This is a genomic window from Desulfofalx alkaliphila DSM 12257, assembly GCF_000711975.1.
GTDB lineage: Bacteria > Bacillota > Desulfotomaculia > Desulfotomaculales > Desulfohalotomaculaceae > Desulfofalx > Desulfofalx alkaliphila.
Genome location: NZ_JONT01000003.1, coordinates 115343 through 173013 on the forward strand (window position 1 = coordinate 115343; position 57671 = coordinate 173013).

The 57671-nt window shown below is 45.8% G+C and carries 60 protein-coding genes, 2 tRNA genes, 1 pseudogene and 1 other annotated feature (2 of these 64 running past the window's edge); of the genes and pseudogenes, 6 read left to right on the plus strand and 57 right to left on the minus strand.

Annotated elements, in window-relative coordinates; all coding sequences use genetic code 11:
* The 22 genes and pseudogenes from BR02_RS0103480 to BR02_RS0103590 form a co-directional block, all read right to left on the minus strand.
* Window positions 1-319 carry the 5' end (the start) of a Yip1 family protein gene (locus BR02_RS0103480; RefSeq protein ID WP_051688108.1) on the minus strand. The gene continues 410 nt to the left of window position 1, outside the view, so only the first 319 of its 729 coding nucleotides appear in the window; its start codon is at window positions 317-319; its stop codon lies off the left edge, out of view.
* A gap of 13 nt (window positions 320-332) precedes the next feature.
* Window positions 333-1247, minus strand: a complete 915-nt coding sequence (sppA, locus tag BR02_RS0103485) for a signal peptide peptidase SppA (RefSeq protein ID WP_207640976.1) — start codon at window positions 1245-1247, stop codon at window positions 333-335.
* 142 nt (window positions 1248-1389) lie between these two features.
* Complete coding sequence (locus tag BR02_RS0103490; protein ID WP_031514234.1) at window positions 1390-3003, minus strand: CTP synthase; 1614 nt, start codon at window positions 3001-3003, stop codon at window positions 1390-1392.
* An 84-nt stretch (window positions 3004-3087) separates the two neighbouring features.
* Window positions 3088-3264 (minus strand): XapX domain-containing protein, encoded by a 177-nt coding sequence (locus tag BR02_RS0103495; protein ID WP_031514236.1) that lies wholly within the window; start codon window positions 3262-3264, stop codon window positions 3088-3090.
* Window positions 3265-3275: 11 nt separating this feature from the next.
* Complete coding sequence (gene argS, locus BR02_RS0103500) at window positions 3276-4961, minus strand: arginine--tRNA ligase (RefSeq protein ID WP_031514238.1); 1686 nt, start codon at window positions 4959-4961, stop codon at window positions 3276-3278.
* A 10-nt stretch (window positions 4962-4971) separates the two neighbouring features.
* Complete coding sequence (locus BR02_RS0103505; RefSeq protein ID WP_031514240.1) at window positions 4972-5394, minus strand: YwiB family protein; 423 nt, start codon at window positions 5392-5394, stop codon at window positions 4972-4974.
* Window positions 5395-5618: 224 nt separating this feature from the next.
* Entirely contained in the window at window positions 5619-5825 is a 207-nt protein-coding gene (locus tag BR02_RS0103510; RefSeq protein ID WP_031514242.1) for a hypothetical protein, read from the minus strand.
* Between the two features lie 81 nt (window positions 5826-5906).
* Window positions 5907-6965, minus strand: coding sequence for a dissimilatory-type sulfite reductase subunit beta (gene dsrB, locus BR02_RS0103515; RefSeq protein ID WP_031514244.1), 1059 nt, complete (start codon window positions 6963-6965; stop codon window positions 5907-5909).
* Window positions 6966-7045: 80 nt separating this feature from the next.
* Entirely contained in the window at window positions 7046-8224 is a 1179-nt protein-coding gene (dsrA, locus tag BR02_RS0103520) for a dissimilatory-type sulfite reductase subunit alpha (protein ID WP_031514246.1), read from the minus strand.
* Window positions 8225-8626: 402 nt separating this feature from the next.
* Complete coding sequence (locus BR02_RS0103525; RefSeq protein ID WP_031514248.1) at window positions 8627-9202, minus strand: indolepyruvate oxidoreductase subunit beta; 576 nt, start codon at window positions 9200-9202, stop codon at window positions 8627-8629.
* Entirely contained in the window at window positions 9195-10967 is a 1773-nt protein-coding gene (gene iorA / locus BR02_RS0103530) for an indolepyruvate ferredoxin oxidoreductase subunit alpha (RefSeq protein ID WP_031514250.1), read from the minus strand. The genes BR02_RS0103525 and iorA overlap by 8 nt, the downstream gene beginning before the upstream one ends.
* Window positions 10968-11055: 88 nt before the next feature.
* Window positions 11056-12348 carry a phenylacetate--CoA ligase family protein gene (locus tag BR02_RS0103535; protein WP_031514252.1) on the minus strand — a complete coding sequence of 431 codons (1293 nt, stop codon included), beginning with the start codon at window positions 12346-12348 and terminating at the stop codon, window positions 11056-11058.
* Window positions 12345-13859 carry a sodium:solute symporter family transporter gene (locus tag BR02_RS0103540; protein WP_238442388.1) on the minus strand — a complete coding sequence of 505 codons (1515 nt, stop codon included), beginning with the start codon at window positions 13857-13859 and terminating at the stop codon, window positions 12345-12347. The genes BR02_RS0103535 and BR02_RS0103540 overlap by 4 nt, the downstream gene beginning before the upstream one ends.
* Window positions 13860-14086: 227 nt before the next feature.
* Complete coding sequence (locus BR02_RS0103545; RefSeq protein ID WP_031514255.1) at window positions 14087-15259, minus strand: aminotransferase class I/II-fold pyridoxal phosphate-dependent enzyme; 1173 nt, start codon at window positions 15257-15259, stop codon at window positions 14087-14089.
* Window positions 15256-15748, minus strand: a pseudogene (locus BR02_RS14300) (Lrp/AsnC family transcriptional regulator). The gene BR02_RS0103545 and the pseudogene BR02_RS14300 overlap by 4 nt, the downstream one beginning before the upstream one ends.
* Before the next feature lie 51 nt (window positions 15749-15799).
* Window positions 15800-16012: a binding site (T-box leader), on the minus strand.
* Between the two features lie 53 nt (window positions 16013-16065).
* Window positions 16066-17421 (minus strand): germination protein YpeB, encoded by a 1356-nt coding sequence (gene ypeB / locus BR02_RS0103555; RefSeq protein ID WP_031514257.1) that lies wholly within the window; start codon window positions 17419-17421, stop codon window positions 16066-16068.
* 13 nt (window positions 17422-17434) lie between these two features.
* A complete protein-coding gene (gene sleB / locus BR02_RS0103560) occupies window positions 17435-18196 on the minus strand; it encodes a spore cortex-lytic enzyme (protein WP_031514259.1) in 762 nt (253 codons plus the stop codon).
* 141 nt (window positions 18197-18337) lie between these two features.
* Window positions 18338-19771, minus strand: a complete 1434-nt coding sequence (locus BR02_RS0103565) for a cobyrinic acid a,c-diamide synthase CobB (RefSeq protein ID WP_031514261.1) — start codon at window positions 19769-19771, stop codon at window positions 18338-18340.
* Between the two features lie 361 nt (window positions 19772-20132).
* Entirely contained in the window at window positions 20133-20450 is a 318-nt protein-coding gene (locus BR02_RS0103575; protein WP_031514265.1) for a TusE/DsrC/DsvC family sulfur relay protein, read from the minus strand.
* A gap of 131 nt (window positions 20451-20581) precedes the next feature.
* Window positions 20582-21937 (minus strand): (Fe-S)-binding protein, encoded by a 1356-nt coding sequence (locus BR02_RS0103580; RefSeq protein WP_420795377.1) that lies wholly within the window; start codon window positions 21935-21937, stop codon window positions 20582-20584.
* A 36-nt stretch (window positions 21938-21973) separates the two neighbouring features.
* Window positions 21974-22783, minus strand: coding sequence for a respiratory nitrate reductase subunit gamma (locus BR02_RS0103585; protein WP_031514270.1), 810 nt, complete (start codon window positions 22781-22783; stop codon window positions 21974-21976).
* A 72-nt stretch (window positions 22784-22855) separates the two neighbouring features.
* On the minus strand, window positions 22856-23044 hold the full coding sequence (locus BR02_RS0103590) for a 4Fe-4S binding protein (protein ID WP_031514273.1): 189 nt from the start codon (window positions 23042-23044) through the stop codon (window positions 22856-22858).
* A 343-nt stretch (window positions 23045-23387) separates the two neighbouring features.
* On the opposite strand from BR02_RS0103590, the gene BR02_RS0103595 reads away from it, so the two are divergent.
* The gene (locus BR02_RS0103595) at window positions 23388-23729 is read left to right on the plus strand and encodes a YlbF/YmcA family competence regulator (RefSeq protein ID WP_051688109.1); all 342 of its coding nucleotides are present in this window, start codon (window positions 23388-23390) and stop codon (window positions 23727-23729) included.
* 48 nt (window positions 23730-23777) lie between these two features.
* On the opposite strand, the gene BR02_RS0103600 is transcribed toward BR02_RS0103595, so the two are convergent.
* From BR02_RS0103600 to BR02_RS0103710, 23 genes are all read right to left on the minus strand, one after another.
* Window positions 23778-24401, minus strand: coding sequence for a redox-sensing transcriptional repressor Rex (locus BR02_RS0103600; RefSeq protein WP_031514277.1), 624 nt, complete (start codon window positions 24399-24401; stop codon window positions 23778-23780).
* 430 nt (window positions 24402-24831) lie between these two features.
* Window positions 24832-25311 carry a 23S rRNA (pseudouridine(1915)-N(3))-methyltransferase RlmH gene (gene rlmH, locus BR02_RS0103605; RefSeq protein WP_031514279.1) on the minus strand — a complete coding sequence of 160 codons (480 nt, stop codon included), beginning with the start codon at window positions 25309-25311 and terminating at the stop codon, window positions 24832-24834.
* 85 nt (window positions 25312-25396) lie between these two features.
* Window positions 25397-26659, minus strand: a complete 1263-nt coding sequence (gene murA, locus BR02_RS0103610; RefSeq protein ID WP_031514280.1) for a UDP-N-acetylglucosamine 1-carboxyvinyltransferase — start codon at window positions 26657-26659, stop codon at window positions 25397-25399.
* 166 nt (window positions 26660-26825) lie between these two features.
* Entirely contained in the window at window positions 26826-27722 is an 897-nt protein-coding gene (locus BR02_RS0103615) for a peptidase MA family metallohydrolase (protein ID WP_034638767.1), read from the minus strand.
* Window positions 27723-27840: 118 nt separating this feature from the next.
* Window positions 27841-28443, minus strand: coding sequence for a tetratricopeptide repeat protein (locus BR02_RS0103620; protein WP_031514284.1), 603 nt, complete (start codon window positions 28441-28443; stop codon window positions 27841-27843).
* A gap of 125 nt (window positions 28444-28568) precedes the next feature.
* Window positions 28569-29819, minus strand: a complete 1251-nt coding sequence (locus BR02_RS15975) for a M23 family metallopeptidase (protein WP_169738566.1) — start codon at window positions 29817-29819, stop codon at window positions 28569-28571.
* A 313-nt stretch (window positions 29820-30132) separates the two neighbouring features.
* Window positions 30133-31488 carry a thioether cross-link-forming SCIFF peptide maturase gene (scfB, locus tag BR02_RS0103630; RefSeq protein WP_031514289.1) on the minus strand — a complete coding sequence of 452 codons (1356 nt, stop codon included), beginning with the start codon at window positions 31486-31488 and terminating at the stop codon, window positions 30133-30135.
* A 69-nt stretch (window positions 31489-31557) separates the two neighbouring features.
* Window positions 31558-31707: a six-cysteine ranthipeptide SCIFF gene (gene scfA, locus BR02_RS15025; RefSeq protein WP_084170920.1), complete on the minus strand. Its 150-nt coding sequence runs from the start codon at window positions 31705-31707 to the stop codon at window positions 31558-31560.
* Between the two features lie 113 nt (window positions 31708-31820).
* Window positions 31821-31896: transfer RNA gene (locus tag BR02_RS0103640), tRNA-Glu, on the minus strand.
* A gap of 10 nt (window positions 31897-31906) precedes the next feature.
* Window positions 31907-31982 (minus strand) — tRNA-Lys (locus tag BR02_RS0103645).
* A 141-nt stretch (window positions 31983-32123) separates the two neighbouring features.
* Entirely contained in the window at window positions 32124-33407 is a 1284-nt protein-coding gene (locus BR02_RS0103650; RefSeq protein WP_031514291.1) for an adenylosuccinate synthase, read from the minus strand.
* A 178-nt stretch (window positions 33408-33585) separates the two neighbouring features.
* Entirely contained in the window at window positions 33586-34914 is a 1329-nt protein-coding gene (dnaB, locus tag BR02_RS0103655; RefSeq protein ID WP_031514292.1) for a replicative DNA helicase, read from the minus strand.
* 98 nt (window positions 34915-35012) lie between these two features.
* Window positions 35013-36959: a Lon family ATP-dependent protease gene (lonC, locus tag BR02_RS0103660; protein WP_031514294.1), complete on the minus strand. Its 1947-nt coding sequence runs from the start codon at window positions 36957-36959 to the stop codon at window positions 35013-35015.
* 92 nt (window positions 36960-37051) lie between these two features.
* A complete protein-coding gene (gene rplI, locus BR02_RS0103665) occupies window positions 37052-37498 on the minus strand; it encodes a 50S ribosomal protein L9 (RefSeq protein ID WP_031514302.1) in 447 nt (148 codons plus the stop codon).
* Window positions 37495-38487 (minus strand): YybS family protein, encoded by a 993-nt coding sequence (locus tag BR02_RS14305; protein ID WP_034638769.1) that lies wholly within the window; start codon window positions 38485-38487, stop codon window positions 37495-37497. The genes rplI and BR02_RS14305 overlap by 4 nt, the downstream gene beginning before the upstream one ends.
* A gap of 5 nt (window positions 38488-38492) precedes the next feature.
* Window positions 38493-38810, minus strand: coding sequence for a MazG-like family protein (locus tag BR02_RS0103675; RefSeq protein WP_031514303.1), 318 nt, complete (start codon window positions 38808-38810; stop codon window positions 38493-38495).
* A 148-nt stretch (window positions 38811-38958) separates the two neighbouring features.
* Window positions 38959-39186 (minus strand): 30S ribosomal protein S18, encoded by a 228-nt coding sequence (rpsR, locus tag BR02_RS0103680; RefSeq protein ID WP_031514304.1) that lies wholly within the window; start codon window positions 39184-39186, stop codon window positions 38959-38961.
* Between the two features lie 15 nt (window positions 39187-39201).
* On the minus strand, window positions 39202-39618 hold the full coding sequence (locus tag BR02_RS0103685) for a single-stranded DNA-binding protein (protein WP_031514305.1): 417 nt from the start codon (window positions 39616-39618) through the stop codon (window positions 39202-39204).
* A 28-nt stretch (window positions 39619-39646) separates the two neighbouring features.
* Window positions 39647-39934, minus strand: coding sequence for a 30S ribosomal protein S6 (gene rpsF / locus BR02_RS0103690; RefSeq protein WP_031514310.1), 288 nt, complete (start codon window positions 39932-39934; stop codon window positions 39647-39649).
* A 101-nt stretch (window positions 39935-40035) separates the two neighbouring features.
* Entirely contained in the window at window positions 40036-40239 is a 204-nt protein-coding gene (locus BR02_RS0103695) for a DUF951 domain-containing protein (RefSeq protein ID WP_031514311.1), read from the minus strand.
* Between the two features lie 92 nt (window positions 40240-40331).
* A complete protein-coding gene (locus BR02_RS0103700) occupies window positions 40332-41738 on the minus strand; it encodes an aminopeptidase (RefSeq protein ID WP_031514312.1) in 1407 nt (468 codons plus the stop codon).
* 2 nt (window positions 41739-41740) lie between these two features.
* Window positions 41741-42346, minus strand: coding sequence for a CvpA family protein (locus BR02_RS0103705; RefSeq protein ID WP_031514317.1), 606 nt, complete (start codon window positions 42344-42346; stop codon window positions 41741-41743).
* 20 nt (window positions 42347-42366) lie between these two features.
* Window positions 42367-43422, minus strand: a complete 1056-nt coding sequence (locus tag BR02_RS0103710) for a YkvI family membrane protein (RefSeq protein ID WP_238442389.1) — start codon at window positions 43420-43422, stop codon at window positions 42367-42369.
* A 147-nt stretch (window positions 43423-43569) separates the two neighbouring features.
* Between BR02_RS0103710 and yyaC the strand changes: the two genes are divergently transcribed.
* Window positions 43570-44172 (plus strand): spore protease YyaC, encoded by a 603-nt coding sequence (yyaC, locus tag BR02_RS0103715; protein WP_031514321.1) that lies wholly within the window; start codon window positions 43570-43572, stop codon window positions 44170-44172.
* Window positions 44173-44184: 12 nt separating this feature from the next.
* Here yyaC and BR02_RS0103720 read toward each other — a convergent pair whose 3' ends face one another.
* From BR02_RS0103720 to rpmH, 12 genes are all read right to left on the minus strand, one after another.
* Entirely contained in the window at window positions 44185-44664 is a 480-nt protein-coding gene (locus tag BR02_RS0103720) for a DUF4446 family protein (protein WP_031514323.1), read from the minus strand.
* 19 nt (window positions 44665-44683) lie between these two features.
* Complete coding sequence (locus tag BR02_RS0103725; protein ID WP_031514325.1) at window positions 44684-45376, minus strand: DUF554 domain-containing protein; 693 nt, start codon at window positions 45374-45376, stop codon at window positions 44684-44686.
* A 160-nt stretch (window positions 45377-45536) separates the two neighbouring features.
* A complete protein-coding gene (locus BR02_RS0103730) occupies window positions 45537-46388 on the minus strand; it encodes a ParB/RepB/Spo0J family partition protein (RefSeq protein ID WP_031514327.1) in 852 nt (283 codons plus the stop codon).
* Window positions 46381-47142 (minus strand): ParA family protein, encoded by a 762-nt coding sequence (locus BR02_RS0103735; protein WP_031514329.1) that lies wholly within the window; start codon window positions 47140-47142, stop codon window positions 46381-46383. The genes BR02_RS0103730 and BR02_RS0103735 overlap by 8 nt, the downstream gene beginning before the upstream one ends.
* Window positions 47143-47466: 324 nt before the next feature.
* On the minus strand, window positions 47467-48195 hold the full coding sequence (gene rsmG / locus BR02_RS0103740; RefSeq protein ID WP_238442390.1) for a 16S rRNA (guanine(527)-N(7))-methyltransferase RsmG: 729 nt from the start codon (window positions 48193-48195) through the stop codon (window positions 47467-47469).
* A gap of 2 nt (window positions 48196-48197) precedes the next feature.
* Window positions 48198-50090, minus strand: a complete 1893-nt coding sequence (mnmG, locus tag BR02_RS0103745; protein ID WP_420795378.1) for a tRNA uridine-5-carboxymethylaminomethyl(34) synthesis enzyme MnmG — start codon at window positions 50088-50090, stop codon at window positions 48198-48200.
* 7 nt (window positions 50091-50097) lie between these two features.
* Complete coding sequence (mnmE, locus tag BR02_RS0103750; protein WP_031514334.1) at window positions 50098-51471, minus strand: tRNA uridine-5-carboxymethylaminomethyl(34) synthesis GTPase MnmE; 1374 nt, start codon at window positions 51469-51471, stop codon at window positions 50098-50100.
* 71 nt (window positions 51472-51542) lie between these two features.
* On the minus strand, window positions 51543-52166 hold the full coding sequence (gene jag, locus BR02_RS0103755; protein ID WP_031514336.1) for an RNA-binding cell elongation regulator Jag/EloR: 624 nt from the start codon (window positions 52164-52166) through the stop codon (window positions 51543-51545).
* A complete protein-coding gene (locus tag BR02_RS0103760; RefSeq protein ID WP_238442391.1) occupies window positions 52163-52825 on the minus strand; it encodes a YidC/Oxa1 family membrane protein insertase in 663 nt (220 codons plus the stop codon). Before BR02_RS0103760 ends, jag begins: the two co-directional genes overlap by 4 nt.
* 29 nt (window positions 52826-52854) lie before the next feature.
* The gene (yidD, locus tag BR02_RS0103765; protein WP_031514340.1) at window positions 52855-53064 is read right to left on the minus strand and encodes a membrane protein insertion efficiency factor YidD; all 210 of its coding nucleotides are present in this window, start codon (window positions 53062-53064) and stop codon (window positions 52855-52857) included.
* Entirely contained in the window at window positions 53061-53390 is a 330-nt protein-coding gene (rnpA, locus tag BR02_RS0103770; RefSeq protein ID WP_238442392.1) for a ribonuclease P protein component, read from the minus strand. The genes yidD and rnpA overlap by 4 nt, the downstream gene beginning before the upstream one ends.
* 112 nt (window positions 53391-53502) lie before the next feature.
* Entirely contained in the window at window positions 53503-53640 is a 138-nt protein-coding gene (gene rpmH, locus BR02_RS0103775; protein WP_031514343.1) for a 50S ribosomal protein L34, read from the minus strand.
* Between the two features lie 373 nt (window positions 53641-54013).
* On the opposite strand from rpmH, the gene dnaA reads away from it, so the two are divergent.
* The 4 genes from dnaA to recF form a co-directional block, all read left to right on the plus strand.
* Complete coding sequence (gene dnaA, locus BR02_RS0103780) at window positions 54014-55354, plus strand: chromosomal replication initiator protein DnaA (RefSeq protein ID WP_031514344.1); 1341 nt, start codon at window positions 54014-54016, stop codon at window positions 55352-55354.
* Window positions 55355-55569: 215 nt separating this feature from the next.
* On the plus strand, window positions 55570-56676 hold the full coding sequence (gene dnaN, locus BR02_RS0103785; protein WP_031514346.1) for a DNA polymerase III subunit beta: 1107 nt from the start codon (window positions 55570-55572) through the stop codon (window positions 56674-56676).
* Window positions 56677-56685: 9 nt separating this feature from the next.
* Window positions 56686-56901, plus strand: a complete 216-nt coding sequence (locus tag BR02_RS0103790; protein WP_207640977.1) for an RNA-binding S4 domain-containing protein — start codon at window positions 56686-56688, stop codon at window positions 56899-56901.
* A 15-nt stretch (window positions 56902-56916) separates the two neighbouring features.
* Window positions 56917-57671: the 5' portion of a DNA replication/repair protein RecF gene (recF, locus tag BR02_RS0103795; RefSeq protein ID WP_031514350.1), read on the plus strand. It continues 352 nt past the right edge of the window; only the first 755 of its 1107 coding nucleotides appear in the window; the start codon lies at window positions 56917-56919; its stop codon lies off the right edge, out of view.

Sequence of the window (57671 nt, forward strand, 5' to 3'; positions counted from 1 at the left end):
TGGGTGCCGCAGCCTCCAGGAATTGCATTAGGCTGCCGGCCATCTGATCGATGGCAAGTTCGTGGGCCAGGGGACTTTGTTGTATAAAGAAGGTTGACATCAGTGCCAACACAAAGTTGACGCCCAGAATTAAAATAAGGGTGAGCTTTACCGGTGGTTTTTCAGCCACCCTTTGGTATGTTTTTACCGGGTCAAAGAGTATGCCGTAAACCAAGTCGTACACTGTAAGTGCCTGTTGGGGAGGCTCCACCTGTCCATTGTTATCCTCAAAGGGCTGTGCTTGGTCTTCCATGGGGTGAAGTTCTTTATTCTCCGTCAAAATATCAACTCCCTTAGGGTAGCATTAGTATTAAGCGGTATTTAATGAGGTCCAAGCCTTGGGGCGAAAGTATATTGCCCGCTGACAAAGGCCATAAAAGGTCATCCCAAATTGTTCTCGGGGTTAAGTTTACCACATCGGGCTGCTCTATTCCTGCCATTTGGGCAGCGGCATCAATGGCATCTTGCATGTCGCCCAGCTGATCCACTAAGCCCAATTCCGCTGCCTGGCGGCCGGTGAACAGTCTGCCGTCGGCCAGCTCCTGCACCTGCTCCGCTTCCATCTTGCGCCCTTCAACCACCACGTCTAAAAACTGTTGGTAAATATCGTCCACCATGCTTTGAAATATTTCCCGCTCTTTGTCTGTCAGGTGGCGGGCATCTGAGCCCATGTCCTTGTGGGGGCCGCTTTTAAAGGTGTTTCTGTCTATGCCCAGCTTTTCGTAAAGACCCTGCAGGTCCACTGTTTCCATAATTACCCCTATGCTGCCGGTCATGGTGCTGGGGTTGGCCACAATATGGTCTGCCTCGCAGCATATCCAATATCCCCCGGAGGCCGCAACTTCGGCCATATATGCCACCACCGGTTTGCCGGTTTGGCGCAGGCGTTTTATTTGGTTGCCTATTTCCATTGAGCCCACCGCAGTGCCGCCGGGGCTGTTAACCCGCAGCACCACTGCCTTTATGCTGGGGTCATCGGCTGCCTCCTGCAGCTGGTTGATTATGGTTTGTGAACCCGACTGCAGTTGGCCGAAACCACTGCCGCCGCTGCCGCCGCTGACAATGGTGCCGGTGATATCTATTACCCCCACCGCTTCTTCGCCCGAGTTGTGGGCCGATTTGGTTTCCGGTGTGTCTTTGTTAAATGCGGCCATAAGCAGTGACACTACCACCGCTAGGGCAATTATTCCTGTGACAATTTTTTTCAATATTGATAACCTCCTTATCAATGGCTCTCCATTAGCTTATGTAATCACTGCCTTAAACATGGTTTGTAAATATTTGTAAGGGTTACAGATAAAAGAAAAGCTTTGGTAAGTTTGAGTTTTTACCAAAGCTGCTTTGTGTCTTTTAGTTATTCTGATCGCCCCGGTATCTTAAGGCCGCTCCGATAAAGTCGCGGAAGAGCGGATGTGGGCGGTAGGGTCTGGACTTAAATTCCGGATGGAATTGGGTGGCTAAAAACCAAGGGTGATCCGGCAGTTCTATTATTTCCACCAGTTCTTTGTCGGGCAGTATGCCGGAAAAGACCATACCCTTTTCTGCCAGTTGGGACCGGTAAAGATTATTTAGCTCGTAGCGGTGGCGGTGCCGCTCCGCAATTGTTTCACGGCCGTAGGCCCGATGGGCAAGGGTGCCGGGTTTCAAGGTGCATTCATAGCGGCCCAGGCGCATTGTTCCGCCCATTTTATTTATATCCTTTTGTTCCGGTAAGAGATCAATTACCGGGTGGCCGGTTTGGGCATCAAATTCTGAACTGTTGGCATCCTTCCAGCCCAAGACGTTGCGGGCATATTCCACCACCGCCAACTGCATGCCCAGGCAAATGCCCAGCATGGGAATTTTGTTTTCCCTGGCATATTGAATGGCATTTATTTTTCCTTCAATGCCCCGTTGGCCAAAGCCGCCGGGAATTAATATGCCGTCCACATCCCCCAGGTAGTCGGCCACGGGCATACGCTCCAGGTCCTCGCTGTTAATCCATCTAATGTCAACGGCTGTGCCGTGGTGCAAACCCGCATGGCGCAGGGCCTCGGCCACACTTAAGTAAGCATCGGGCAGCGATACGTATTTACCCACCAGGGCAATGGTGGTGGCCCAACGCAAGTTTTTCATTCTGTCCACCATGTCTTTCCATTCGGTAAGATCAGGCTTGCCCACCTTTAAATTCAATCGCTCAATTACTATATCTGCCAGGCCCTCATCCTCTAATCTTAAAGGCACTTCGTATATTGAATGGGAATCCACCGCCTGGATCACGGCTTCCTTTTCTATATCGCAAAAGAGGGCCAGCTTTTCTTCCATTTCCTTGGAGAGGGGCTGTTCAGAGCGGCATACAATGACATCCGGTTGAATACCAATGCCCCGCAGTTCTTTTACGCTGTGCTGGGTGGGCTTGGTCTTAAGTTCATTGGCTGCACTGATAAAGGGTACCAGGGTAACGTGAATGTACATCACCTTGTCTTTACCCAGGTCGCTTTTTAACTGCCGAATTGCCTCTAAAAAGGGTTGGGACTCAATATCGCCCACTGTACCCCCTATTTCGGCAATTACGATGTCCGGGTTCCCCTCTTCTTCCAGTTTAAGTACACGCTCTTTAATTTCATTGGTTACATGGGGAATTACCTGCACGGTGGCCCCCAAATAATCACCCCGGCGTTCTTTGCTAATAACTGACCAATAAATAACCCCGGTGGTAACGTTACTACTGCGGGTGAGATCTATATCAATAAACCGTTCGTAGTGGCCCAAATCCAAGTCAGTTTCTGCACCGTCTTCGGTGACATAAACTTCGCCATGCTGGTATGGACTCATGGTACCGGGGTCTATATTTATATAAGGATCCAGTTTTTGAACTGCTACTTTAAGGCCCCTGCTTTTTAAAAGGCGGCCCAACGAAGCGGCAGTTATGCCTTTACCAAGGGAAGACACAACACCCCCCGTAACAAAGATATACTTGGCCATAACTATCCTCCTAGTACTGTAAATAATTAATATAGCTTTATCACCTGTTACATTTTATATGCTCCAAAAGGGGGTGTCAATATGTTAGCGACCCCATCCCAGGCGCACTGCCAACAGGTAGCCTAAAAATATTCCGATGACGCCCATCACCCCTGCCAGGTTCGGCGGGGCAGGTATGGGCAGTTTTAATCGGGCAAATAACAAGCCCACCGTTAAGCCGGCAGTTAGGGCCAGCAAAATTTCCTTTACTTGTCCGCTCAAATTATTACCTCCTACATCCTTTCAGGTGCAGAAACCCCAATTAGTCGCAAGGCGTTTTTAAGCACGATGCGGGTACAGTTGACCAAGACCAACCGTGCATTGGAAATCTGCGGGTCTTCTACAATTACCCGGTGGCTGTTGTAAAAGCTGTGGAAGGCGGAAGCTAAATCGTGCAGGTACCTGGCTATGCGGTGGGGCGCCAGCATTTGGGCTGCCATTGACACTTCCACCGGAAAATCCGCCAACTTCCTGATCAAATCCTGCTCCGGCTCTTCCTTTAATACCTTTAAGTCCACCTCTGCAGCCCGGGGTTTTTTTCTTCCCTGCTCTTCCAATTGGCGGAAGATGCTGCAAATGCGTGCATGGGCATATTGTATGTAAAAAACCGGGTTATCATTGCTTTGTGATTTGGCTAAATCCAAGTCAAACTCCAGGTGGCTGTCCGGGCTGCGCATTACAAAGAAGTAGCGGGCGGCGTCCTTGCCCACCTCTTCGATGAGCTCTGCCAGGGTGACAAATTGGCCGGTACGCTTTGACATGCGCACCACCTCTCCGCCCCTGAGCAGGCGCACCAACTGCATTAGCACCACCTCTAGGGCGTCACGGGAATAGCCCAGGGCCTCAATGGCCCCCTTCATACGGTTAACGTGCCCGTGGTGGTCAGCACCCCAAATATTTATCACTTTATTAAAGCCCCGGTCAAATTTGTTTTTGTGGTAGGCAATGTCGGCGGCAAAGTAGGTTGGTATACCGTTGGAGCGTACCACCACCTCGTCTTTTTCATCACCAAAGGCAGTGGCCTTAAACCACAGGGCCTCTTGCTCTTGGTAGAGGTAGCCCCTTTCCTTTAATTCTGCCAGGGTCTTATCCACCAAGCCCCCTTGGTGCAGCGATTGTTCAGAGAACCAGACATCGTAAACCACTCCGAAATCCAGCAGTGAGTTTTTAATGTCGGTCAACTTCTCCTTTAAGGCAAACTCCACCAGTTTAGAGCGTCGGCTGGCGGCATCGGCGGTCAGGTATGAATCCTTATATTGGGCAATAAAGTTTTTTACCGTTTCAATTAAATCTTCGCCGTGGTAGCCGTCTTCCGGCAGGGGCACCTCTTGTCCCAGCTGCTGCAAATAGCGGGCCTCTAAGGACTTGCCAAAGTTTTCAATTTGGTTGCCGGCGTCATTTATGTAGTATTCCCGCTGCACCTCATAACCGGCAAAATCCAGTATTGAAGCTATGCTGTCACCCAGGGCTGCACCCCTGGCATTGCCCATATGCAGCAGGCCGGTGGGGTTTGCACTGACAAACTCCACCTGCACCTTGGTGCCCGCCCCCATTTCCAATCGGCCGTAGTGGGCCCCTTGCTCTTCAATTTCTTCCAGTGCCTGATAAATCCAGGTCGGTTCCAGGTAAAAATTAATAAAGCCGGGTCCGGCTATTTCGACCTTTTGTACCGGTACGTCGGCCAGTTCAAAGTTCTCTACAATGATATCCGCAAGTTTTCTCGGAGCGTTTTTGGCGGGCCTGGCCAACATCATGGCCAGATTGGTGGCAAAGTCGCCATGTCCCTTTTCTCTGGGTACTTCCACCACAAACTCGGGAACGGTCACCGAAGGTATGGTCCCCTTTTCAACGGCTTTTTCAACCGCCTTTTCCAGGGCCAGCGCCAACTGTGACCGCATCTTTTCTACTATACCGCTCATAACAGGGTAATTAGACCTCCTTGACAGTGATTGACAGTTCATTATATCCTATTTTTTGTCGATCCAGTTCTAATTCATACTCTAGATTAATACTTCCACCCATCTCTGTCAAGTCCACCTCAACTTTACAGGGCAAGACCTTTGTATCCATACTGCCGTAGGGGGTAATGTATTTACCCTCATGGCGCTGGCCTTCTTCAAATACCTGTCTCATTTCGGCGGAACCCATGCGGTTTAAGGTCACCCTGCTGGGCTCAGCCTTTACTGACGTGGTGGTACCCTCCATGCCTGACAGTTCAGTTTCATTGTATATAAGGTAAAATGACCCATTTTTGACATACATATACCCCAAGGTTGTCAACTCAATGGTATCCTTTTCACCCCACTCATTGGTCTGCGTGCCTGTTACGGTAACCAGCACCTCTTTGCTCATTACACCAGCCCTTTCACGCCATATTAGGGTTTACTTCACTACGCAGGCCTATACCAAGCAAGCTTGCCCACAAAATACAAGCTGGGGCTTGCTTGCTAAAATTCTTATCCACATTCAAGGGTTCGACAAAAGGTTACCTTTCCCTGCATTAATTTTAAATTAAGACCGCCTTAAGGGTGGATATAAAAAAAGAGCAGGAAATAAATCCTGCTCTTTTATCATGCTTATCCTCTTGGTGTGTGATCTTTGCCGGCCAAAGTTACAAATGAAGTTCCGATGTAGAGGTACTCCACCTTGCCTTCTTTAGCCAGTGCAGAACAAGCCTTATCAACGTCACGCTTCTTAGCACCTAGCTTAGTAGCGATCTCTTTGGTCTTGGCCTTACTGACAGTACCTAGGTACTCCAGTACTTTTGCTTGTAAATCTTCCATGGATAAAATCACCACCTAATCTTACCACAGGTTAGTGTGGTAGTTTTGACGGTATTTTAACTATTTACCGTTGCTTCTATTCTACCACTTAAATTGGGTGGTGGAACGGAAGGTGGTCACGGCATAGGTAAAATCGTCAATGTGCTTGTCTGTGAATGGCAGTTCTGCCAATTGGAAGAATTTCTCCCAACCGATGCGCTCAATCCATTCACCCATTCTTTCGCCCTGCTTAGCGTTAGCTGCCCACAGTTCAACTAACTTCTTAACTGCATCTACAACCTCAGGCCAGCGCGGAGGATTGTTTGGCAGGTAAGGAATAGCCAGACGTGAGAACATCGGGGTTGAGCGGGCGTTAGATACTTTACCGCCTACCCAGATGGAAATCGCGTCGTTTTCAGGGTCAATGATTTGGATGGATGGGCACATGGTGTAGCAGTTACCACAGTACATGCAGCGCTCTTCTTTAATTTCCACACTCTTCAACTTCGGATTCGGACGAATAGCTGCGGTTGGGCAGCTGGCAATAACAGTCGGAATCTCACAGAAGTTCTTCAAGTTTTCGTGGTTAATTACAGGAGCTTTTCTGTGGATACCCAGAATAGCGATGTCTGAGCAGTGAACGGCACCGCACATGTTCAAGCAGCAAGCCAGAGAAATTCTCATTTTTGCCGGTAACTTCATGGTTTCGAAGTACTCGAACAGTTCGTCCATTACTGCCTTTACAATACCGGAAGCATCGGTAGCTGGGGTATGGCAGTGTACCCAACCTTGGGTGTGTACCATGTTAGTAATGGAGTTACCGGTACCGCCAACAGGTAGTCCTTTAGCCTTAACTTCAGCAATCAGAGGCTCAATGTTGTCTTTGTTGGACAACAGGAACTCGATGTTGTTACGGCTGGTAAATCTCAGGTAACCATCACAGTACTTGTCTGCAATTTCACAGATGTCACGGATAAAGTATATGCTAATCAGTCTTGGAGAACCAACCCGTACTGTGTATAATTCTGCGCCACTTTCGGATACGTGAACGAGTACGCCGGGCTTTAGAATTTCGTGATACTTCCACTTTCCATAGTTTTCTTTAATAATTGGAGGAAGCATATCCCCATAATATGGAGGCCCGATATCAGTTTTCGCCACTTTGCTTCACCTCTCCCCGTACAATTTATTTAATAAGTTTATCACTTAACCAAATTATAGTTCTTAAGTGTCAGTGGATATTACTTAACTTCTTCAGGCCACCAGAAGAAGTAGGGGTTAGCCCGCGGACGGTATACCATTTGTGGAATTGGCTCCAGATCAACTGCACGCAAGAAATGACGCATACCGAGGCGGCAGATTGTTTCACCAACACGCTCACGAACTTTACCTTCTTCGTCCCACCATTCCCAAATCTTTTCTAGGAGATCCTTAACTTCTTGGTAAGGAGCTTCCATCTTCATGAAGGGAACGATTACCCATCCTAAGAATGCAGACTGCAGAATGGTAGCTTTACCACCGATTAGGATGGTAGCACCCTTGTCCAGTCCCGGACGCAGTGCCTTGGGCATTTTGTTGATGCAGTGCATGCAACGTACACACTCAGGAGCATCCAGTTTCAGCTCATTGCCGTCCCACTCTAAGCAGCCGGTGGGGCAACGGTCGATAACCAGCTCTTGAATGTCAAATCCGTTGTTTACATACTCGCGTACTGCTTCTTGGTCAATGCGCAGTTCGTCTCTCCAAGTACCTTGGATTGAGAAGTCAGAACGTGCGATTGATGCTACGCAGTCGTTGGGGCAGCCAGCAATTTTAATTTTGAACTTGTACGGCCACATTGGACGGTGCAGTTCGTCTTGGTATTCGTTGGTCAGGTTGTGGCAAATGTCCATGGCGTCAATGCAAGCGAACTCACAGCGAGCCATACCACAGCAGCAGCTAGGTGTACGCAGGTCAGAACCTGATCCACCGAGGTCGAAACCTTTGTCGCTGTACTCATCAAATAGGGTTTGCAGATACTCTGTTTTTGTTCCTAACAGAACAATGTCACCGGTAGAGCCGTGTAAGTTAGTCAGGCCGCTACCATATTTTTCCCAGATGTCACACACAGTGCGTAGAGCTTCAGTGGTGTAGAACCAACCACTGGGCTGATTCAAACGAACGGTGTGGAATTCAGCTACATTCGGGAATTGCTCGGGTAGGTCGGTATAACGACCGATAACACCACCACCATAACCCATAACACCAACAATACCGCCGTGCTTCCAGTGCCCTTTCTTCTCTTCGTAAGATACTTCCAGTTGACCGAGAAGATCTTGGGCGGTGGGCTTTGTAGGGGCCATTCTCTTGATTTCTGTTACAAAGCTAGGCCACGGTCCAGTTTCCAGTTGATCCAAGAGAGGAGTCTTGGATTCTGCCATTAAGCTCACCTCCAGTATTTTTGGATGGGGATAGCATAACTATCCAACCATGTAAATAAAAGCGCTGCATTCTGTTACCTAAACTACTTTATTGGCATAAACTGGACGAGTTAATTAGTTAGTGCCCATCAACTCGTCACTACTTTGCTGCTTTTAGGTTGTCAGATACAGCATTTAAAGCTTATACAAAAAATATATGCTGTACGGGCACAAGCTTGCTTTTTCTGCCAGCTACTTTACATGATTCCCGTACATGTACAAAGTTTAACATCAATACTTTACGATGTCAACTGGGAAACAACTCTTGTGTTGGTGAAGTTTTGCACTAGGACAGAATATTCTCTCAAATTACTAATTTAATATAATTATTAGCCCCATTGTTTTATTGTTTATTGACTGCACTTATACCCGGTAGCCGGCATTAAAGGCAGCCATGTTTACTTCTAAGAATTTTGGGGGTACTACGGCAGCCAGGGCCTTTTCCCATACCTGTTTTTCTATGGGCATCTGCTTGGCCAGCACGCCCAGCAGCACCACGTTGGCAGTCCTGGCATTGCCGCATTGTATGGCCAGGTCCAGGGCATCTATCACCGATGTGTTGGCCACCCTTGCCTTAATGTAGTCCACCGCCCCTTGGGGATAGGTGGCGGCACCCAGCAGTACCGGCACGGGGTTGATGGCCTGGTTATTCACTATAACGGCTCCGTCGGGCTTTAGGTATGAAAGCCAGCGCAGGGCCTCTAATTTTTCAAAGGACAGCAGTATATCGGCACCGCCCTCGGGAATGAGGGGCGAATGTACCTGGGTGCCAAGGCGCATCATGGTAACAACGCTGCCGCCCCGCTGGGCCATGCCTTTTACTTCTGAAACTTTAATATCATAGCCGGCGTCGTGGGCAGCCTTGGCCAGCACCTTGGTGGCTAAAATGGTTCCTTGTCCGCCCACTCCCACCATCATTAGGTCAAAGGGTTTAAGCATTGTTTTGGCCCCCCTTTATAATTGCGCCCTTTTTGCATACTTGAACACAGAGGCCGCAGCCATTGCATTGGATGCCGTCTATCACTGCAACACCGTCAAGGTGGGAAATGGCCGGGCAGCCCAGTTTCAGGCACAATTTACATTTTATACAGGCCTCGGCATTTACCGTTACCGGCCGGCGAGGTTCCTTGGTGAGCAGGGCACAGGGGTGGCGGGCAATGATAACCGACGGTTCCGCTGCGGCCACCTCTTCCTTCACCGCTTTTTCAAATTGATCAATATTTATGGGGTCAAGCACCTTTACCCGCTTTATACCCAAGGATTTTACCAGGGCCTCCAGGTCCACTTCCACCGTTGGCCGGCCCATTAGGGTTTTTCCTGTTGCCGGGTGGTCCTGGTGGCCGGTCATGGCAGTGGTGCGGTTGTCCAGTATTAACACGGTGCTCTTTCCCTTGTTGTAGACTATGTCCATCAGTCCGGTGACACCGGAGTGGAGAAAGGTGGAATCTCCTATTACTGCCACCGTATTACCCTTTAAGTCCGGGTTTGCCAGCTCCATGCCGTGGGCCACCCCGATGCTGGCGCCCATGCAGATACAGGTGTCCATGGCCGATAAGGGGGGCGCTGAGCCCAGGGTATAGCAGCCAATATCACCGGTGACGGTAAGTTTAAGTTTTCTTAGTACATGGAAGGTGGCCCGGTGTGGGCAGCCGGCACACAGCACCGGCGGGCGCACCGGGGCTTCCGGAGCCTCCTTGTCCAAGGGAGACACCGGCGGCTCTTGGTATTGCTCGGCCACCGGCAAACCTGCTTCCCGAAAGGCTTTTGCCAGTATCACAGGGTTTAGCTCGCCAATCTTGGGCACTATTTCCTTACCCAAAACTTCAATGCCCATGGCCTTTATTTGTGTTTCTAAGAAGGGATCCAACTCCTCCACCACCACCACCCTGTCTACCTGGGAGGCAAATTGTTCTATTAACTTTTCCGGCAGTGGGTTGGTAATGCCCAGTTTAAGCACCGAGGCCCGGGGCATAACTTCCCTTACGTAGGTGTAGCTGATGCCGGCGGTGATTACACCCACCTCTTTGCCGGCCCAATGAATTGAGTTTAGTTGGCTGGTTTCGGCAAAGAGCCGCAAATCTTTCATGCGCTGCTCAAGGTGCAGCCGGCGGGCCCGGGCATTGCCGGGGGTAGCCACATATTTACCGGCGTCTTTTTTGTATTCCTTTAGCGGCTGTTCTATTCTTTCTGCTGTTTCCACCATTGTTTGAGAGTGATTAACCCTGGTGGTGGTGCGCAGCATAACAGGGGTATCAAACTGTTCACTTATTTCCAGCGCAGCGGCCACCATGTCCTTGGCCTCTTGGCTGTCTGAAGGTTCAAGACATGGAATTTTAGACATTAGCGCGTAGTAGCGGTTGTCTTGCTCGTTTTGTGAACTGTGCATGCCGGGATCGTCCGCTGACAGCAGCACCAGACCGCCGTTGATCCCGGTGTAAGACAGGGTAAAGAGAGGGTCTGCCGCTACGTTGACACCGACGTGCTTCATGGTAACCAGTGCCCTGGCCCCTGCAATTGATGCACCCGCACCAACTTCTAAAGCCACCTTCTCGTTGGGAGACCACTGGGCATAAACGCCCGGGTAGTTTTTAAAGTGCTGCAATACTTCGGTGCTGGGGGTGCCAGGATAGCCTACACCTATTTTAACTCCTGCCTCATATGCCCCAAGGGCAATGGCTTCGTTGCCTGACAATAATTTTTTCAAGATAAGATTACACCTCCTGGCCCCTGTTAAGGGCAGTTTTCAGTTGGTTTTGACGGACGGTATCCTATTCCAACACATGCCTTATCTGCTATCTATTGTCAACCACCCGTTTGGCCTTACCCACAAATCTTTCCAGGGAACCGGGTTCTACCAATTTCACCTTGGCGCTTAGGGATAAGACGCTGGACAGTTTGTTCCTCACCGTTTCTTCCAAAAGTTGCAGGTCCTTATATTGGCCGGTAAAGGCCTTTTCAGTGGGCTCCACCTGCACTTCCAAGGTGTCTAAATATCCTTTTTTAGCAACTATAATTTTATAGTGGGGGGCAATGCCGTCAACATCCAGCAGTACGCTTTCAATCTGGGACGGGAATACATTTACCCCGGAAATAATGAGCATGTCATCGGTGCGGCCGCTCACCTTGCGCATGCGCACCGTGGTGCGTCCACATTCACATTTTTCTGGGTTGAGCACCGTTATATCCCTGGTGCGGTAGCGAATAATGGGGAAGGCCTCTTTGGTAAGGGAGGTTATCACCAGTTCTCCCCCTTGGCCGTAATCCAGGGGCTCCTCTGTTTCAGGGTCAATGATCTCAACCAAGAAATGGTCTTCATTGACGTGCAGACCATTGGTATACATACACTCCCCGGAAACACCGGGGCCGATGATCTCGCTTAAACCGTAATTATCGGTGGCCTTAAGATTCCAAACCCTTTCTAACTCGGCCCGCATGCTCTCTGTCCAGGCCTCTGACCCAAATAAACCCACCTTTAATGGCAGTTCTGCCGGGTCTACGCCCATCTTTCTGGCCGTCTCTGCCATGTGCATTGCATAGGTGGGTGTGCTTATTACCGTTGTGGTTCCGAAGTCCTGCATCAGCATTATCTGGCGCTCGGTATTGCCGGTGGAAGTGGGTACAACCATGGCCCCCACCCGCTCTAAACCATAGTGCAAACCAAAGGCACCGGTAAATAAACCGTAGCCAAAACATACCTGGGCCACATCCTCTTCGGTTACTCCCACCATGGTCACCAAACGGGCCACCAGGTCGGCCCAGGTGTCAAGGTCTTTTTTAGTATAGCCAACCACGGTGGGTTTGCCGGTGGTTCCGGATGAGGCATGTACGCGAACAACTTTGCTGCGGGGTACCGCAAACATTTTAAAGGGATAGTTATCCCTAAGATCTGTCTTCACCGTAAAGGGAAAACGGGACAGATCTTTCAAGGTTCGACAATCTTCGGGTTTTATGCCCAGTTGGTCAAACTTTTCCCGATAAAAGGGCACATTTTGGTAGACATTTTTCAGTGTTTGCTGCAGTCGCGCCAACTGCAGTTGCTGCAGTTGGCCGCGATCCATGGTTTCATTTTCAACATCCCAAATCATATTGCTTCCACTTCCTTGTTTCTATTTGCCGGCACTCCGTCCGAAGGCAGGCCTGGGTCCCCGTAAACATGGGCAAGGTGCTCCTGCGGCAGCGGTTTAGTAAGCATACTGACAACCGGCACCACCACCAGCGGAACCAGCATTGCTGCAGAGCCCACGGTGGGTATGGCACTGGGGTACAGATATGAAAAGACCAGTGATATGGTTAAGCCGCTGAGTGCTCCGGCCCATGCCCCCGCTGCGGTGGTACCGCGCCAAAACAGACCGTATAGGAACGGCGCTAAAAAGGCACCGGCCACCGTTCCCCAGGACAGGGCCATGAGGCTGAGTATTATTGTCGGTCTGGCCAGGGCCAGCACCAGTGAAATACCCACAAAGACGGCACAGAGAACCCTCAGGGTTATTACTTTGTTTTTCTCAGACATTCTGGGCTGCACAGTGGGCAACAAGTCCAAGGCCACTGCCGAACTTGATACCAGCACCAGCGAAGCCAGCGTAGACATTGAGGCAGATAGTATTAAAATTAAAATTATTGCCAACACAAATTCCGGCAGTATGTTGTTCATCAGTTGGGGCATCAATAGGTCTACCGTTTGGGCTCCGGTGGCAGCATCCACCGGGAGCTCCTCAAAGAACAAGCGGGTCATTGACCCGGTAAAGTAGGCACCAAAGGTTATTATCAGTGCAAACACTGTGGATACCACCGCTGCCGGTTTAATTGCACTTTCACTTTTAATGGCATAGAATTTTTGCACCATCTGGGGCAGGGCCCAAGCTCCTAAGCTGGTCAGTATTACCAGCGAAGCCAGGGGCAGCAAGCCCGGTGCACCCACCGCCTGGGTTAAGCCCGGGTCTATATCCGCTAGTTTTTGCACCGCAGGCATCAAGCCGCCGGTCTCCGGTGCCCTAAGTACATACCACAGGAGCAGGCCCACCCCAAAGAGCATGATACAGCCCTGTACAAAGTCGGTGAGGGCCACGGCCCGGTAGCCGCCAAGTATGAGGTAGGTTGCGGTAAGTGTTGCCATAAATATGGCGGCAGCAATGTAAGGTACGCCAAATACCTGTTCAAACAAGTATGATAAACCCATGTACACCGATGCCGAATAGGGCACCATAAAAATAAAAATGACCAGTCCTGCAAATATCTTCATGCCCGGACTTTGATACCGGACACTAAGAAATTGGGGCATGGTCATGGTGTTTAACCGTGTGGTGATGCTGCGGGTCCTCTTAGCCAGTATCCACCAGGCTAAAAGGCTACCAAACAGGGAGTTGCCTAATACAATCCACAGGCCGGATAAACCAAAGTTCCACCCTACTTGACCGGCATACCCAATAAATATTACTGCGGAAAAGTAGGTGGTACCAAAGGCAAAGGCTGACAGCCAAGGGCCTACGGTACGGCCACCGAGAAAAAAGTCGCTTACAGTGTGGGATTTGCGCATGTTCACAAGCCCACTGTACAATAAAAGGGACACAAATAAAAAAACCAATAAGTACTTAATCATTTTCTAACCATCCTCCCGTACTGCTTTTTTCAGTTAATTAATTAAAAAAAGAAAAATGCCAGGTTTTACCCCTCCTTACCTTCCTGCCGTTCTGCACTTACTATTATTCTATACGCATATGCTTTTTCCTGCAATAGCATTTTGGTAAAGATCAGGATATTGGCCCTGGGAAAAAATAGTTAGCCGGCCGGAAGCCACAGGCTTCAGGGGCCGGCAGTAGTATTTTATTAACCCAATCTCTTTTTTACAAACCGGGACATTCTCTTGAGCGCCTCTGTTAAATCCTCCAAGGAGGTGGCGTAAGAGCAGCGGACAAAGCCTTCCCCCGATTTGCCAAAGGCATTGCCGGGCACCACTGCAACCTTGGTTTCCATAAGCAGCTCCTCGGCAAACTCTTCCGATGTCAAGCCGGTGGGACGGATGTCCGGAAAGGCATAAAAGGCCCCGCCGGGCTCAAAACAGGGTAAGCCCATTTCATTTAAGGCATTGACCACCATTATACGGCGGCGGTTGTACTGCTGCACCATGTTTTGCATTTTTTCCCGGCCGTTTTTAAGCGCCTCCACCGCTGCCATTTGTGCGGTGATGGGGGCACAGAGCATGGTGTACTGGTGAATTTTATTCATGGCTTCAATGAATACCGGGTTAGCTGCGGCATAGCCCACCCGCCAGCCGGTCATGGCATAGGCTTTAGAAAAACCGTTTAGCAGTATGGTGCGATCCCTCATGCCCGGCAGGGAGGCAATGCAGGTGTGTTTGCCCCGGTAGGTCAGCTGATCATATATTTCATCGGATATCACTATTAAATCGTGGTGTTTAACCACCTCGGTTATTTCTTCAATGTTCTTTTTGCTCAAGATGGCCCCGGTGGGGTTATTGGGGTAACACAACAGGAGCGCCTTGGTTTTAGGGGTAATTGCCTTTTCTACCCTTTCGGCGGTCAGTTGAAAGTCCTCTTCTAACCGCGTTTCAATTGGCACCGGCACTCCTCCGGCCAGGGCGGTGCAGGGAGTATAGGATACGTAGCAGGGGTCGGGCACCAGCACCTCATCGCCGGGCACCACCACCGCCCGCAGGGCCAGGTCCAGGGCCTCGCTCACCCCCACCGTTACAAGCAGTTCATCCTTGGGGTGGTATTTTACCCCGTAATTTTGCTCCAGGTGCTCTGCCACTGCCTCCCTCAGCAGGGGCAGCCCTTGGTTTGCTGTATAGGTGGTATAACCCTTTTCCAGGGAGTACACACAGGCTTCCCGGATGTGCCAGGGGGTTACAAAGTCCGGTTCACCCACCCCCAGTGAAATTACCCCCTCCATCTCCGCTGCCAGATTGAAAAAACGCCTGATGCCGGAGGGGGGTATATCCCTAACGGTGGGGTTAATATATTTCTGCCACTGGCTCATGGTGTTACCACCAACCTGTGGTCAGTTTCCTTGTCCTCTAAGATGCAGCCGTGCTTGCTTATAGGTCTTCAACACAAAATGGGTGGCGGTGCTCAAGACATGTTCTATGGTGGCCAGTTTGCTGGATACAAATTGGGCTACGTCTTTCATGGTTTTGCCCTCCACAAAGACCGCCAGGTCATAGGCGCCGGACATCAGGTGTACGCTGTGCACCTCGGGAAAACGGTAAATTCTCTCGGCCACCGCATCAAAGCCCACCTCCCGCTGGGGGGTAATTTTCACTTCTATCAAGGCGCTTACCTTTTCTTCGCCGCATTTTTCCCAGTTAACCATGGTTTGGTAGCTAATTATTATGCCTTTGTCTTCATATTCCTTAATGCGCTCTTTAACCTGCTCAACCTCCAGCCCCACCAAGGGTGCTATTTCCTCCGGTCTTATTCTGCAGTTTTTTTCTAACAGCTCTAAAATAACCTTGTCTTGCTGATCCATTTATTTATACCTCCTTAAAGTTGTCCCTCATAAAATAAAAACTTCGTCCCCTAAAGGGACGAAGTTATTTTCGTGGTACCACCCTAATTCAGCCGTGTTTTAACGGCCCTTGTATCGGTTAACGGCGGGGTGCGCCGGCGGTGCTTAATGATTTCAGCCCGCAGCTTCTGGGTGGCTCGAATTGCTCCGTATCCGCCGGGCTCACACCTACCCCCGGCTCTCTGTGGATGGGCTGCAATCCTTTTTCCCATTCATCGCTGATAAATATTAACTTATTTTTGCAGTATAGCAAAGTAACTTTTTAATGTCAACTGCCTTTACATTGTTAATTGCCCGTTGGGGGTATCCACCACTACCTTTACGCTTTCCTTTTTGCCCGTTTCAGCGTTGATATACACTAAGAAGGTATCCTCATTGAGGGAACCAGTCAGTTCCCAACAGAGCACCTCCTGGTAGTTTTCCTTGGGGATTAGGGCCAGCCGGGCCGACTCCACATTCATATGGGGATTTACCTTTTCCCGGGCCTCTTCTTGGGTTATGACGGCCTCTTTCAAATCCCGGTCTTTACTGGCCATCCAGTATTGGGATGCCTCGTATGCCAACACCCTGCCGTCATCCAAGGACACCAGGCATTTAATTTGGTCAGGATAAAGCATAACATCGCCCTCAGTGGCCACAAACTGAACGGTGACCATATTGCCCTGTTTGCTGTGGAAGGTGTCCACCATATTTTCTTTACCCCGGCTCTTTAAAAACTGCCGGGCCTTTTCCCTGGCCTGCTCCACCGAAAAGTTGGCATTTTCAACCTCTTTATTGCCTAAGTACCAAATTACCTTGCCGCCCTGCTGGCTCACATCACACATGTAGCGGGGCAGGTTTTCATTGTTATCCCTGGGGATTAGCTCTACGGTGTATGATTCAATGCGGCCCTTGTTTTTTCCCACCACCCTGGCGGTGTAGTTCTTGTTTTCTTTATCAATAAAATCCAGGGCTATTTCCCGTGCCTTTTCTGCACTGATGCTTTCGCCCTTCAGCCCCTGGGGTTTCCTTTTTTCCAGGTGGTCGGAAAAGGGTCCGTCGTATATTAAGGTGGGATGTGTTTGCATGTTTCTGTTTATTTTTTCAAGTTCACCGTCCAGCCCCCGGTCGGCATCATCAAGCCCCTGGCGGGTCTTGGCCTGCAGTTCGCTTAGGGTTAACCGACCCTCCACCACCTGTTCTTCCATCTCACTGATATCTTTGTTTAGTTCCGTGGCCTGCCTATAGAGGCGGTTTAGTGTATTCCAGTGGTGATCCGTAAGTTCTTCCGTATCAACTATTTCCTTAGAAACGGTATAAGAATAGTCCCCCACCTGGGATAAAAATTTAGCTGTGCGCTCCGTTAGGGCGGTGGACACAGGAAGCTGGGTTAAACTGCTTTGGGCAGAATCAGCCCTTAACCATATCTCTGAAAAAATCGCCACATCTTCCCCTGTGCCCTTGGCCACTAAACTTTTTGCCAGGGCCGTCTCTAGGTTTTTTACATGGGTAGCCATATCAAAGAAGGACATTTGATATCTGTTGGTTAAAAACACTTCTAAATCTTGGCGCACCTGGTGCTGGCGATAGCCCCAAAAACCCACCGCCGCCAGTAAGGCCACTCCTAACAAGGACGCCGCTAGCCATCTTTTCATCGTTTAACCCCCTTTATATCCCGAAAACATGGTTTCCAATTTGCCCGGTTATGGTTCGACTCCAAATCCATTTGGACACAGGCTTATATGGGTTCCAGAAAAACAGGGCCCCCCCGGTGGGATCCCAGCCATTCATGGCATCCTCGGCCGCCCGCCTGGCTTCGTCGCTTACCTCCCGGGTATATTGGGCGTTGGCCACCGACTCAAAGGCCAGGGGCTGGTAAACTACCCCCGCCAGTGTATTGGGAAAGTTGGGGCTTTCTACCCTGTTCAAAATTACCGCCGCCACCGCCACCTGGCCCACATAGGGTTCGTCGGCAGCCTCACCCATCACCACCCTGGATAATAAATGAAGGTCGGCGCGGTTAACCTCAGCCCTGGAGGCCACCTCATTTCGATCATCCCGCTGCTGGGTCGGCTGATTCTGTGCTGCCTGCTGCTGCGGTGCCGAGCCCCCGGCAGGGGGGTAGCCTATGGCGGCCCAGGTACGGGGGCCCACAACCCCATCCACCGCCAAGCCGTTTTTTGCCTGAAAGTTTTTCACCGCATTAAAGGTTTGTGGGTTATACACACCGTCTATGGGGCCGTCGTAATAGTCCCAGTCACTTAATCTGATCTGAACATGCCTCACATCGTCACCGCTAATACCCCAGTACAGGGTGCGGGGTTGGGCATCTGCCTTGCTAAAGGCAAAGGTGCCCACCGCAGCCACCAAAAAGGCTACCAAAATCAGCATTGCCGCAGGCTTTCGCCGGCTTTTATCTTTTTTTAACATTCTGGCTTCACCCCATTTTAAATTTTTTGCTGTCCTTATTTTGTCTAAAAGCACAAGCCTTTATTTATAGAAAAACCTGGCTGATGGCAAAGGAAAAGCCCCCCTCAAGGTAAGAGGGGGGCCTATAAAGAGAGCTCATATTTATTTGTTTAGGCCTTGTGCCTTATATCGGGCCGCCAACTTGACAAAGTTTTCAGCCCACTGGGGTACCGCCAGGGCATGTATGTAATTAAAGCAGGCCAGTACATTTTTATATAGCAGGCCGTCTTTATTGTCCACTATACCCCGTCCCCGGGTTACCCGGTAGGCAAAGGAGATTTTTTCTTGATCCAAATTTACCAGTTTGATGTGATGAAATTGGTGTCCCTTTACTTCACTGCCTTTGGGGAAGTAAGGGGTATCCCCTTCCACCGCCAGCCTTATATAACCATGGCCCTGGGGCTTTTTGGTCAGCTCCGCCTCAAAGGGCAGTGCACCCACCAGCGAGTATTTCTTATCGTTCCAGTTTATCGATCTGCCAAGGTAGATTGCTCCACCGCTTTCGGCATATACCGGCAGGCCACTTTCAATACGGTTTTTTAAGTCTGCCCGAAAGGAAGCGTTCTTCTCCAGCTCCGCAGCCATCATTTCAGGAAAGCCGCCGCCAATATATAAGGCGTCCAGGTCAGGCAGCGCGGGGTCCTTGATGGCGTCTATGGCCACCAATTCCGCGCCGGCACCGCTCAATGCCTCAAGGTTTTCCGGGTAGTAAAAGGTGAAGGCGCCGTCCATCATCACACCCACAAGGGGGCGGTCGCCGGATAAGGCAGTCACCTCTGCGGGCCTTTTTAGCCCCTTTAACCGGGGGGGAAGAGTTAATTTGCCGGTGAGCGGGGGGGCTTGGGAAGCCACCTCCATCAGCCTGTCTAAATCCAGGTACTGCTCGGCTGCCTCTGCCACCCTTTCAACGGCCCGGTGAAGGGACTGGTCCTCTGTGGCCGGCACCAAGCCCAGGTGCCGATCCGGGATGGTGTACTGCTGCCCCTTGGGCATTATGCCCAGCACCGGTATATCACAATATTTTTCTATGGAGGCTCGCAGGATATTTTCGTGACGGCTGCGCGCCACATTATTTAAGATCACGCCGGCCACATTGACGTCCTTGTCAAAGTACCTATAACCGTTTACCATGGCAGCAACGCTGCGGGTCATCCTGATGCAGTTCACCACCAGTATCACCGGCGCCTGCACCGCCTTGGCTATTTCAGCCGCACTGCCGCTGCCCTCAAGATCCACCCCGTCAAACAAGCCCATGGCCCCTTCAATAACGCTGATATCAGCGCCCTGGGTGTGGGTAACAAAGGAGCCCCTAATGGCCTCCCTATCCATCAGATAGCTGTCTAAATTACGGCATCTTCTGCCGGCTACCCTGGTTAACCAACTTGGGTCAATAAAATCCGGCCCTTTTTTAAATGGTTGCACCTTTATACCCCGGGCAGTGAGGGCTGCTATTAGTCCGACAGTTATGGTTGTTTTGCCTGAACGCCCCTGGGGCGCCGCTATCAGTAATCTGGGAGTGTTTTGTACTTGTTCCATTAGCCTTCCCTGCCTTCCAAGACCAAGGCCTTACCATCGCAGAAAACTTGGCTTGCGTCAAGGGCCGGCAGAGGCCAAAGCCTTAGTTTTCTTCTGCCCCCTGGGTACTTGTGCCCCTCAGGGTACTTGTGCCCCTCAGGGTGCTTATGCCCTTCAGGGTACTTGTACCCTTCAGAGCTGGGCAAGTGCCTTGGTTAGACTGTATTTTTATTTCATTCTTCTATTTTCTTTAATGGGTCCACACACACCTATGCAGTTAGTTTACCACGACAGCCCGGCAAATTTACAGAAAAGTTCACCCTCACCATAATATTGATTAGGTGAGGGTGAATAAATTTCTTTTTGTTGTAGATTCTAATGTTTACACACAACCGGTTGGCTTTGGCAGACCGGCCAGTTTACATGCACCCTTGGCTGGGCCGGTGGGGAACAACTGATAGATCTGCTTGAGGCTGAAGCCGGTTTCTTTACAAAGTTTACGAATCATAGGAGCAATACCAAACTGGAAGAAGTAGTCGCGCAGGTAGTTGATTACTTTCCAGTGGTCTTCGGTTAATTCATCAATACCTTCATCCTTGGCAAACATGTGTGCAACTGCCTCGCTCCACTGATCGGTGTTAATTAAGAAACCATCCTCATCAATCTCGATTTGCTGGCCATCAACTTCGATAAACGGCATTAGGTAGACACCTCCATAATTTATTATTACCTCTGCGGTGTGGCTTAACGCCGATATACACCACAAAACAGCATCTTTAAAAGCATGCTTTTATTATTTTAATATATTTTACACAAATATGCTAGTACCATTTACTCATTTATTGGCGGATATAAGGCCGTACCAACCAAATCTATCAAACCTTTTACCTCTACACCCAGTTCATGTTCCTCTACCATCGGATAGAGCTGTGCTTTACAGATTGAACAGGGGGCAACCAGGTAACCATTGCCATCTTCGCCTACACCTGTGGCACGTACCTGTTCTGCCTTCTTGGCAGAAAACTTGATGCGCAGGTCATACATCACAGGATCATCGTAAAGAATGGCAGAGCCACCACCGCAGCAGAAGTTACGTTCGCGGTTCGGTGTCATTTCCCTAAAGTCATTTACACAGGGTCTTAGTACCTCGCGCAGTGTTTCACTTAAGTTGCATGCACGGCCAAAGTTGCAGGGGTCGTGCAGGGTGGTTGGATGATTGTTGGCTTCCGGGTTCAGCTTCAACTGACCGGTGCGAATGTAGTAAGCCGTCTCATCGTGTATGTGCACGATGGGCACCGGAATGGGACGGTCTGCCATGCTGGGTACATACATTTTACCTGCACGCCAGCCGTGGCCACATTCACCCCAAACAATCTTCTTAACATTCAGCTTTACTGCTTCGTTTAACAAGCGCATGATGTTGTGACGCAAGGTATAGCGCTGGTCAAAGAGTAAGCCGAAGTTACCGGCTTCAGCAATCTCACTGCTCATGGTCCAATTTACTCCCAGATAGTGGAAGAACTTGGCCGCACCCATCATGGTGTTAGGGTTGAGCAAAAAGTCTGCAGAAGACGGAATGTACAATACATCGGCCGGCTTGTCAATGGGAATTTTTATTTCGATGCCTGTTTCCTCTTCCATTTCCTCTTCCAAGAATTCACAGGTATCTACTAAACCGGGCTTGGGCAAGCCGGTGTGGTTACCGGTTCGATACATTGCCGCACCCACAGATGCCTGCAGTTTAGGCACCATGCCAAGCCAGTGCAGTAACTGGCGGCCGGCAAAGGTTACTTCACAGGTATCGATGCCGAAGGGGCACACCAAGGCACAGCGACGGCATTCGTTACACTGGTAGAAGTAAGAGTACATTTTATCAATGGTGTCTAAGCTCAGTGGTTCAGCACCGGCAAGGGAGCCAAACAATCTACCCTCTAAGGTATAAGCAGCCTTCCAAGCCTTACGGAATAAGTCTGCCCGATTGGTCGGAATATTATTAGGGTCTCTGGTACCTAAATAGGTATGGCAGTTTTCTGCACAAAGACCGCACTTGGTGCAGGATTCCATTGCCAACATCAGCGGCCGGAATTTTTCTACCAAATGCTTTAAATGCTTTAACGCCTCTTCAACTTTACGCTCTTCAGGTACGGGTTCAATAAAGAGGGCGCGCATTTCAGCGGTGGTTGCCATACCCGGAGCTTTATACTTCTTTTCTTCAGTCATGCGCTACACCCCCCCTGATGTGGTTTTACCATTGGTTACTGCAGCACCGGAGCCGCTGGCCACGGAAGCACCGGCACCCGGCAGGCCAGGAGCGGGCTCAACATACGGACGGTTGATAATCCAACGCTCTGCAAACATTCCAAACAGGTGTAGCAACTTACTGAATGGGAATACCATTAAGAGCAGTTGTACTAACAACAGGTGTATTGCAAAAACCAGGTTAAAGCCAGAAAAATCAACAGCTTGGAAAGTAGCTAGTTGAATAACATAGGCCTGTGCCGTTTCATAGTCAACCGAATACTCTGGGAACAAACGCATAACGTTACCTGCAGAAACAATACCAATTAGCAAAAGCAGGTGCAGATAATCGGCAGGGTATGAGACCAGTTTCACTTCTTCAATAACTAACCGTCTGTAAAGCAGGTAAACCAGGGCCACGAAAATGATAATACCCATGGAAGTACCCAGCAAGTCAGACAGGTATTTACTTAAATCTACACTGGTACCAATGTACTTAAACTGTTCACCTAAAAATGCAAAACCTACAATGTGTCCGCCAATAATGTTTAGCAAGGCAAAGTGCATAATCCACGCACCGGCCCACAAGCTTTTGTCAGCTTTGAACACGCTGCGGAACAAGGCCACCTCAGCAGCGTAGTTAACCGCTGCACCACTCATTGTTGCAGGGGCGGGGGTTAAGACAATGTTGTGTACAATCCTTGCACCTGCCCATCTGCCAAGACGGAACATAATCCCTAGTACAAATATTGTTACGGTAATATACGGTAGAATTTGAAGTATAATAAAAGACACAGGTACACCTCCTTAGAGTGATCCCCGGAAAAAAATATTTTTGTCACCGAATTTTTGTAGTCATACCTTTAACTATAGTTCTTGAATGGTAGCGGCACCGGTGGGACAGGATACCACACAGGTTTCGCAGCCCATGCAGTCGGTTTCGCTGCCGGTTACTGCGGCTTTTCCGTCAACCATTTCTAAAATGGCAGCGGGGCAAGCATCTACGCATTCACCGCAACCTTCGCATTGATCCGCATCAATTGATACCATAAACATGCCACACAACCTCCTTTATTTATTGTATAAAAACACAAGTTGCCCGGTACTCATAACAGGCAGTACCAAAGCAAACACCAACACCCCTCTCGTATAACCAATATTCGTTACTTATTAAATTATTCCTTCTCCTAAGGAACACTTTTTTTTCAGAATATACTAATGTTTGTCTTTTATCTTACGTATAAATGATAACATTATATTTTGTCTTTCGTAAAGGTTATGATTTTTCAAATATTACATATAACTAGCCATGTTGGCATTTTTTCTTATACAATTATGTTTTTAAAGTAGGACTTTTGCATTTGCCGGAGAAAGTAATTAATCGTTAGGGGGTGAGTAAGTGTCCACTGATACAAATACTATCATAAATCTAGCAGAAAAAATAGGTTTAGCTCTATCTGAAACAGAAGAGTTTAAACAAAAACAAGAGGCTGAAAAAATGTTGCGCCAGGACGCTGAAGCTCGTAAATTAATCAAAGAGTTTCAAACATTAAAAAACTCCTATGAACGGATGGAAAAAATGGGGCATCCTTTAAGTGAAAAAAATATGGAGCAATTAAAAAAAGCAGAAGAAAAGGCCATGGCCAACCCCAATGTAAAAAACTGGTATGACAAAACCCAGCGTTTTTACGACCTGGTGATTGAGGTAAACAAAAAAATACAAGAGGGTATTACCGTGTAAAGGGGCGCTGTTTGCGTCCCTTTTTCAACGGCGTCCCTTGCACAAGAATTATTCCAGGTGGCAGGCCAGCGTCTGCAAGTTCCAGGTCAAATCTATTCTTTGCTCTATAATGTTATCGGGCAGTGACAGGTTTACAGGGGAAACATTTAGTATGGCTTTAATTCCTGATTTAGCTATTTGGTCCACCGCCTCCTGGGCCTCTTGCACCCTGGTGGCCAATATGGCCAGTTTAATTTCTTCATTTTCCACAAATTTCTTCAATTCCGATAAGGGTTGTACCGGCAAATGTTCCAGCATTTTTCCCGCCGGCACCGGTCCGGGGGCAAAGACACCCACTATTCTAAAATTTTTACCGTACAAACAATTGTACTCCACAACTGCCGACGCCATTTTACCATTCCCTATGAGCACAACTTTCCAATGCTGGTCGAGGTTGAGCACCTGCCTTATTGTGCGGAAAAGCAATTCCACGTCATAACCCACCCCGCGTTTACCCAGTTCACCAAAGTAAGCCAAATCCTTGCGAATCATGGTGGCTTCCAGGCCCAGTTCTTTACCGAGCTCCTTGGATGATATGGTGTTTTTGCCCTGCTTACGCATTTTTAACAGGCACTGGTGGTAAATCGGTAGCCTTTTGGCAATGGCTTTTGGTACGCCTTCAGGAGAGTACATTTTTTTGCTCACTCCCTAAATAATTAGTCAGAAAAGTGGTATTTTTCCATTAATTATTGTAAATTTACTATACCACTTTTTATATTTTTAGTAAACACTTGTATTTAGAGTAATTTTGTCTAAAACCAGGCCCCGGGAGTGGAGAAATTAAATGAAAAAGCCGTGAAATAAAAAGGACTTGGCCCCTGCCAAGTCTTAAATTTTCACATGTTTTTTGTCCCTTATTCCTGAAATTCCACCACCTTCTTTATTAAATCTCATGAAACAATGTTGAAATTTATAACAGACTTCAAAGCATGCCTGCTGATGCTAATTTTCTAGTTCTGATTCATTAATCCCTAACTCCCTCAGAACTTCTTCCATACCGGCAAGCTCAAATTTTTTCCGGGCTCTTAGTTATACCATGTTCCGGGGATATTATTGCCTTTCCCTATTTATGATAGGGTTCACCCCTATTTATTTTAAATACCCGGTAAATTTGTTCCAGCAGTATTAAACGCATTAATTGGTGGGGAAAGGTAAGTTTGGAAAAGGATAGTTTCAGCTGGCAGCGATTTAACAGGTTTTTGTTTATTCCCAGGGAGCCCCCTATCAACATGGTTATATCACTTTTGCCGGTGTTCATAAGGTCGGCAAAGCATTGGGCCAGCTGTTCTGAGCTGTAGCTTTTTCCGTGAATGTCCAGGGCAATTAGATAGGTATTGGCCCTGATATGGCGCTGTATACGCTGTGCCTCTTTTAGTTTTATTTGTTCTGCGGCATGTTCCGACAGCCCTTCACTGTGGGGCTCATCGGCAACCTCAATAATTTCTAGTTTTGTCATGGGCTGCAGTCTTTTCATGTACTCCCCTATACCCTGCTTTAAATATTTTTCCTTTAACTTGCCCACCGCAATGATAGTAATGCGCAAGGAAATCATTCCATTCTGTATAATAAGTATTTAAAGGGCGCCTTTTGCGCCCTTTAGTTAAATTATATGGACTTTATTAAGGATTTTATTCTAATGTCACCGATTTAACACAGGCACCCAGGGAATTTAGCTTGCTTTCAAAGTCCTGGTAGCCCCTGAGTATATACTGGGGGTTAGATATATGGGTTTCCCCCCTGGCCATTAGTCCTGCAATTAATAAGGCCGCACCGGCCCGCAGGTCGGTGGCTTTCACATGGGCTCCCTGCAGTTCCGGAACCCCCTCGATAACTGCCATTCTTCCTTCAACCTTAATTTTTGCCCCCAGCCGCTTCAGTTCATCTGCCACTTGAAATCTGTTTTCAAATATATTTTCTACTATGACGCTGGTGCCGGGAACGGTGGTCAAGAGCACCATCATTTGCGACTGCATGTCTGTAGGAAAGCCAGGATAGGGCAGGGTTTTAATATCCACCGGCGCCAGGGGACCCGCAGCTTTAACCCGCAGGCTGTCCTCTGACTCTTCTATTTCCACCTTGGCTTCTCTTAATTTGGCAATGAGGGGTTCCAGGTGTTTGGGAATTACGTTTTCTAATAAAACATCTCCCCTGGTGGCCGCTGCAGCCACCATATAGGTGCCCGCTTCAATGCGATCCGGTATTACAGAGTAGCGCTGACACTGATTTAGCTCTGATTTTCCTTCGATTTTGATTACGTCTGTTCCGGCACCCCTTACCTTGGCACCCATTGCATTTAAAAAGTTTGCCAAATCAACTATTTCCGGTTCCTTGGCCACGTTTTCTATGATGGTTTGGCCCTCGGCTAAGCAGGCGGCCATCATGATATTTTCGGTGGCTCCCACACTGGGGAAATCCAGGTATACCCGCGCCCCTGTCAGCCTGTCAGCAGTACCGATAACAAAGCCCCTTTCCAGCCTTATTTCTGCACCCATGCCGGCCAGTCCCTTAAAATGCAAATCCATTGGGCGGACACCGATGTTGCATCCCCCGGGCAGGGCCACACTTGCCCGCCCGTACTTGGCCAATAATGGGCCCAGTAAAAGGTTTGAAGCGCGCAGCTTTTTTACCTTTTCATAGGGGGCGTCTTGGCTAATGGTTTCCGGAGGCTTAATGTACAGCACATCACTGTCCAGCCACCTTATTTCGGCACCCATGGTGCCTATAATTTCTATCATTATTTTTACATCGCTAATATAGGGAATATTGTCCAGTACCACCGGCTTATCTGCCATCAATGCAGCACACATTATTGCCAAGGAGGCGTTTTTGGCACCGCTAATCTTTACTTTTCCTTTTAAGGAACGCCCTCCGCTTACAACGATTTTACGCAATATGCACAGCTCCTTCATTATTCTGCCAATAGTGTTCTATTCTCCTATTTTACATGATATTCCTTCCCCGAAAAAAGGGGAAATACAAGATCAGACCGAGAAAATTCGGTCTGATCTAAATTCTAAGGCAGCCGGTGCATTTACCGCAGCAAACCGCGGTATGGGGTTAGTTAAAGAGCTGCCAATTATCATCCAGCCAGTCATTTAATTGATATTCAAAGGTATTTAAATCAATTCCATATATTTCTAAAAAAGCTTCCTCCAGGGAGTAGCCCCGGCCTAAAAGATCCATCGTTTCCAGTATAGCTTCTTTCCCATAAATTTCAACCAAATAGTATACGGCAGCCAGCGATTGCCTATAGGCCAAGGATTGATTGGCAAGGTTTTCAAAGCCCTCGCTTAATTGTTGTAAGCCATAGCGCTGATCCTCCAGGGAACCGGCCCTGTCGTTAAATTTAAAACCGGTTAAGTTTAATTCCACATATTGGGCTATGCCTTCGGTGAACCAGCGGCTATAGTTGCCCCGGGTGCGATAATCCACCACCAGGTGGGCCAGTTCATGGGCCACCGGTCCGGTTTTATAGAATACCTGCCTCAGGTGCTCTTGGTCTTCCGCATCTATCCACTCCCGGGGAGCCAGCACCTTTATGGTGCCTGCCCAATATACGCCCATGGCACTTTCGTCTGCCGGCCAGCCAAAGTATTGGTTTAGTTTTTCCCTGTTTGGGTAGACCAGCAAAACTACTTTTCTGTCCAGGGGGTAGTCAAGCAGGTCCAAGACCGGCTGTAAAAATTCTTCTGCGGCATCCATTACCAGCTGCGCCTCTTGTTCATCGCCGGGATAGTGCTTAACCACTATCTTTTCGGCGGTTATTTCCGGCAGGTGGGCAGAGCGTACCGCTGTACTAAGTTTGGCCAGTTCCCGGCTTGCGGTATATATATAAAGCCGATGGCTGTTCCAACCCCATAGCATTGATGTTGCAAAGATCAGTAAACCCAACACCGCCAATAAAAGTATAAGGGGGTGAAGGGAATAGCCATGATTGAAGTCCCCCGGTGGCATAAGAGCACCTCCCTCTTTTCTAATTAGTTAACTAAATTATATCTATTAAATCAGGGTCACTGCCAGCGGAAAAAAAAGGACCCACTGCATGGGGTGGGTCACTGTGAACAAATGTATTTTATTTGTCTTCCTCTTCCATTTGCTGCTGCCACTCTTCAATTAACTGTTGGGCCTGCTCCACGTAGGGTCCTTCCCCCACCAGCTCAATAAATTTTTCCATTTGGGTGATGGCCCCTTGATAGTCTTCCTTGCCATAGGCCAAAATGTAGCCGTACATATGGCGGGCATCGATATTATCTTCGTCCTTTTCAAGCACGTAGGCTACATGCTCCTCTGCCTGGTCATAGCCGCCTTCATAAAGGTATAGGGAGGCCAGATTTAAGCGGGCATCGGTGTTTTCCGGCTGCAGGGCCACCAGGTCTTGAAAGCTGGTTTTTGCCTTCTCCCCTTCTCCGGTGAGCATATACATTGTGGCCAACTCAGATAATACCTCTGCATTTTCGGGTTCCTCTTGGGCTGTCTTTTCCAAGGCACTGATTTGCTCTTGGAAGTATTGCTCCACCTCTTCTTGGGTCAGACCCTGATTGTTATCCAGCGTCGGGGCAGTGCCGCCTATAATTCCACCTATTGATGTAATAATTAAACTGGCGGCAATTAAGAATATAAATAAAACGAACAGTATTTTTGTGTGTTTCTTTAGTCTTTTGCGATTAAAAAACATATGCTTTATTCCACCCCTTTCACAACTTCAACCTGTGTATTATAACATTTTTGAACGATCTTATAAAGAGTATTTTTAGCGTAATAAAAAACCCCTGGCCTTACAGTATGCCAAGGGTTTTATTGTTACAAGTAATTTGCCGGGTTTTGCGGTGATCCGTTTACCAGCACTTCAAAGTGCAGGTGGGGCCCTGTTGTGTTTCCTGTACTTCCTATGGCTCCGATAACCTGGCCTCTCTGTACACTTTGACCCACCGATACATCCATTTTAGACAGGTGGGCATACCGGGTAACCATACCGCCGCCGTGTGATACATCTACGCAGTTACCGTAGCCGGCATACCAGCTGGCCCTGACCACTGTGCCATTTTCCGCGGCCACCACAGGACTGCCGTTAGGGCCTCCCAAGTCAATGCCTGTATGCATTCTTCCCCAGCGTTGACCAAAGGGTGATACAATAGCCCCCGCGGAGGGCTTAGCCAGACGGCCGCCGCCAAAATCACGGGATGCCACCAAGACCCGGGTACCCCTTTCTTCAATTCTAGGTTTTGTCTCTTTGACAACGGTTTCTCCCAGGGCAACCTTGTCTGTTACAACACCGTTTTTAGCCACAATTTTATATTGCACTTCTTTTAAACCGTCTTCACCTTGCTGCACCACTTTAGACTGTCCTTGCAGCATGGCGCTGTTGCGCTTTACTTCAACCGGTGCCGGTATTTTTTCTTCCACCGTTTTTTCAAAGGTACACACCACATTAATTATCGGCTGAATATCAGACAGCCTTAACACTTGGCCAATTTGCATTAATTCCGGTTTAAAGTCCGGATTTAGCTCTTCCAATTTTTCTACCGGTATATTGTTGCCATAGGCTATATCCCACAGGGTGTCGCCTTCTTTCACCGTGTAAGTGGGAATGGTTCCCTTTTCCTTAACTTCGGCCAGTGCAGTTTGTACGGTGGTAACTTGTTCCACCTGCACAGGCATTTCCACCACTTCTATTTCTTCTTTAAAGGTTATTACGCCTCTGGGGTCAATGGTATATTCTTCTTTTAGCTTCTCGAGAAACTCTTCGGCCTCTTCTATGCTTTCAAAGGCAAAGGTTGCCTTACCATCCACTTTCACTACTGCACCCTCTAGGCTGTAAGTTAGAAGCGGATATAATATTTGCCTTAGAGTATCTTTGTCTACCACCGCTTTTCTATCCAGGCGAACCTTACTAATTTCAAGCTCCTGCACCAAGCTTACCTGCCGGCCAATCTCTTCAGACTTTTCTTTAATTAGTTGATTAATTACGCTTTCTGCTTGTTTAGCACCGGCAACGGTGGCAACGGTCTTTCCGTCTACTTTAACTGCATAGGTATTTTGCGCATTTGTCAAAAAACTTACAGCCAAAAACAACCCTAAAACCGCACAGAAACCGATGATCAGGCGCAATTTTAAAGGCATTTGGCTAAAGGGAGAGACTTTCTTTTCTGAATCCTGGCTGTTATGCGGCAATTTAAAGAACATCCCCTTTCGCCTTACTATTATTCAAATTTTTCTTTTGGTATTCCTTGGGCATAAGTATCCCTTGGAAAAATATTGTTAATTATATCACATACCCCCTGCCGGGGTAAATTGTCTATACCGGAGGTAGTATGGTGAAAATAAGCTATATTGGTTTTATTTTGCTAATTTTATGGGTTTTTGCTTAATTTCCTCGGTTTTCATATTGCTTTGCCTTTAAATATAGCGCACATTCCAATCTTATTTTTGCTAACTCACAGCCCAGGCTGTGAGGCTCCAGCAAGGTCTTGTTAAAGGCATAGGCATTGGCATGGCAGCCGCCGCTGCAAAGAAACTTGGCCCAACAGGCCCTACAGCTCGATTTGTTGTAAACATGGGCCTCTTTATATTGTGCCATCACACCTTGGTTTAGCTCAGGGGACCTAACATCCCCTATTTTAAACTGCGGCTGTCCCACAAATTGGTGACAGGGATAAAGACTGCCGTCCGGTGTAACCGCCATATATTCATGACCGGCCCCACAGCCGGATAATCTTTTGGCCAGGCAGGGGCCGCCCTCCAAATCTACGTTGAAGTGAAAGAAGTTTATTTCTTTGCCCTCTTGGTACATGGAATATATCTTGTCGGTGAGCTGTTTATATTGCTCCCTTAAGGTGTCCAGATCTTCACTGCGCAGACTGTAGTCATGCTCCGGTCCTGCCACCACCGGCTCCACGGAAATATCTTTAAAACCTTGATCAATCAGGTGTATTAGGTCTTGACAAAAATCAAGGTTGTGGCGTGTATAGGTTCCCCTGATATAGTAGCCGCCGGGCGGGTCTTTTTCCACAAATCTTTTAATATTTTTCAGCACCTGTGCATAACTACCGCCGCCCCTGGCCGTGGGGCGCATTTGGTCGTGAACCTCTTTTCTGCCGTCCAAGCTGAGAACTGCGCTGATGCCGTGTTCTATTAAGTACTGCTCTATTTCTTCGTTAAGCAGGAGGGCATTTGTGGTAAGTGTAAACTTAATTTTTTTATTGGCTAAGCTTGCCTTCTGGGTGCCGTAATCAACCAGCTGCTGCACCACCTTAAAATTTAACAAGGGTTCACCGCCAAAAAAATCTATTTCAATGTTTTTGCGGCTACCGCTTTGTTTTATTAAAAAGTCAATGGCCGCTTGTCCTGTTTCAAAGCTCATTAAACTGCGGTCGCCGCCGAAGGGCCCCTGGCCGGCGAAGCAGTACCGGCAGCGCAAATTGCAGTCGTGGGCCACATGTAGGCAAAGGGCTTTAATTACGCTTTGGGCGGGTTGGTAGCCTGTCTCAAGGGGATCGCTGCTAAACAACAAACCTTGCTTAACTGCCTGGTCAATCTCCTTTAAACTCCCCTCCAATTCATCTGACGGGTATTTTTGGCTGTACTTATCAATTAGTTGCTCCCTGGTCAGTAATTTATAATCATCGAGCAAAGACCATGTTATTTCATCCACCAGATGCAGTGCCCCGCTGTGTACATCTAAAACCAGTTTGGTACCGTCAAATTCAAATTTATGAATCAATTTTCTACCCCCCACAAAAATTCAACCCAATCCCGTGGCGGGATCGGGTTATATGTAGATAGCTTTAGTTTAGTTATTTTCTTTGGCACAAACCTGGTTGCCCACTGTACAAGAAGTTTTGCAAGCAGACTGGCATGATGTTTGACATTCACCGCATCCACCGGTTTTAACAGTGTCAGTCAGCGACTTGTTGTTAATTGTTTTAATATGCTTACCCATTCTTTCACTCCCTTTCCGCATACCATTATAAAGCAATAAAGGAAGTCCATGCAAGTCAAATAATCATAAATGAAAACAATAAAAAAAGACGCACAAAATGCGTCTTTAAAAATTGGTGACCCCTACGGGATTCGAACCCGTGTTACCGCCGTGAAAGGGCGGTGTCTTAAACCACTTGACCAAGGGGCCACTGAAATTTTGGTGAGCCATGATGGACTCGAACCATCGACACCCTGATTAAAAGTCAGGTGCTCTACCGCCTGAGCTAATGGCTCACGTTGTACTGTCCTGCCGACAAATGATATGATAACATAACTTGCTATGTAGTGCAATAAGTTTTTAGTTTTTTTTGATGGTTTATATTCGCAGTTAAGGGCGGGCATGGCAGCCCGCCCTTACAAATGAGTTTAGCCAATCTAAAAAATATCTTCTAAAATAATGGTTTCTGATCTCTTTGGACCTACACCGATTAAGGCCACCGGTACACCCACCAGTTGGCTTATTCTATTTACGTACAGTTGGGCATTTTTAGGCAGATCGGCAAATTTGCGTACCTCACTGAGGTCCTCTTGCCAACCTTCCATTGTCTCGTACACCGGCTCGCACTGGGCCAGGGTTTTGAGGCTGGCCGGGAAGGTGGTGGTCAATTCACCCTTTAGCTTATAGCCTGTACATATTTTTATCTCCGGCAGACCGCTTAAAACATCGAGCTTGGTTATTGCCAGGTAGTTTAAACCGTTTATCCGGGCAGAATAGCGGCCAATTACTGCATCAAACCAGCCACAGCGCCGGGGGCGGCCGGTGGTGGTGCCAAATTCATGGCCTTGCTTTCTGATATTCTCCCCTATCTGGTCGTTTAATTCAGTGGGGAAGGGTCCTTCTCCAACCCTGGTGGTATAGGCCTTAGCCACCCCTATTACTTTATTTATCCGGGTGGGCCCCACTCCGGCCCCCAGGCAGGCACCGGCAGCAATGGGGTGTGAAGAGGTCACATAGGGATAGGTGCCAAAATCTAAATCCAGCAGCGCTCCCTGGGCACCTTCAAAGAGAACCTTACTGCCCTTATCTATGGCATCGTTAATTACCTCGCTGCAGTCGGCGGCATGTTTGCGCAGCCATTGGGCCTGTTTTTTGTATTCCCGCAGCACCTGGTCGTAGTCCAGGGTCTCAGTTTGGTAATAACTTGTAAAAAGTCGGTTTTTATTTTCAATGTTCAGCTTTAGTTTAGCCTCAAGCTCTTCATCATCTAACATATCCACTATGCGCATACCTGTCCTGGCGGATTTATCTGCGTATGCGGGCCCAATACCCCGCTTGGTGGTGCCTATTTTGGCAGAACCCTTTAATTCTTCTTCTGCCTCATCCTGCAAGCGGTGATAGGGTAATATTACATGGGCACGGTTGTCAATGAGCAGTTTTGCCAAGGGAATTCCCCTGTCAATGAGGGACTGCCACTCTTTTTCCAGCACAACGGGATCTATAACAACACCGTTACCAATTATACACAGCTTATCTGAATAAAGTATTCCCGACGGAATTAAATGCAATTTAAATTCCTCGTCATTTACAACCACCGTATGGCCGGCATTGTTGCCGCCTTGGAACCGTACAATAATGTCAGCCCTTTCGGCAAGAAAATCTGTAACTTTACCCTTGCCTTCATCGCCCCATTGAGCACCTACGAGAACTACGGTAGACAATTACCTTCCCCCTCCTAAAGAGCACTTTAAGCTATTGCTATTTTACCCTTTGACATAAAAATAACTCAAATGCTAACCAAATCAGGCGCTATTTGAGTTATTACTTAGCTTGTGCAATAAATATCAATTGGCTAACAAACACAATTATAATACCAGAAAATACAGGGTTAGTAAAGGGTTATCGGTAGTCTTCCTTTGATAAGTTAACAAACTTTGTAAATTCATGCAGAAAACCCAACTGTACCGAACCCACCGGGCCGTTGCGGTGCTTTGAAACAATTATTTCAGCCACACCCTTATTTTCTGTTTCCGGATCATAATAATCTTCACGGTAAATAAACATTACAAGGTCGGCATCCTGTTCAATACTGCCGCTTTCCCTTAGGTCTGACATAATGGGCCTTTTATCCTGCCTTTGTTCCACCGCCCTGCTGAGCTGTGACAGGGCCAAAACAGGAATATTCAATTCTTTGGCCAGCGCCTTCAACGACCGGGATATTTCTGCAATTTCCTGCTGCCTGCTTTCGCTGCGGCGGCTCCCCTGCATTAATTGCATATAGTCAATGACTAAAAAACCGAGGTCTTTTTCACCCTGCAGCCGGCGGGCCTTTGCACGCAATTCCCTAATTGATATGGCCGGTGTGTCATCGATATAGATGGGGGCCTTGGACAAATACCCTGCCACCTCCGTTAGGCGCAGCCAATCATCTTCCTGTAGGTGGCCTGTTTTTAGCTTGTGTTGGTCCACCATGGCTTCGGCACACAGCATCCGCTGTACCAGTTGTTCCTTTGACATTTCTAAACTAAAAATGGCCACCGGCACCTTTCCTTTAACGGCGGCATTTATGGCCAGCATAAGGGCCAGTGTTGTCTTACCCATGCTGGGCCGGGCAGCAAGAATGATAAGGTCACTTTTTTGGAAACCACAGGTAAGTGCATCCAGGTCAATGAAGCCCGTCGGTATGCCTGTTAATTTACCCTTGTTTTTTTGCATTTGCTCAATTTGATCAAAGGTTTCCAACAGTATTTCACTTATGGGGTTAAAGGAGGCCGACTGCCGGCGGTTATTTAACTCGTATATGGACCGCTCCAGTTGATCTAAGAGGCCATGGGCATCGTCGCTGCCCTCATAGCCCATGGCGCTCACCTTGTTTGAAACCTGTATCAGGGTGCGCAGTAAAGACTTTTCTTCGACGATTTTGGCATAGTATTCTACGTTGGCCGCCGTGGGCACAAGGCCGGCCAAGGTGGCCACATAGGAAACTCCGCCAACCTGGTCCAGTTTTCCGTCTTGACGCAGTTCTTCGCATAGGGTAATTAAATCCAAGGGTTTATCATTTTCTATAAGGTCCAGCATGGCTTCATATATCAGCCGGTGGCTGTCCCGATAGAAATCTTCAGGCTTGAGGATTTCCATCACCTTATAGATGGCCTCTTTATCGAGAAGCACTGCCCCCAATACGGATTGTTCGGCGTCAATATTTTGAGGTGGAATTTTGTTGATCATCATATATAACCTACTTATCTAAGGGCCATACCGGTGACCGCCGCCAAAGAAGCCACCCTTGGGCACAGGTCACCCGGATATGCACAGGTAATTTATTCTCATGCTAGCTTACTAACCGGTTGCTCTGTATTATCAAATACATGTTTTAGCATTTCTTCTACATTTTCTACGGCTACCACCTTAATTCCTTTCAGGCCGGTGGGTACGTCCTTTTCATTTTCTTTGGGAATGATTACCTTTTTTATACCCGCTTGCCTGGCGCCGTAAATTTTTTCACAAATGCCCCCCACAGCCCTTATTTTTCCTTGGATTGAAATTTCACCGGTCACCGCTATATCTTGGGGGATGGCCCTTTCTTGTATTGCACTCAATATTGCCAGTGTGATTGCGGCACCTGCGGAGGGCCCGTCTATCCGGCCGCCGCCCACCACGTTAATATGAATGTCGTAACAGGCTATGTCTTGGCCGGTTATCTTTCTAATCACAGAGGCGGCATTGAACACCGAATCCTTGGCCATGCTGCCGGCGGTGTCATTAAACCTAAAGCTTCCTTTTTCTTTATTTTGGGCTGCAAAGGCAATGGCCTCTATTTCAATCACAGAACCCAGAAAACCCGCCACTCCCAAACCGTATATTTTTCCTTTTTCCTTCCGGGAGCTGGCCTTGCTTGTCACATTGGGAACCATGCGGCTGGTTTGCACCACCTCATAAACATCCCTTACGGTGATCAGTATTTCCCTTTCATTTTGTTCCCGATAGCGGTAATAGGCTAAACCGTAGGCGTCGCAGAGAATATTGGTGGCCTTACGGCCTTCGATGGTGTATTCGCTAATCACTTCGGCCACCTTATCTTCCAGTTTTACATTGAGTTTCTCTGCGGCCTGTTTAACAATCTCTTCAATTTGCCTTGGGGTAAGGGGTTCAAAGAACACCTCGGCACAGCGGGAGCGAATGGCCGGATTTATACTTTCCGGGTCACGGGTGGTGGCGCCAATCAGGATAAAGTCCGCCGGGGCTCCCTGGTCAAATATTTTTTTAATGTATTGGGGCACACCGGGATCATGGGGATCATAGTAGGACGATTCAAAGTACACCCTCTTGTCTTCCAATACTTTAAGCAGTTTGTTTTGCAGCATGGGGTCCACTTCCCCTATTTCATCTATAAAAAGCACTCCCCCGTGGGCCTCTGATACCATTCCCAATTTCGGTTCCGGTATGCCTGTTTCTGCAAGGTCGCGCCTGGCGCCCTGGTATATGGGATCATGTACTGACCCCAGCAGTGGGTTTGTGATTTCCCTGGGATCCCAGCGCAAGGTGGTTCCGTCCACCTCCACAAATTTCCCCTCCTTGCTGAAGGGGCTTCCCTTTAGTTTTTTGGCCGTTTCCAAAGCCAGCCGGGCAGCGGTGGTTTTGCCTACACCCGGCGGCCCGTATATTAATATGTGCTGGGGCAGGGGGGAAGCCAGCTTAGAAAGCAGCGCCCTTACCCCCCTCTCTTGGCCCACTATTTCATCAAAGTTTTTCGGTCTAAGCACATCCTCTGCCGAGGTGGTCAATTTCTTTTGCTCCAATTTTTCCAGCAAGGCTAACTTCTTTAAAGTTTGTGCATTCTCGGGGCCTGCACTTTCCTTTATCACCTGCATTTTTACTTCTTTCATATACTCTTCATGGCGCTGCTGCAGGCGTTCATTAATTTTCTTTTCCAGTTCCTCTTCAACGGTGCGCCGGGCTATTACATCGGCAATTTCATTTTCTATTTCTGCCAATAATTCGGGTATTTCATCCGGATCCGGCAATTCATCCAGGGTGGGGTCTTCAAATACTAACCTTTGAAGTGCCAGCACCCTTTCTTCTAAATTGTCTGAACGCATTAAGTCCAGCACTTCCAGCTTGCCGGCCCTCAGCACCAGCTTGTCTGAACCATAAATATTGGAAACTAAATTATATAATGCGTTTACCCTTCTGCGCAGTTGCTCCCTTTCTGAAAAACGCTCAGCGGTTTCCTTTGCGCTTGTGGAAATAAATTTTTCTAAAAACTGTTTCACAGGTTTTCTCCTTTCACTTGCACCTAAAAAGCCGTCCACGATGCCGCTGCACGGTGCTGTTATATTTGACGGCTTTGGTAACCGGAAAAACCTTATCCCTCTGAAACCACCACTTGTAATTCAATTTGCACCTTGGGGTGCAGTTTAACGGTGACATTATAGGAGCCCAGGTTTTTAATTGGTGATTTCAAAACTATTTTTTTCTTATCTACTTTAATCTTGTGCTCCTTTTTTAAGTGGTCGGCTATATCCTTATTGCTGATTGCGCCAAATAATTTACCGGCATCACCCACCTTGGCAGTGAGCTCCACCCTTATTTCCTTTAGTTTTTCAGCCAATTCCTTGGCTTCCTCTTCAATTTGTTTTTTCTTGCGGTTTTCCGCCTTTTTAAGCTCAGCAAGTTCATTTAGTTTTCCCTGGGAGGCCTCGGTGGCTAAATTCCGCGGGATTAAATAATTTCTTCCGTAACCTTCGGCTACATCTATTACCTCACCTTTTTTGCCCAGTTTGGGTACATCTTGCAAGAGTATTACTTTCAATGTTTATATTCCCCCTTATCACCGGAATCGGTGTTATTGTTTATTCTACGCACATCCAGTAAAGGATCCATCACGCCTACCCCTATTAACAGAAAGGGTGTAAAGGGCCACATTGCCAGCAGAAATACAAATATTAACTTGATCCAAGGGCTGATTTGCAGTTTCTTATAGTAATAGGCAGCCACCGACAAACCTAAAAGCAGAAAAGAGACGCCAAAAACATAGAGCATGTTTTTGCCCACGGTGGCTATTAAAACAAATTCATATCTATCCCCAATCAGGGTTAATCCTAAACCTACTATTACCCCCCACACAGTGTACCAGGGGTAGGTCCACCGGCTAAAGGGAGGTAGAGGAGGAATATCCTTATTCATACGCACCATTACTGCCCGGGATAAAAGATATGTCAGCAGTGTTGACAGCATGGAACTGATAATAAGGATACCCGGTGCCAGCAGGGCCAGCATGCGCATGGTTCCGTATACTGTTTCCCTTAATTCTGCAGTATCAACCTCGGTAAGCATATCAGTTTCTTCATAATAGGCAATGCTTTCTTCCACAATTAATTCCAACTGTTCTTCCAGCTGCAGCGGGTTTACGCCCATTATCAGCAGTGTAAAGCCTAAAATGATGAGGGTCAGACAGGCAGCGGCAAGGGTGCCAATGGCAATACTTTTTCCCGCCGAAACATGATTTTTAAATAAGAGCCCTAATAATAGACCCATTAAACCAAACTGTATTACCAAGACAGTAACGGTAAGGGGGTCAGGAAATAGCATTAGCAGCAGTAAATAAGCCACCACCAGGGACATTACCGCTTTTTTTAAGCCATTTCGATATACCATTAGTATTAAGGGTATTGGAAATAACAAACTGCTTATGGGCAGCAGCAGCGGTATGTACAGCCCAAGGAGAACAAATAAGCCCATTAAAGCTGCAGACAATGCACCTTCAACCAGTCCCCTAACGGGAGAGTTATTGTTAATCAATCGCATCATTTCTTATCTGACCGGTACTGCAGTAATTCAGACAAATCACCGTACCAGCGCTCCACCTGATGATTTTCGTCAATGCTTTCCCTTAGTTTTGATTCCACCTTAATATCCAGCCTGGAAAAGTTAATGCCTAACCTTCTTCCCAGTACATAGGTTGATATTATTAAACTGGCCAGTGCATCTAAAATTCTTTCTTCACTGCCCTTTACCATGGCTTTAAACAAGGCTGCCGCCGATGACAAAATATCAGCTTTCAACCATTCTATTATTCTAATATTTTTGGCAATGCCGCTTTCTTGATTAGGTGATGGAAACATGCCACCCCTCCTTAAAAAGGGTTGTTGATAACAGGTCGTTAAACATGTAGTATTTCTAGCTTTTTTAATTTTTCTCCTGCCGCAAACTTTTGTTATTTATAGTGCTTTTTGTTAATAAAAAACCGAGGCCTAAGCCCCGGTCGGTTTTTTATTCCAGAGTATATGGTAACAATGCAACGTTACGTGCTCTTTTAATGGACAGTGTTAACATACGCTGGTGTTTTGCACAATTCCCCGAAATTCTGCGGGGAAGTATTTTACCGCGTTCAGTAATATATTTTTTCAGCCGAGGCACGTCTTTGTAATCAATCTCAGCTATTTTATCAGCACAAAAGCTGCACACACGTCTTCTGCCTCTGCGACGCTCTTTACGCACAGTATCCCTCCTTATCTAGAACGGAACATCGTCATCGTCATCGGAGAAACTAATTTCGCTGGCATAGCCACCGCCGTCCCCTTGGCCGGCACTCATTGGGGCGTCCTTGTCCCTTGCCCTGTCAAGAAAACGAACATTATCGGCAACAACTTCTGCGGCCTTCCGTCTTATACCTTGGCTGTCGTCATAGGAACGGATTTGCAATCTTCCTTCCACCGCTACCAAACGCCCCTTGCTCAAGTTGTTGGCAACGATTTCAGCAAGTTTTTGCCAGGTGACTACATCTATAAAGTCAGTTTCTCTCTCCCCTTGCCTATTGACAAACGGTCGATCAACTGCAATGGTAAACCTTGTTACTGCCAGGCCACTGGTAGTATAACGGGGTTCAGGGTCTCGTGTCAGTCTACCAATTAATATTATTTTATTTAACATAATAATCACTCCGAAACCCAAATTGCTTTTATTCTTCTTTGCGAATAATCATATGTCTGATTACTTCATCGGTAATCTTCAGCACACGATCCATCTCATCTGCCACTTGGGCAGTGCCTTTGAAGTAGACAACCACATAGTATCCTTCTCTGAGCTTATTTATTTCGTATGCCAGCCGTCTTTTACCCCATTTGTCAACCTTGACTGTTTCACCGCCTTGTTTTTCAATCAGGCCGGTGACTTTTTCAACCACTGCCTCAGTGGCTTCCTCTTCAAGGTCGGGGCGAATTATGAACATTACTTCGTAACTACGCAACCCTTTTACACCTCCTCCCATGGACTTTGGCCCCACCTCTTTGGATGGAGCGGGGGATATACTAAGTTATTACAACTACAAGATTATATCACAGCAGTTTATTATTGGCAAGAACTTGTATTATTTTGTTCAATTATGGCCTTTAATGATTTTTCAAATTTAGGTCTCGGAAGCAGCAACACCCTTTTACAGGTTGTACACTTAATTCTAATATCAACACCTGTTCTCATTATCTCCCACAGGTCACCCCCACAGGGGTGGGTTTTTTTCATTTTAACAATATCTCCCACTTGGTATCGGTTCATACTCTCTTCCCTTCCTAAAATAGAATATATCTTATTAACCGGGCAGGTTGGCAGTGGCCCGTCATGGCCTACCCCTCACCCGGTTTTCTGTTTTACTGTTCTAAGAAGACCTTGTAGGCCAGATATGATGCATACACATCCACCTTGCTGACAACTTCAAAGGGAGAGTGCATACCTATTACCGGCACCCCGCAGTCCAGCACATCCATACCGTATGCCGCCATCATATGGGCTATTGTTCCGCCGCCCCCCTGGTCCACCTTCCCCAGTTCCCCTGTTTGCCAGGGAATATTGTTTTCGGTAAGCAGGTTTTTTACATAGGCCACAAATTCTGCATGGGCGTCGTTGGTATTGACCTTACCGCGGCTGCCGGTGTACTTGGTGAGCACCACCCCGTGGCCCATTTTAGACGAGTTTAGCCTTTCCATCACCTCGGGGTAGTTAGGGTCAAGGGCAGCCATTACATCGGCTGAAAGGGCCCTTGAGTTTGCCAGGCAGCGGCGCAGGGTCAATTCGCCATAGGGCGGGGCCAGTCTTTCTATTATTTCGGCCATGAAGTTTTCAAATACCCTGGCCTTCATGCCGGTGTTGCCTGTGGAGCCTATTTCTTCTTTATCTAAAAAAAGAGCCACCCCTGTGTAGTCCGGGGCCTCAGTTTCTAAAATAGCCCGCAGGGAGGTGTAAACACATACCCTGTCATCTTGTCCATAGGCACCCACCATACTGCTGTCCAGCCCCACATCCCTGGCGCCCCAAGCCGGTACCACTTCAAATTCTGCGCTGATAAAATCTTCTTCAGCCAGTCCGTAGTCTTTATTCAGCCTTTCCAAGAGGGCCAGTTTAACAGGCTCTTTAATTTGGCGGCCCTCTAAAGGTATGCCCCCAAAGATGACATTAAGCCCTTCCCCTTCCACCGCATCCATCATCTTCTTCTCCATTTGGTCCTTGGCCAGGTGGGGCAGCAGGTCGCTGATGGTAAAGACCGGATCCTCTTTTCCGGTCCCGATCACTACCGGTATACAGGTGCCGTCTTTTCTGCACGCCACCCCATGTAAGGCCAGGGGAATACCTAGCCACTGGTATTTTTTTACCCCCCCGTAATAGTGGGTTTTAAGAAGGGCCAGCCCTTCCTTCTCGTAGAGAGGGAGGGGTTTTAAATCCAGTCTGGGTGCATCGGTATGGGAGCCCAGTATTTTACAGCCCCTTTCAAGGGGTTTTTTACCGATAATGGCCAACATCACCGCTTTGTTCCGGTAGTTTAACATTACCTTACTACCCGGCTGCAGCCTATCCACATCATTAATAGGAATAAAGTGGTGCTCCCGGGCCATCTGCTCAATTTGAAATGCAGCTTCCCTTTCTGTTTTAGCCGCATCGAGGAAGGCCTTGTAGCCTTCATTAAAAGAGAATATTTCCTTCCTCTCTTTTGTGTTCATCCTCAACCAGACACTGCTTCTTTTGTATTCCAATTCTTCAGCCTTGTGTTTATTATGGTGCATATTTACCCCCTATAATTATAAAAAAAATGTATAAAATCGCTTCCTTGGCACCTTGATAAGAGGTCCAAAAAGATATTTGCCACATGGGATTCTTTCAAAATATCGGCTTGAAAAGGTTGTAGAATTAATATAATTATCAGCACTACTAATATACCCCGGGCCACACCAAAAAGTGCACCCCCCAGGCGGTTAATGGGGGACAAGAGACCCCAGCCAAGCAGTTTGTTAATTAGCCTGCCCATAAGCTTAACCGCCAGATCCGTCATTATTAATAATATAATAAAACAAATTATGCTTAGCAATCCCCGGGACAGTGTTAAGAGCAGGGTATCCCCCAGGCCATTATTTAATAGGGCGGTGCTTGCCGGGTCGGGGTGGTAGGCCGGTACATATAGGTTTAAGAGCGGCTTAAACAGCTGCATTAATTTTTCATCAAACTGCCAGCCCACAATTAACCAATCCGCCAAGGCCTGATAATTTTTAACGGCCACCAGCAGCCCCAATAATATACTCAATAGGCCGGTAAGGGAGAGAATTAATCCCGACAAAAGGCCCCTGCAGGTGGAATATATTAGTACGATAAGAATTACCCCATCAACCCAGTTCAATTAATATAACACCTCTGTAATCAAATAAATTTACCCCTTTTATATAAGGGCGCTGTCAGCAGTGTGAAGGTTAAGATTAGTCCGGCATAGCCAAATAGAGGATAAATGGTCTGCACCAGCCTGGGAAAATCTAATATGGTCAGGGGTAAAACAGCAAGACACACAGACAGGCCCACTGCCTTATACCTTCTACCCCCATGGGGGGCAGCCCTACTGGCAATGCCGTGGGCATTGGCGATGGCCGTGGTTATTATTGCCAACCAGATCAATAAAGCAAAAACAGTTTTAAGCACCGGTGCTATGGTCTCTGCCATGAAGAGCATAGGTACAGGATAATTAAATATATCCGGGTAGAACATTAAGCCTGCCAAGGTTACAAGGGCAATGGTTACACCCAGGAGGACGCCGCCGCTTATTCCTGCCATAATACCTGTTCCCATTGTAACCATTCTTCCCAGGGATGACAATGCTGCCAGCGGAACTACCAGGTTATAAGATACATAGAGGATGCCGGCCCAGAGCCAGTGTTTTGCAACCTTTGGTTCTATGGCCCGGTATTCTATTGCCGGAAAATTAATTTCACCGTTTTTTATAACCATTAAAGCAATGAAAACGACCACCATTAATTTTATAGGTACCAGTAGTAAATTGGCGGATAAAACCCGCTCCACCCCTCCCCACAATACCAAACAGGTAATTATTAATGCCAAGGTAATACCCAGGTACTTGGGCAGGGCCAAGTATTGATATAGGACCGCTCCACTGCCCGCAAACATTACTCCCAGGCCGCCCACCAACATCATCAGGCTGAGGACATCTATCAGCTTACCGGCGGGCCCAATCATATGCTGCAGCAATTGTTGATAGTTATTTGTTTGTAAACCGGTGGACAAATACATTATCATCATCCCCAGATAAGCAAAAAAAACGGTTGCCACTGCAGCCCCAAAGAGACCCTGATATCCATAACTAATAAAAAATTGCAGTATTTCTTGCCCCGAAGCAAAGCCCGCCCCGATAACCGCTCCTATATATAAGGTAATGATTTTTATAAACATATCAAAATTTTTATTCACAGGCCACCTCCTAAGCTATATTAAGATAACTATGCCCTGATTTGTTTAAGCTGACCAAAAAAATAAAGAAAGAAGAATAATTGTATGGCCATATGGGCATATATATATTAGTTAAGTTATTGAGTGATATAGTAAGGAGGAAATCTTATGGCTGTGGTTAATCAGTTAGAACGCCTTGAAAATATACCCAAAACCGTCATTTTCCACGATGATCATATGGCGGTGGAAAAATTTAGTTGGGATTTAACATATAAACTTATGAAAAGTGATTATAAGGGTGAAAGGCCTTTGGTATTGGTATGTATTGGCACAGACCGATCCACAGGCGATTGTTTGGGACCGCTGGTTGGCAGTAAATTAAGTGAAGTTGATCAAAACTTTTATCATGTTTATGGCACCTTAAAGGACCCTGTTCATGGCAGTAACCTAGAAGAAAAAATAGAGGAAATTTATAATAAATACGATAATCCTTTAATTATTGCCCTTGATGCCTGCCTGGGTAAGTTAGAAAATGTAGGCTCGGTATGCATTGGCATGGGGGCCTTAAAACCCGGAGCCGGTGTTAATAAAAGGCTGCCAAAGGTTGGAGATATTTATATCACAGGAATAGTAAATGTGGGCGGCTTCATGGAATATCTGGTTTTGCAAAATACTCGCTTAAATTTAGTAATGCAATTGGCAGACTTTATTAAAGAGGGGTTATTGGGGACAATAGCAGAATATAAACAAACTAAAGCTCAGGTGATGTAACCTGAGCTTTAACTATTTATTACCGATAACACATTCCTCTTCAGGGGTTAAATACTGTTCTGACTTACCTGCCTCTATCTGTTTTGCATAAAGGCGCGACTCTTCCCGGGTGCAAATATTAGTCATCACCAAACCGTCCTTATTACCGTCCAAGAGGGCCAGCGAAAAACTGAGCTTGCTGCCTACATTGTCAAAGGCGTTAAACCTCAGCATTTCAGGCGTTTTAACACATTTTTTTAATTCTTCGCTTATATCATCGGTTTTTATTTTTAATTCATTTAAATACTTTTCTGCATCCTCCACTCTGCCGGCAAAGGATAGGGTTATTTCTTCCAGACTCCTGTTATCTATTCCCCTTGTCAGCCTATTGTACTTTCTTATCATTTTTTTCAATCGCGACCAAAGGATAATTTGTGTCAACAGACTGATCAATAATAAGCTGCCGAGGGCAATGATTATATAAGAATTGTATTGTTCCATTAGTTCCAGCATGGTTAAGTACCTCCGGGGGTTAGCCCACTAAAATTTTTTCTGTAATCCACACAAATAAGACTGCAAGGAAAATGGCCGGCAGTAAATTTCCTATCTTTACTTTCATTATTCCCAATATATTAATACCAATGGCCGCTATAAGAAGGCCACCGGTTGCATTCATTTCGGTAATCATGCCGTCGGTAAGAAATTCTTTAAAAAAATCAGCAAGTAAAGTTATGGATCCTTGATAAAGAAAAACCGGTATTGTGGAAAAAATAACGCCTATGCCCATGGTGGAAGTAAATATTATGGCTGAAATGCCGTCCAAGGCTGATTTTGCAAAGAGAATATTTGGCTGTCCAGTCAATCCATCCTCCAAGGCACCCATGATAGCCATTGCCCCCACACAGTAAATGAGACTTGTACTTACAAAGGCCTTTGCTACCATGCCCTGGTTATTTCCGGTTTTACTTTCTAACCAGGTGCCCACCCTTTCTAACCTTTCTTCAATGTCAATATATTCACCTATTATGGCACCCAGGGCTAAACTTAATATAACAATTATTTCATTTTCAGTTTGCCATGCTGTTTTAAGCCCTATTAAAATAACAACCAGGCCTAAACCTTGCATGACAGTGCTTTTTGTTTTCTCTGATATGCCCTTTTTAAATACCATACCAACGGTTACACCTAAAGCAATGGCTGCGACATTTACCACCGTTCCTAGCAATTATAAGCACCTCTTTTGTTATAGTAGAAGGGGTGGAAACCAAGCTCCAGGTCCCCCTTTAAAAGGGGTACGGTCACCTTGCCCCAGCAAAAACCAAAGGTTTAAATCTAAAACAAAATGTTTCACGTGAAACCAATTGGATTGTTTCACGTGAAACATTTTATTCTCTGCCAACAACTAAGTCAATAATTCTGGTAAGATCTTCTTCGCTGTAAAATTCTATTTCTAACTTACCTTTACCCTTTTTACTGCTTTTTATCTGCACTTTGGTTCCCAATATTCTTTGTAGCTGGTCCTGTAAATCCACTAATTCGGGATTTATGCTTTTGCCCTTTCGCGGCTTTTGCTCTCTGTTAAGTTTTTTAACCAGCTGTTCCGTTTCCCTAACTGACAGCTGTTTTTGAGCCACTTCCTTTGCCGCGGCTATTTGTTTATGACTTTCTTCTATGGCAAGGAGGGCCCTGGCGTGCCCGGTACTAATTTCTCCCCTGTTTAACATCATTATTATATTTTCCGATAAGGTCAGTAATCGCAACATATTGGCTATTAAAGACCTGCTTTTGCCAACCCTGTCTGCCACCTGTTCTTGGGTTAAACCAAATTCTTTAATTAAACTTTGATATGCTATGGCTTCTTCGATGGGGTTTAGGTTTTCCCTTTGTAAATTTTCTATCAGTGCAACTTCTGCAGCTTCGCCGTCATTATAAGTGGCTATTACCGCCGGAATAGTTTCCTGGCCTATCATTAGGCAGGCCCGCCATCTTCTTTCACCGGCAATAAGTTGATATCCGGATTTCTCATTTCCCCTCACTACAATTGGTTGTATAACGCCGTGTTCTTTTATGGACTTAGCCAGTTCGCTGAGTTTTTCCTTGTCAATTTCCTTTCTGGGTTGTTTGGGGTTTGGTTTTATGTCTGTAACCAATATATTTTTTAAAGTCTTTTTCTCTTCGTCACTGTAATTAGGTATTAATGCCTGCAGACCCCTGCCCAAGCCCCTTTTTTTAGTCAATGCCCATCACTTCCTTCGCTAACTCTTTATATACTTCCGCTCCCCTGGATTTTGGGGCATAAATGACAACCGGTTTGCCATGGCTGGGAGCTTCGCTTAAACGCACATTGCGTGGAATTATAGTGGAGTAAACTTTTCCTTTAAAGTATTTTTTAACCTCATCCACAACTTGTATTGAAAGATTTGTTCGGGCATCAAACATGGTTAATAAAGCCCCTTCTATATCAATCCTGGGATTTAGGTGTTCCTTTACAAGCCCATAGGTGTTCATCAGTTGTCCTAAACCCTCCAGGGCATAATACTCGCATTGAATAGGTATTAATAATGAGTGGGTGGCCGTTAGGGCGTTAATAGTCAATAAACCCAAAGAGGGCGGGCAATCAATGAGAATAAAATCATATAAGGCCTCCGCCGGTGTTAGGGCAGTGCGCAAAATATGCTCCCTGCTCAGGCGGGCCACCATTTCAATTTCTGCCCCGGCCAAATTAACAGTGGCCGGAATAAGATGCAGACCGTCCACTGTGGTTGTTTTTCTGATTTCTAACAGCGGTATGCCTTCAATCAGCACATTATATATACACTTGTCCAGGTTTTCTTTATCGATACCCAGACCGCTTGTACTGTTGCCCTGGGGATCCATATCAACCAATAAAACTTTATTACCGGACATAGCTAAACAGGCCCCTAGGTTAATGGCAGTGGTTGTTTTACCCACCCCGCCCTTTTGGTTAGCTATGGCAATAATCCTACTCAAAGGACTACCCCCTAAGATATTATTATTAAAGCTATGTTCGCTGGGCTCAAAAATCTGAGATTAGTTTAAGGCTCATACAAAATGGAGGAACTTAATAGCAACTGTCTGCGCTGAATTAACCCCAAAGGCAATCTATAATTCATTAATAGTAGGGGTACCATTAAGGAACTATATATTGCTCAAGGGACTGCCCCAGCGGGAATAAACAATAATAAAAATGGGTATTATATTATTTTTATAACTTATCTTCAACAACTTGTTATTTAGTTCCTGCATTTAAATAGCAAAAATAAAAAGAGTTGCTGTGCACTCTTTTTATTTTAATTATTTTATTGGCCTTTTGGAGGGTATACCTGCTTTTCTGGGGTATTTTTCCGGGGTGGGGCGGATTTTTTTTATTTTTATTAAGGTCCTTTCATCGCCGGTGATGGGCAGTTTGATATTATAGATTTCATCAATGGCGCCGCCCAATGTTTCAATGCTCTTCATGGCCCCCTTTATTTCATCTTGGGCCTTGGCCCCTTTCATGGCTATGAAATGACCCCCTATCCTTGTATAGGGCAGGCAGTACTCTGCCAGTACAGCCAAATCTGCCACCGCCCTGGATAAAACCAGACGGTATTTTTCCCTATGGTCACCTTTTTTGCCAAAATCCTCTGCTCTGCCGTGCAGTGCCCTGATCTTGTTCAGCTGTAATTGCTCTATCACTGTGTTTAAAAAATCTATTCTCTTTTGCAAGGAGTCCAGCAAGGTGATGTTAAAGCTATCATTATATATTTTTAAAACTATTCCCGGAAAGCCGGCCCCACTTCCTAGGTCAAGTATTTGGCTGTCCTTTTCCATGCTGCCAATGGCTTTTAAACAGGTCAGAGAGTCAATAAAGTGTTTTATGGCCACTTCTTCCGGTTTCACTATGGCGGTTAAATTAACTTTTTTATTATATTCTATCAGTAGCCGGTAGTATAGATTTAGTTTATCCAGCTGCCCTTTATTGCTTTCTATACCTATTTCCCTTAAACCCTTTTCCAGAGTATCTAAAAGTATCTTATGCAAATTTACTCCTCCTGCCTTGCCGTCCTTCGCCTCTGCTCTAACCAAATCAGCAGTACAGATATATCTGCCGGGCTAACTCCGGATATACGGGCCGCTTGTCCTATTGATTGGGGTTTTATATCATTTAACTTTTGTTTTGCTTCGTTGCGCAGGCCGGCTATATCCGCATAGTCTATATCTTGAGGAAGACTTTTAGACTCCATCTTTTTAAACTTTTCCACCTGGCTCATTTGCTTCTTTATATAACCCTCGTACTTAACTTGAATCTCAACTTCCTCCAAGACATCCTGGGGCAGATCAATCTTTTCATTCAGCAATTTTTCTATAAGGGCATAATTTATTTCCGGTCTTTTAATTAGGGTAAGCAGCGGTGTTTTTTGTTCTATTTCTGTGGTGCCTGCTTCTTTTAATAGTTCGTTAACTTCCTGGGTAGCCGGAACAGATGTTTGTTTTAACCTTTCTATTTCTTGGTTAATTTGTTCTTTCTTTGTATTGAATACCTGCCATCTATAATCATCCACCAAACCCACTTTTCTTCCTATTTCTGTTAATCTTAAATCAGCGTTATCTTGCCTTAGCAGCAGGCGATATTCAGCCCTCGATGTTAACAGCCGATAGGGTTCCGAGGTTCCCTTGGTAATTATATCGTCTATTAAAACGCCTATATAGGCGTCAGCCCGGGACAGGATCACAGGGGGCTGATTTTGCACATAACGCGCTGCATTTATGCCGGCCATTAAGCCTTGGGCGGCTGCCTCTTCGTAGCCCGAGGTTCCATTTACCTGGCCGGCCATAAATAAACCGGCTATTTCTTTATATTCTAAAGACGGTTTTAGTTGGGTGGGGACGATGCAGTCGTACTCTATGGCATAGGCCGGCCGCATAATTTCCACCTTTTCCAATCCGGGTATAGTTCTTAACATTTTATACTGTACATCTTCCGGTAAGCTGCTGGACATACCCTGGACATACATTTCATAGGTGTTTAAACCTTCGGGTTCTATAAATACCTGATGTTTAGGTTTATCTGCAAACCGCACCACCTTGTCTTCTATGGAGGGGCAGTAGCGGGGACCAACCCCCTCTATAATTCCTGCATAGAGGGGTGATCTATGTAAATTTTCCCTAATCACCCGGTGGGTAGTTTCATTGGTATAGGTTAACCAGCAGGATACTTGGCTTCTCTTGCTTATCTTAGATAAAAAGGAAAAATTATGTACTTTTTCATCCCCGGGCTGTTCAATCATTTTTGAAAAGTCTATTGTGCGGTAGTCAACCCTGGCAGGTGTCCCTGTTTTAAACCGCACCGTTTTTATCCCTAAATCCCTAAGGTTATCGGACAGTTTTACCGAGGCCCGCTGGGCATTGGGGCCGCCGCTGTAATGGATGTCCCCAATAAATATTTTACCCTTCAGATAAGTACCGGCAGTGATTACAAGGGCAGGGGCATGATAGACCGCACCGGTATGGGTTACCACACCCTTTATTTCTCCCTTTTCCACTATAATCTTTTCCACCAGCAACTGTTTTATATCCAATCTTTCTTGGCTTTCCAATACCTTTTTCATGTTGCTTTGGTATCTGCTTTTATCGCATTGGGCCCTTAGGGCATGTACCGCCGGCCCCTTACCTGTGTTTAACATCCTCATTTGGATGGCATTCCGGTCTGTATTTAAGGCCATTTCCCCGCCCAGGGCATCTATTTCTTTAACCAGGTGAGATTTGGCAGGCCCTCCTATGGCGGGGTTGCAAGGCATGAGAGCAATGTTATCCATATTTAAAGTTAACACTAAGGTACGGCATCCCATTCTTGCAGAAGCAAGGGCCGCTTCACAGCCCGAGTGTCCGGCTCCCACAACTATCACATCGTATTTTCCAGCTAAATATTCCACCATGTACACCTCATTTGCCAATACAAAAGTCTTTAAATATTCTATCTATCAGATCTTCCCCAACTGATGTGCCGGTTATTTCTCCCAGGGCTTCCCAAGCGTTTTTCACATCAATGGAAATTAAATCAGGGGGTACACCCTTATTTATGGCATCAATTACCTCCTGGGTATAGTGCTTGGCCTTTTCTAGGGCTTGTTTATGCCTCATATTGGTGACCAAGACTTCATCCTTAATATTTACCTTGCCGCCCAACACCAGGTCAGTAATTTTATTCTCTAAAATATCCAGGCCTTCACCCAGCAAGGCAGATAACTCTATTACTTTATTAAATTTACTTTCTATTTCCTTTATTTTATTATCCTTAATATCAATTTTATTGACAATGACTATTATTTTTTTCTTTTGAATTTCTTTGAAAATCTTTTCATCCTCTTGGGTGTAGCCATCGGCGGCGTCCAAAACAAAGAGAACTAAATCAACCTTATTTATTAATTCCTTGGTGCGGTCTACCCCGATTTTCTCCACAATATCTTCCGTTTCCCTTAACCCTGCGGTATCAATTATTTTTAAGGGAATGCCGCCAATATTAACTATTTCTTCAATGATGTCCCTGGTTGTACCCGGTATATCGGTGACAATGGCCCTGTCTTCTTTTAATAAGGCATTTAACAAGGAGGATTTGCCCACATTGGGCCGGCCCACAATTAGAGTTTGCACCCCTTCCCTATATATGCGGCCGCTTTCAGCCCCTTCAATAAGCCTGCTGATTTCTTTAATTATTTCCCTGCTTTTATTATGTATCTCCATAATTGAAGCCTCTTCTATGTCATCCTCAGGAAAATCTATATTGGCTTCAATTTGTGCCAGCATGCCCAGCAAGTGATCTTGTAATTCATTGATTTTTTTTGACAGCTTACCTTGCAGCTGACCCATGGATAATTTTAAGCCTGCCTCTGTTTGAGAACGGATTACATCAATAATAGATTCTGCTTGGGCTAAATCCAGCCTGCCGTTTAAAAAAGCCCTTTTGCTGAATTCACCCGGTTCCGCAAGGCGGGCCCCATTGCTGACAACCAGTTCAAGGGTCTTTCTTAAAGGTAAAATACCCCCGTGACAATTTATTTCAACAACATCCTCACCGGTAAAACTTTTTGGTTTTATCATTTTAGATACCAGCACTTCATCTATTACTTCTTTGTTTTTAGGATTGATAATCTGGCCATAAACCATTCTAAAACCCGGTTCACTTGCCCAGTTGGTGTTATATTTAGGTTTAAATATCCTGCCGGCTATATCAAGGGCATGGGGGCCACTGATTCGTATAATTCCTATTCCTGCTTCGCCCAGCGGTGTGGCAATTGCGGCAATGGTATCTTCTAACAAAACTTAAACCTCCGATTCCAAAAAACCCAGCAACATATGTTGCTGGGTTTTTCTACAAATTTAAAATTTCCCTAGGATTTCTTAGGAGCAATAACTATTTTGCGGTAAGGTTCTTCACCTTCACTGAATGTATATATATCATCTCTTGTCTGCAAAGCTGTGTGAATAATACGCCTCTCTTGGGCATTCATCGGCTCTAAAACTACACTTTTACCTCTTCTTTTGGCCTTATCAGCAAGTCTTAAAGCTAATTTTTTCAGAGTTTCTTCCCTTCTTGTCCTGTAACCCTCAACATCCAGTATTATTTTTTGTCTTTTTTCCAGGTTTTTATTCACCGATAGATTTACTAAGTACTGTAAAGCATCCAGGGTTTCTCCACGTCTGCCTATTAAGACCCCCAGGTCTGGACCTTGCATATTAACTTTAATCGCTTGTCCATTGTCATTTACCTGTATGTCCACCGGCAGATCCATGGCCTTTACAATGCTCTGCAGTAATTCAGTGGTCTTTTTAACAGGATTCTCTTTTAAAATCACCTTTACCCTTGCCGGTTTAACGCCAAAAAAACCAAACAAACCCTTAGATGCCTCTTCTAATACTTCATACTCAATTTCATCCCTAGATACACCCAATTCGTTAACAGCATTAAGAAGGGCATCTTCTATGGTCTTACCTGTCACCTCTAAAGTTTTCAATTCTCAGCTACCTCCTTTTTTTCTGTAGCTAAGACATGTTTATTAATATAAAACTGTTGTATTGCTCCCACCAGGTTAAATATCACCCAATACAAAGCTAAACCTGAAGGAACAGTTGCGGCAATCCATCCAATTAAAGCCGGCATTACATACAACATTGTTCTCTGGGTGGTATCAGCAGTATTAGTTGTCAGTTTGGACTGCATAAAGGTGGTTACGGCAGCCAATATCGGTAAAATAAAAGTAGGATCCCTTTCTGCCAAATTTATTATAAAAATAGTCGCATGTTCGGGGTTAATAAAGTCAAAATTAAACAAGGCCCGATACAGTGCTATTAAAATTGGCATTTGTATTAATATGGGGAAGCAACCCGCCATAGGATTCACATTATGCTTTTGATATAGCTCCATGATCTTTTTTTGCATTTTTTGTGGGTCTTTTTTCTTATACTTATCCTGTATTGCCTTAATTTCAGGAGCTATTTTTTGCATCATTTTCATGGAAACCATTTGTTTCTTTGTAAGGGGATAGAGCGCAACTTTAATAATCACTGTCAGCAAGACAATTGCCAGCGCATAGCTGGGTATACCAATGGTGTCGGTAAAAAGATATAAGGAATTTATTACCGATCTCATTCCTTCAACGAGTGCATTCCACAAACCTTACTCCTCCTTTAAAATCCACGCCATTATACTGGATCGTAGCCCCCTGGGTGAAAGGGATGACATTTTATTATTCTTTTTAACGCCAGCCACAACCCCTTAATTAAACCATATTTTATTATGGCAAGTCTTGAATATTCAGAACATGTGGGATAAAACCTGCAGGTGCGTGGTTTTAAAGGAGATATTATTTTTTGGTATATCCAAATTAACCCAAGCACCGCCCTTTTAATCATGGTTCACATCTCCTAAACCGTGCATGTTTATTTAACAATTTTAAAACACTTTTTTCCAGTTCCTGATAATCAGAATCTTGAGCGGCTGTTCTAGCAATAATAACGTAATCATACCCTACTTCAAACCGATCTTTATTTAACCTACAAATCTCCCTTAATACCCTCTTAACTCTGTTTCTGCTTACTGCTTTACCAAATTTTTTACCTACAGAAAAACCAACACGAATGATACCGTCATCAGATTTAAGCCTGTACATAACCAAATTTTTGTCTGCCACAGATTTACCCAAACGGTATACCTTTAAAAAATCCTTGTTTTTTTTCAACCTAGTTAAATTATAACTATCCATATTATTCCTGAAATAAACATTTTTAAAGGTAGGATTTCCATAATTATGACGGCTTATACAAAATGGAAAAGGCCACGAATAAGCGGCCTTATGCTGATAATCTCTTTCTACCTTTAAGTCTTCTCCGCTTTATTACATTGCGACCGCCTTTTGTAGCCATGCGCTTTAAGAAGCCATGTAATCTTTTACGCTTGCGTTTTTTGGGTTGAAAAGTACGCTTAGGCAATAATAGCACCTCCTTAAACAAGTATTAAGCCAGTTAATATCAAATGCTTATTAAATATGCCCACTGGGCCAAGCATAAAATCAAGTTTTCAACTTAGAGACACACATTCCAATTATATATAACCATAACAAAAACGTCAAGAAATTACCAGCTTGTGTATAACTTTTGTTGCTGATAAAAACCTGTTGATAACTTCTGGAAGTTTTGGTACTATTGAGGTGTTGGGTTTTAATTTTTTTTATTTTATCAACACCACATCACAAGCCTTGTTGTTAATTATGTGAATTGATGACATAATGCCCCTTGACGGGGCGCTTTTTTAACTGATTGTTCATGCCAATGAAGGCGTTATTAGTACTTTGGGGAGGTAAAAATGTTAAAGCAAGATGTTTTAGACAGCTGGCATAAGGTGCTGGCAATACTTGAAAAAAGATTAAATAAACACTCCTTTGAAACTTGGGTTACATCGCTAACCCCCTTAGGTTGGTATAACGGTGCCATTTTAATAGAGGTGCCCAATCACTTTTCTAAGGACTGGTTGGACGAGCGATACACTCCCCTGATAAAACAGGCCTTTGGCGAAGTTTTAAATAAAGATGTTACGGTGCGCCTAATACTGGCCAGTGAGGTACCCAATAAGTTATTAAGAATACCTAATGTGGAACCTGTTTATAACGGGGCGGATTTAGACTCCAGCCCCCTTAACCCCAAGTATACCTTCGATACTTTTGTGGTAGGAAATAATAACAGATTTGCCCATGCCGCTTCACTGGCTGTGGCAGAAACCCCCGCCAAGGCCTACAATCCACTCTTTATTTACGGCGGGGTGGGTTTGGGAAAAACACACCTTATGCACGCCATTGGCCACTACATTAAAAGTAATAGCCCAAATTTAAAAATATCTTATATTACTTCGGAAAAATTCACTAACGAATTAATTAACTCCATTAGGGATGATGATCCGGCCTCATTTAGAAATAAATACCGCAAAACAGATATTTTGTTAATTGACGACATTCAGTTTCTAGCCGGAAAAGAAAGGACACAGGAGGAGTTTTTCCATACCTTTAATACATTATATGAAGCAAATAAACAGATAATTATTTCCAGTGACAGACCGCCAAAAAGCATACCTACTTTAGAAGACCGCCTTCGTTCACGGTTTGAGTGGGGTTTAATTACTGACATTCAAGCCCCTGACTATGAAACAAGGATAGCTATTTTGCGTAAAAAGGCACAGCTGGAGGGCTTAGAGGTGCCTGACGACACCATAGCTTATATTGCAAGAAAAATAGACTCTAACATCCGTGAATTAGAGGGGGCCCTCATTAGAATTATTGCCTTTGCTTCTTTAACCAACAGCCCCATTACTCCGGAGATGGCTGCCAACGTTTTAAAGGATATTTTACCGCCTAGCAAACCAAAGGTAATAACGGTGAGTTTAATACAAAAGATTGTGGCAGAGAGTTATAACATTAAGCCGGAAGAGTTGAAGGCTAAAAAAAGAACCCGGGCCGTTGCTTTTCCGAGGCAAATTGCCATGTATATAACCAGAGAGTTAACAGATTTATCTTTACCCAAAATAGGTGAAGAATTTGGCGGCCGAGACCATACCACCGTGCTCCATGCCTGCGATAAAATAACCAACGAAATACAAGAGGACTCTGAGCTGGAAGCCAGAATAAACGGTCTAATTAAAAAAATCCGGGAATAATTAACACAGGGTGTATAAGCTGTGCAGTGTTATGGGGATTAGTTTAAGAAGCCAAAAATCAGGCCCTTAATAAAGGGTAATTATTAACTTTTCTTCAACAGTGATATTAGTTATTAAAAGGCTTGTGGGGTAACACCTTAGTAGACATACCCACATAATAACAGCACCTACTACTACTGCTATCATTAAAAGATAATTATTTTAAGGGGATTATTATGAGAATAAACACCACAAAAGAAAACCTGTTAAATGGTGTCCAAATGGTACAAAGGGCTGTGTCAACCAAAAATCCAATGCCTATCCTGACCGGCATATTGCTGGAAAGTAAAGATAACAAGCTCAAGTTGACGGCCACGGATTTAGAAATCGGTATAGAATGTAATGTAGAGGTTACAACTATAGAAGAAGGGTCAATAATTGTTCCGGCCAAGTATATTACTGAAATTGTGCGAAAATTACCCGATGTACCCATAGATTTAACCGGGGACACAGAAAACAACACCATCACAATCCAGTACAATTCGTCCCAGGTAAATTTGCACGGCTTTAATGCCGATGAGTATCCGGCTTTTCCCGTGGTAGAAGGCAATCTTTCCTTTGCTATACCCACTAACACCTTTAAAGAGACTTTGAGGCAGGTGTTATATGCCACAAATACAGATGAGAGCAGGCCGGTATTTACCGGGGTTCTTTTTGAAATAAAGGACGGGCTTTTAACACTGGTTGCCACCGATACACATAGACTGGCCCTTAAGAAAGTTGCCATTGATGAAGAGCCGGCAGAGCTGGAAACAATTATCCCCGGCCGTACTTTAGGTGAAATATCCAGAATTATTAGCAACAGCGATGATGAAGATGTGATTAAGATTACCCTGGGCAGCAACCAGGCCCTATTTACAATTAAAAACACTGTAATAGTATCCAGGCTTATTGAGGGGCAATTCCCCAATTACCAAGGGGTAATTCCTAAAAATCATAAATCTAAGGTGAGAATAAAGGTTAAAGAACTTTTAGACTCAACCGAGAGGGCCGCCCTGTTAACAAAAACCGGAAGGGAAACAATTAGGCTGGATATTAAGAAGGACCTCTTGATGTTATCAGCAAACACAGATGTGGGTTTTATTCAAGAAAACTTAAATTGCTACCTTGAGGGAGAAGAGGTAAGCATATCTTTTAATGCACGGTATTTAACAGATGTGTTGCGGACAGTGGGCGAAGAGGAAATAATTTTGGAGTTAAGCGGCCCACTGAGCCCCGGGGTTATAAGGCCCCCAAGGGGAGATAATTATCTGTCTCTAATATTACCGGTTCGTACCGCATAGGAGAGAAGTATGGAAATAAAAGAAGTTCCAATAAAGGACAGCATAAAACTGGATCAGTTTTTAAAATGGGCCGGTATCACCGGCACCGGAGGGCAGAGCAAAATACTAATTAACGACAAGAGGGTAAAAGTTAATGGGAAAGTGGAAAATAAGAGGGGGCGAAAAATTTTACCCGGTGATATAATAGAGGTGGAGCAGGTAGGTAAATTTAAAGTGACTGGTTAAGAGGTGTTATCCTGATTGTTATTAACCAAAATCAGGGCGGAAATGTTCCGTAATTATAAAAGTTTTGAAATTTCTCCCGCTCAAGGGTTGAATATTTTCATTGGCCATAATGCACAGGGAAAGACAAATTTACTGGAATCAATATATTTTAACTTAAATGCATCTTCCTTCCGTGCCGGCAGTGATAGGGAAGTAATTAACTGGCAGGCCAATGCCTGTAATGTCATTAGTTTTATACGCCATGGCAAGAGAGAGTATAAGCAGACCGTTGCCGTCAACAGGGAAGGTAAAAAAAAGATTTTAGTTAACGGTGTGGAGAAAAAGAAAAAGGATCTTTTACATACCGGGGTCATATTATTTACACCGGATGACTTAAATTTAGTGAAAAACTCCCCCGGTGAAAGGCGAAAGTTTCTTGATTATGAAATAGGACCCTTTTACCCTAACTATAAATACTACTTGGGTCAATATTTAAAAATTTTATCCCATCGAAACAGTGTATTAAAGAATATTAGAAACAATGTTGAAGGCCTTGATGCCCTAGATGTATGGAATGACCAACTGGTTATTAACGGCACCAATATTTTATTGGGTAGAATTGAGGTTTTGAAAAAATTAACGCCCTTAATTAAAAGGTGGCACTCCTTAATTACCCAGGGGACTGAAAAGTTAGAAATAAATTATTTATCATCACTAAATTTAAAAAAACCCTTGCAGAAACAGGATATCCATAATAGTTTTATAGAAAGCATCAAAAAATTTAGGGACCA

Bases quoted from the DNA above. Each gene is read 5' to 3' on its own strand.
- BR02_RS0103490 (WP_031514234.1), bottom strand. From the start codon at position 3,003: ATGGCCAAGTATATCTTTGTTACGGGGGGTGTTGTGTCTTCCCTTGGT.
- argS (WP_031514238.1), bottom strand. From the start codon at position 4,961: ATGAGCGGTATAGTAGAAAAGATGCGGTCACAGTTGGCGCTGGCCCTG.
- BR02_RS0103505 (WP_031514240.1), bottom strand. From the start codon at position 5,394: ATGAGCAAAGAGGTGCTGGTTACCGTAACAGGCACGCAGACCAATGAG.
- BR02_RS0103510 (WP_031514242.1), bottom strand. From the start codon at position 5,825: ATGGAAGATTTACAAGCAAAAGTACTGGAGTACCTAGGTACTGTCAGT.
- dsrA (WP_031514246.1), bottom strand. From the start codon at position 8,224: ATGGCAGAATCCAAGACTCCTCTCTTGGATCAACTGGAAACTGGACCG.
- BR02_RS0103525 (WP_031514248.1), bottom strand. From the start codon at position 9,202: ATGCTTAAACCCTTTGACCTAATGATGGTGGGAGTGGGCGGACAAGGA.
- BR02_RS0103535 (WP_031514252.1), bottom strand. From the start codon at position 12,348: ATGATTTGGGATGTTGAAAATGAAACCATGGATCGCGGCCAACTGCAG.
- BR02_RS0103540 (WP_238442388.1), bottom strand. From the start codon at position 13,859: ATGATTAAGTACTTATTGGTTTTTTTATTTGTGTCCCTTTTATTGTAC.
- BR02_RS0103545 (WP_031514255.1), bottom strand. From the start codon at position 15,259: ATGAGCCAGTGGCAGAAATATATTAACCCCACCGTTAGGGATATACCC.
- ypeB (WP_031514257.1), bottom strand. From the start codon at position 17,421: ATGAAAAGATGGCTAGCGGCGTCCTTGTTAGGAGTGGCCTTACTGGCG.
- sleB (WP_031514259.1), bottom strand. From the start codon at position 18,196: ATGTTAAAAAAAGATAAAAGCCGGCGAAAGCCTGCGGCAATGCTGATT.
- BR02_RS0103565 (WP_031514261.1), bottom strand. From the start codon at position 19,771: ATGGAACAAGTACAAAACACTCCCAGATTACTGATAGCGGCGCCCCAG.
- BR02_RS0103575 (WP_031514265.1), bottom strand. From the start codon at position 20,450: ATGCCGTTTATCGAAGTTGATGGCCAGCAAATCGAGATTGATGAGGAT.
- BR02_RS0103580 (WP_420795377.1), bottom strand. From the start codon at position 21,937: ATGGCAACCACCGCTGAAATGCGCGCCCTCTTTATTGAACCCGTACCT.
- BR02_RS0103590 (WP_031514273.1), bottom strand. From the start codon at position 23,044: ATGTTTATGGTATCAATTGATGCGGATCAATGCGAAGGTTGCGGTGAA.
- BR02_RS0103600 (WP_031514277.1), bottom strand. From the start codon at position 24,401: ATGTACTCTCCTGAAGGCGTACCAAAAGCCATTGCCAAAAGGCTACCG.
- BR02_RS0103615 (WP_034638767.1), bottom strand. From the start codon at position 27,722: ATGCCACCGGGGGACTTCAATCATGGCTATTCCCTTCACCCCCTTATA.
- BR02_RS0103620 (WP_031514284.1), bottom strand. From the start codon at position 28,443: ATGTTTTTTAATCGCAAAAGACTAAAGAAACACACAAAAATACTGTTC.
- scfA (WP_084170920.1), bottom strand. From the start codon at position 31,707: ATGGGTAAGCATATTAAAACAATTAACAACAAGTCGCTGACTGACACT.
- dnaB (WP_031514292.1), bottom strand. From the start codon at position 34,914: ATGATCAACAAAATTCCACCTCAAAATATTGACGCCGAACAATCCGTA.
- BR02_RS0103675 (WP_031514303.1), bottom strand. From the start codon at position 38,810: ATGTTTCCATCACCTAATCAAGAAAGCGGCATTGCCAAAAATATTAGA.
- BR02_RS0103685 (WP_031514305.1), bottom strand. From the start codon at position 39,618: ATGTTAAATAAAATAATATTAATTGGTAGACTGACACGAGACCCTGAA.
- BR02_RS0103695 (WP_031514311.1), bottom strand. From the start codon at position 40,239: ATGAACCGATACCAAGTGGGAGATATTGTTAAAATGAAAAAAACCCAC.
- BR02_RS0103700 (WP_031514312.1), bottom strand. From the start codon at position 41,738: ATGCACCATAATAAACACAAGGCTGAAGAATTGGAATACAAAAGAAGC.
- yyaC (WP_031514321.1), top strand. From the start codon at position 43,570: ATGGCTGTGGTTAATCAGTTAGAACGCCTTGAAAATATACCCAAAACC.
- BR02_RS0103720 (WP_031514323.1), bottom strand. From the start codon at position 44,664: ATGCTGGAACTAATGGAACAATACAATTCTTATATAATCATTGCCCTC.
- mnmG (WP_420795378.1), bottom strand. From the start codon at position 50,090: ATGGTGGAATATTTAGCTGGAAAATACGATGTGATAGTTGTGGGAGCC.
- yidD (WP_031514340.1), bottom strand. From the start codon at position 53,064: ATGATTAAAAGGGCGGTGCTTGGGTTAATTTGGATATACCAAAAAATA.
- dnaA (WP_031514344.1), top strand. From the start codon at position 54,014: ATGTTAAAGCAAGATGTTTTAGACAGCTGGCATAAGGTGCTGGCAATA.
- dnaN (WP_031514346.1), top strand. From the start codon at position 55,570: ATGAGAATAAACACCACAAAAGAAAACCTGTTAAATGGTGTCCAAATG.
- BR02_RS0103790 (WP_207640977.1), top strand. From the start codon at position 56,686: ATGGAAATAAAAGAAGTTCCAATAAAGGACAGCATAAAACTGGATCAG.